The following is a 54968-nucleotide window of genomic DNA, read 5'->3' as shown; positions in this document are numbered from 1 at the left end:
AGAACGGAGGTTCCCGGGAATTGTGCGTCAAAGAAGTCTTCTTCGTCCATCCGCGTTGCCTTCGTGGAAATTGCTCATAAAGCATGCATTCCCTGGAATATGACTTGAACGTATTAAGCCGCATGCTACCGTAGCACCATGGGGTCAAGCCATTGTCATGAAAGGATAGTTCTTGACTGCCCAGGCGGATAACAAACAACGTGACACAGCGCTTTCTTTCTCAGATGAGGAGGTGCGAAGTGCTCTTGAGCGGGTATTGAACTCAGGTGGCTTCAAAGGATCTGCCCGAATGCGGGCCTTTCTTAGCTATGTCGTGACCGAAGCGCTTGCGGGCCGCACGGATGAGATCCGCGCCAAGACCATTGCCATGGATGTTTATGGTTACAGCGCCGACGACTTGACCAAGCGGGAAGGGGTTGTGCGCGTTGATGCGGGTCGTGTCAGGCGAAAGCTAAAAGCTTACTACGGAGGTGATGGCGAAGCTGATCCCGTGGTGATTTCACTGCCTGTCGGTAGCTATGCACCCGAATTTACGCTGGGGAGTTCGCAAGCCCAGAACCCACAGGGCATTCGGCGAAGCGCGTTGGTCATCGCGTTCTTTCTGGCTTTGATTGGCTTAGGCATCTGGGTATCAGGCTATTACTCAAAGAATGAGCCTCGCAGCGCTGTGGGCCGAGGGCAAAGCGCGATTTATGACGTATCTCCCGCGCGGGTAGAAGCGATAAACCTTTGTAGTGCTGGCCGCGATGTGATGTTCCCCGTCGTTGACCTATCGCGCCTGCAACCGGCTTTGCTGATTTTTGAGACGGCGATTGAACGAGATCCACTCTTTTTCTGCGGCTATGCCGGAGCGGCACAGGTCGAGACCATGCTGGCCATTTTGTTGTTCTTTGAACCGGATGCAGAAAAGTATTTGAAGTCTGCCGATGAAAAAAGCGCCCATGCGATGGATATCGCACCTGATGAGGCTTGGGCGCTTTCGGCGCGGGCCTGGCTGGAATTTGCACTGGGCAATTACGATCGGGCATCAGCCCTGTCTCGCAGAGCCGTTGATCTGGCCCCCACCGATCCGCATGTCGCTGAGTTCGATGCACTTATTTCACTCTATACTCTGAATTTCGAGCGGATCCTCGCGCAATCTGAATGGTATGAAGAGCTTGCGGAACGCAGCGGCGGGCTTGTCTTTGGCAATGTACTAGGGTCTGCGCATTTTCATACCGGAGACTATGCAGCGGCGATCCGAACTTACGAGGACACGATCGAGCGCGGAGGACCATTTGGGCCGATATCAGCGGCCTATCTGATGGCCGCGCATTGGAACAATGGCGAACAAGTCGAGGCACAGCGTCTCGCCAATGTTTACCAGAAAACTTGGCCTGGTTTTCCGCTGGAGGCCCTGAAACGCCGCGTATTCAAAGAGTCGCAACCGGTTGATGCGCTTATTGCAGGCGTGAGGGCAGCGGGAGTCCCGTTGATCGACGGCGGGACCGCCCGCGAAAGTGATTGACTGGCAGGGTCTTATTCGTCCTGTGCGACCAGACCCAAACCGCGCAGATAGATTCCAATTCCGCTCTCCAGAAGGTCTTCAGGCGGGAAGGGGGAACTTGCGCCGGTATTGCGTGCGAAAAGTTCGACAACACCATGGCTCATGGCCCAGATATGGGCGCTGAACATCGAAGCGGGCGGACGCTTCTCCGGCGGAATATGCTGCGACAGATCGCTGGCGGCCTTTTCAAGCACGTTTTTGGCCCGGTTCGCGGCCAGCGCCAGTTCCGGTGTACGATTGATTGAAATCCCGCTTTCGAACATCGCGATATAATAGCCGGGGTGCTTGCGGGCGAAGGCAAGATAGGCGCGGCCCGTGGCCTCAAACGCCGCAAGCGCCGAGGGTTGCCCTTTGTCATAGGCAAATTGCATCAGGTCGGCGAACATCTCAAACCCCTGACGGGCAGCCTCGGCGATCAGGTCCTCACGCCCTTCGAAATGGCGATAGACGGCTGCGGGAGTGACCCCAGCGGTCTTTGCGGCCTCTGACAATGTAAAACCGGTTGGTCCCTTCTGTTCGATCAGGGATAAGGCGGCCTCCATCAAGGCTTGCTTTAGGTTTCCGTGGTGATATCCGCGTTTCGTCATCCCGGCCTCAGGCGCGTTTTATTGTATATATGCAGCGGCTAGGGCCTAATCCAGCATAGGCTGAGCAGAGTGTTGCAATTAGCTTATGCATCCCAGATTTCCGGACCACCACTGATCTTTTCATCCGGCATGCCCACTACTTCCAGGTTTTTGCCTTCGTAGTCGAGTTGGCTTAGCACGGTGCGAATGGCTGCCAGCCGGGCGCGTTTCTTGTCATCTGATCGAATGATCGTCCAAGGGCAGTTTTCGGAATGGCTTCGTGTAAGGGTTTCGGTAATCGACTGGCTGTATTCATCCCATTTGTGTAGGCCTGCGATGTCGATCGGGCTGAGTTTCCACTGCTTCAAAGGGTCGGTTTCGCGGGCAAGAAAGCGGTTCAATTGTTCGGCACGCCCGACATTCAGCCAGAACTTGAAAATGTGGATGCCATCATTGCTGAACCCGGTTTCCAAGGGCAGGACCTGCCGGAAAAACCGTTCACGCTCTTCCGTCGTGCAGAAGCCAAAGACATTTTCGACAACGCCCCGATTATACCAACTGCGATCAAAAAACACGATTTCACCGGCCGACGGGAGATGAGAGATATAGCGTTGGAAATACCATTGGCTGCGTTCTGCGTCCGAGGGTTTGCTGAGCGCCACGTTCCGCGCGCCCCTCGGGTTCAAATTCTCGCGGAACCGTTTGATGGTTCCGCCTTTGCCAGCGGCGTCACGGCCCTCGAATAGGATAGCGATGCGCTGGTCATTCTCCTTGACCCATCGCTGCATCTTGACCAGCTCAATCTGCAGACCTTCCATCTGCTGATCGTATTCTTTGCCTTTAAGCTTTTTGGAGTAGGGGTAGGTCGGGTTCAGAATTTCACCCTTCTTGGCCTCTTCAATAGCCGAGCGTATGGGTTTTGGGGCGTGGTTGTGAAAATAGTTCTCGATAGTGTCCGGGTCTGATTGGGTCATGCACGCCTCGCCATAAAATCCATATCTTACTATGAATTACGGATGGACTTAACGCAAACCCGCGCGCTCGGCTGCGCGGTCGATTGCGGCGGCAACCTCTGGGGCGGCCACAACCTGCGGCATGTGTCCTATGCCGTCCAATTCGATCAGCTCAGCGCCAGGGATTTGTTCGATCAGGCGCTCGGAATGCCAGCCCAGCCCGACAGTCGTATCCGCCGTACCGTGGACAATTTCGGTTGGCACGGAGATCTCGCCATAGCGGGGTTGAAGCTCGGTGATTTCATCCAGCAGATTTGCACGCTGTTTGGCATTTGCGTGCATCGAAGACTGGCGCATGGTCAAGCCCGGCCCGAAATGCTCGGCATATCCTTCGGGGGCTTTTTGCGGTGCAAACACCTGGTCCAACGCCTTCGTAACAAACCAGTCAGGAACAAATGCGCTGACCAAAGGCAAAGCAAGGGCGTTGCCCGCTGTCGTCGCACCAATAGTGTTGAACGCGTCGAGAGGTGTTTCCCACGGGATCGCCGCCGGAGCGATCAGGACCAAAGCTGCGATGTTGTCGGGCCGGGTGACAGCCCAGGCAAGCGAAACCGAACCGCCATAGCTTTGCCCGGCGACGATCGGTTTTTCTGCGCCTAGTTTCGATGCGGCCCGTTGTAGGATTTCCGCTTGTTCGACAATGGTTTCTCCGTCGGAGTTAAAGCTATCTGAGTATCCAAGACCCGGGCGGTCAAAGACGATGACGCGATAGGTCTCGGCCAGAATTGGGGCCAGCGCAAAAGTCATGTCGCGCGTGTTTCCGCTGGATCCGTGGATCAACACCACATCTGGCCCTTCTCCCATCACGACGGCATGAACTGCAACACCATCGACTTCGACGATCTGGCCTTCTGGCGGAAACGAAGCCTCGGCGCTGCTTTCACGCTGCGCGCTGCGCCATGCGGTCACAAGGGCGAGACCCACAAGCGCAACGCTGAGTGATATCAAAAGCTTACTGGCCAATTTTACTCATATCAAACGGGGTTGTCTGGTAAATTTCATTGATCCAGTTACCATAAAGCAGATGCGCGTGACTGCGCCACCTGTTCTGAGGGTTCTGGCTTGGATCATCGTCGGGATAGTAGTTGATAGGCACATTAATCGGCGTGTTATTTGCGATGTCCCGGTCATATTCCTGTTTGAGCGTATCGCTGTCATACTCAAAGTGATTGAAGATATAGAGCGCCCGATGCACGGGATCTTCGATCAGGCAGGGGCCGACATCATCACTGCCAAGCAGGGTGATCAGATCGGGAACCGCATCGATCTCGTATTGCCGCATCTCGGTCCAGCGGCTAACGGGTATCACGCAATCATCAGAAAAACCACGCAAAAATGGAGACGCGGGTGCAAGGTTCCGGTGCCGGAAGCAGCCAAAGGCCTTCGCATCCAGCATGTGTTTTTCAACGTCGTGGAAATGGTTGATCATCGCCATGCCGCCCCAGCATACGCCGAATGTGGAATGCACATTGGTCTGGGTCCACTCAAACACTTCGCGGATTTCATCCCAATAGGTGACGTCAGCGAAATCCAGATGTTCGATTGGTGCACCGGTTATGATCAGGCCGTCGAACTTCTGGTCCTTCACCTCCTGAAACGGATGGTAGAACTCGGCCATATGCTCGGCGGCGGTATTCTTAGTCTGATGTTCCGTCATACGGATTAGAGACAGCTCAATCTGCAGCGGGGTCGCTCCGATCAGGCGTGCGAACTGGTTTTCGGTTTGTATCTTCTTTGGCATCAGGTTCAAAAGCCCGATCCGAAGGGGGCGAATATCCTGCCGTGCGGCCTGATCATCAGCCATGACCATGACGCCCTCATTTGTCAGGACTTCAAAGGCGGGCAGGTCAGAGGGGATTTTGATCGGCATTTGGTCACGCTGTTGAAACTGCGAAGGAAGTCTGGAACTTAGGCGGGGTTGGGGCGGGTCTCAAGGGTGCGTTCGATCAACTCATCGAAATCGCCACTATCCCGCACTTTGGCGATGTCATCGGCTGCTATTGTAACGCCCCAATTTCGGGCCATCGCTTCATAGCGTGGCTGCCGGTGCGCCAGCGCTTGCGCATAGGTCCAGCGGATGAATGCATCCGGATCAACCTCGGTGCCGGAACACTTGTTGAGGGCGAGGTATTCGTCCCAAACCCTCTGCAGGAACTCGGCCTTATAGGACATAGGCTTTGGTGCCTTGTCGAAGCGTTTGATCAGTTCTTCAGTGTGGGCTTCATCGCCCTTGATCCAGATCATCAGGGTCTGGCGCGACAATTCAGTCAGAATGTGGTCATTTGGATTGTCAGGCTCTACCCATTCGCAGATTGACCCGCCGGTATCGCAGATAAAGTGTGGATAGCTATAAAGACGGTTGGCCCGATCTATGAAATACTTGGTATCCAACAGGGCATGGATTTCGGCCTGCCGAAACTGGTCTTGCCGCAGCTGATATTCCGAGATTTCAAGGCCGCCCAGATCGGGATTGCCCGGCTTGCCCAGATAAGTCGACACCGGGGTCAGGTTCTGAAACGTGATGTTCGACCCGATATATATTGAATCCGACAGCAAAAGCTCGCGGAGAAAGGGTACTTTCATCGCCTCAGCCTTGGCATTGTCCGCGATATGTTCGCCCATATAGCGGGTGCCGATGCGGTAATCGATTGAATAGTGGAACCAGTCCCCGGCATCTCGTAGCGTGTTTGAGACATAGGATTTTCCCAACCCGGACATACCGAAGAACAACACCTTCTTTCGCGCAGCCTGACGCCAGTCCGTTGCCGAGTTGTAGATCATAATCCGCCGTCCCTTGTTTTGCCCTAGCTAAAACGGGCCGCTGGCGGCGTCAATCGCGTCGGCGAGATCGGCTGAGGATGAGCAAGCCGATAGCCAGTACCGTAAAACCGATAAAAGCACGTGGTGGCAAAGCTTCATCGCGCACCAAAGCACCCATTAGTATTGCGATTGGCGGAATTATGAGCGTTACGAGCAGAACATTGCCGCTGCCTGCTTGTTGTAGCACCCGATAGTACAGCAAATAGGCTCCGGCTGTTGCCAGCAGGGCGTAATAGGCGATTGCCAGCCAGGTTTGCAGGGGCAGGCTGAAGGTCGGAACTCCATCGACCAACAACATAACAGGCGTCATCAGGATCGCAGATCCGGTCAACATACCTGCCGCGGCGATCTTAGGGGGAAGGGCGCTCATGTGGCTACGCGCCCAGATGGCTGCAAACGCATAAGAAAGCGTCCCAGCCAGGATCGCAACCTGACCCAGGTTGCTTGGGTTTAGGTTGCTAAACTGTCTGAGACCAATTGTGATTGAAACGCCCAGAAACCCAAGCCCTACGCCAAGGAGGCGGGTTTTGGTCAGCCTCTCGTCGCGAAAAAACAAGGCCGCTAAAAGGACGCCGAAGATCGCGGTGGCAGCGTTCAGAATCGATGTCAGCCCAGTTTCGACATAGAGCTGCCCCCAGGCCATAAGCGAGAATGGCAGGACATTGTTCAACAGCCCCATGATCAGAAAAATACCCCAGACCTTCGGATCGCTCGGGACCGGTTGGCGTTGAAAGATGATGACGATCCACAACGCCAGCGCTGCCCAAAAAACCCTGTGGAAAACTGATGTTATGACGGGAATCGTATCAAGCGCGATTCGGATCGCAAGGAATGACATTCCCCAAATGACACCAAGCAGTATCAATTCGGACCAAGTGCGAGCTGTGAGTGTTTTCTGAGAAGTCATGGCTTGTTCTGGCATCTCTCAATCAGCATATCGACCCGGAACATGCGAAAAAGCCCCACCGAGATGGCGGGGCTTAATATGCACATTTGCATCTGCTTTAGTTCAGCGCGTAAGTCACCTGAATACCAACGCTCCATGCGCTGTTGCCAGTGAACGTGGCACGGTTATCGGGGCCAGTACCGTTGGCAGTGGCATCCCCAATATCCGTATAGCGCACACCACCGGAAATCTTGGCCTTTTCAAGAGAGTAAGTGCCGCCCAGGCCGATACTCCAGAACCCATCCGTCGGGCCTAGGTTCGAGACCGAGTTCCCCTGAGAGCTCTCGTAACCCAGCGTTACCGCGCCAGAGAATTCTTCGCTAAACTGATAGCCGAGACCCAGTGAGTAGGTCCATGTCGCCTCTTCGTAGTCGACTAGGTTAATACCGGTCAGACCAGTATAGACCGGCGGTGCGTACACGGTTTGCGGCCAGTCAACCCAACGGATCGAACCAAACAACAGGGTTTTTGGCGCGACACCTGTTTGGAAATCGAGATTGACCGATTGAGGCGTCACAACCTCGGTCGATGAATCAGCGCTGACGCGACCCACGACGGGTATGCCGGGTGGTACAATTCCAGTGATGGCATCGTTGGCTTCGGTCTGCGACAGATCATGTGTGATTTTCGAGTTATAGGTCAGAGCGACCCGTGCGGCGATATCTGGCCGTTCCCAAGCAACACCGACAACGTAACCGAAATCGATCTCGGCATCGGTTTCAACGCGGTATCCGCCGGACGCGAATGGTGTTGTGCTTGCACCAGCGATCGGAACTGAAACACTTGCTTTCAGACGCTGGGCGCGGAGACCACCGATAACACTAAAGCCACCATCCAATTTGTAGCGAAGCAAAGCCGTGATCGCATCGGTATCTGCTTTTGCGCGAAGCACGTCAGTTGTTGCTCCGGGAAGACCTGCCAGAGCCAAGACATTCTGCGACAAGGGATAATCCGAAGAATAGTCGATATCCGCGCCAAACGGCTCGTCATAAACCAGCGCGAAGTCGAGCTTTTCGGTCAAAGAAGTCTTGTATGCCAGATGCGGCGTGAAAAAGCTGTTCGAGACATTGCCCGAGTCAATCGTTTCCCCAAACGTCGGGCTGGTCGGGATTTGATCCTCCATCGATCCGCTTACATCCGGCTTTGTATACCCAAGCCGAAACTGCACGACAGATCCCTCTTCGAACAGGATGTTAACACCTTGCCCACTTCGGTCTAGGCCGCCGGCCTGCGCCGCGGTTGCCCCAATGCACAACGCGCATGTGTGCAACAACACTCGTTTCATATATTCCTCCCTACACTGTCCAAATTGCCTGTTATACGCATCCTCATTGGGCGTATTCGGCCTCGTTACCGCTTTTTACTGTCTTAAACTTTAAAATTGGGTCAACCGGTGACGGAGCGTTATTCAGCAAAATAGCTCTATGCGGGTGTTGCTGAATTGTTACGGTTCTCGGACCAAACGTTCAGGAAAATCCCGGCAAAGATCACCACGGCCCCCAGAAGCGTCCAGTGATCCAGCGGCTCGTGATAAATGACCATCCCGAGGATCGCGATGGTCGGAAGGCGTGCAAAATCAAACGGCACGACCACGGTCGCAGGCGCGATGGCCAGGGCATTGGTAATACAGTAGTGGGCCAATAGGCCTGCCAAGCCGACAAGCAAAAGAAGCGGCGCAGTCGTTAAGGTTGGAAGTGTTATTTGCCCATCCAGACCTGATGCAACCAGACCCAAACCGGCCTGCATCAAAGTAAGCCAGAACATAATGCATCCGATGCTGGCTGTGCGCGTTAAGGACTTGGTCGATATTGCTGTTAACGCGAAGAAAATCGCAGATGCGGCCGCAGCAATAACGCCGGGACTAAGTGTGGCGGCCCCTGGACGGGCCACAATGAGAATCCCGGCAAATCCGATCAGGGCTGCGGTCAGACGCAAAGCGGTCAACCTCTCGTGCAGCAGCAGTGGGGATAGCAGGATCACCCAGATGGGTTGAGTGAATTCGAGTGCAAAGACCTGGGCCAACGGGATCACCGTTACTGCATAGAACCACAGGTTCTGCCCGGTGAAATGCAACACGTTCCGAATACCATGCAAACCAAGACGTTTGGTGGTTACCTGATGCCATTTGCGTGAAGCCGAGAGGACGATTGCCACCACGCAGATACCAACTAGGCTGCGATAGAACATGATCTCAAAGGTGTCGTGCGTCACGCTCAGCTCGCGGCCGGCAATGGCCATCGATGTGAATGAGGCGATCGCCCCTGTCATCCACAGCGCCGCCTTACCGATCTGCATTTTATTGCTGTTCATGAGATCTCTTACATGTGCTGTGGTGCAACGGGCTGAATAGATTGCGTTTTACCCGATGAAGCAAGGCTAAATGTAAGTCTGGCCGTCTATGATCGCTTTGGGTGAGGGGCTTAGATGATGCCAGTATTCTGACGCGAACCCGCAAATAAAAGGGGTTCTTAGCCGTTCGGCGTGCTGGCTCTGATACTCAGGTGGTTGGCAGAGCTTTGCTGACCGAATCGCCGTTCAACACGTATCGAGCACCGGTATGAGGGCAGGTAACCTCACCACGACCAGTGAGAGGTAAATCCAACTGCTCGCCATACTCGCTCATCCAGCCAATCTGTTTTGCAGCGACGCCCACCATCAGTGCGTATGGCTTCACGTCAGAATTAACAACGGCACCTGCGCCGATAAAAGCGTATTCCCCGATTGTGGCACCGCAAACGATTGTGCAATTGGCGCCCAGCGTGGCCCCTCTCTTTACCAGAGTATTGCGGTATTCGGCCTTTCGTTCGATCAATGAACGCGGGTTGTACACATTCGTGAACACCATGCTCGGCCCACAGAATACGCCGTCTTCCAGCGTGATGTTGTCATAGATCGAAACGTTGTTCTGAATTTTGCAATCGTCGCCAATTATGACCTTGTTCCCAACGAAGACATTCTGCCCGAGTGAAACATTTCGGCCCAGCTTGGCGCCTCCGCAGATGTGCACCCAATGCCAGATTCGGCAGCCATCTCCGATCTGCGCGCCTTCATCGACGATTGCCGTTTCATGTACCGAGTAGTTGCTCATCGAATTGTCCTTCTCCCGTCAAACGCGGTGCATTTCAGCACTGTCGAGGGGGAATAATCATTCCCATTCAATCGTTCCGGGAGGTTTCGAGGTGATGTCGTAAGTGCACCGGTTGATGCCCTTGACTTCGTTGATGATACGCGTGGCGGTTTCACCGAGGAATTCGTGGCTGAACGGATAGTAGTCCGCTGTCATGCCATCGACGGATGTGACCGCGCGGAGGGCGCAGGCATAATCGTATGTTCGTCCATCCCCCATTACACCGACTGTGCGCACCGGAAGAATGGCGACAAAGGCCTGCCAAATCTCATCATACAGACCATGTTTGCGAATCTGGTCGATATAGATGGCATCGGCTTCGCGCAGGATCTCAAGCTTTTCGCGAGTTATCTCACCCGGGCAGCGGATGGCAAGGCCGGGGCCGGGGAAGGGGTGGCGACCGATGAAGCTGTCGGGCAGGCCCAACTCGCGGCCCAACGCGCGGACCTCGTCCTTGAAGAGTTCACGCAGAGGCTCGACCAGCTTCAGGCCCATCTTTTCAGGCAGGCCACCCACATTGTGGTGCGATTTGATGGTCACAGATGGACCGCCTGAAAACGACACGGATTCAATCACATCTGGATACAAGGTGCCCTGTGCCAAGAACTCGGCGCCGTCGATTGTGTCGGCGTGTTTCTGGAACACGTCGATGAACAGCTTGCCGATAATCTTGCGCTTGGTTTCAGGATCGGATTGTCCATCAAGTTCACCCAGGAACAGTTCGCTTTCGTCCGCGTGGATCAACTGGATGTTGTAATTGTCGCGGAACATGCCGACGACTTCGGCAGCCTCGTTCTTGCGTAGCAGCCCATGGTCGACAAACACGCAGGTCAGCTGATCGCCAATCGCCTCATGTATCAGGATCGCCGCAACCGAGCTGTCGACACCGCCAGACAAGCCACAAATGACTTTTTTGTCCCCGACCTGTTCGCGGATCTTGCGGATCATCTCGTCCCGATAAGCCCCCATGGTCCAATCGCCCTTGAACCCTGCCAGTTTGACAAAATTCTCATAGAGCTTTGCACCCTTGGGTGTGTGATGAACCTCGGGGTGAAATTGCACCGCATAGAAATGACGCGAGGCGTCGGCCGTGATGGCATACGGCGCGTTGGGTGAAGTGCCGAACACCTCAAAACCCGGAGCGATTTCGCTTACATGATCGCCGTGGCTCATCCAGACCTGCTCGTCACCTTCGGCGAACCAGCCATCGAGGATATCAAGCCGATTATTCTGAGTAACAAATGCGCGGCCAAATTCTGCGGTGCCGTGCCCGCTTTCAACCTTGCCGCCCAGTTGATGCATCATCACCTGCTGACCATAGCAGATGCCCAGGATCGGCACGCCGTAGTCAAAAATCTCTTGCGGGGCGCGGGGTGAACCCTCGCGCGTAACACTGTCAGGGCCGCCCGAAAAAATGACGGCCTTGGGCGCCATCTCTCGCACGAAATCCATCGTGACGTTCTGGTAGGGGTGGATTTCGCAATAGACGTTCAGTTCGCGCAAGCGGCGGGCAATAAGCTGCGTCACCTGGCTGCCGAAGTCGATGATCAAAAGGCGGTCATGGCTGTCTTGGGTCATGATTGGCTATTAGGTCGCAAGCCTTGCTTGTGCAAGCGTAATGACGTCAATTCAGCGAGGAGGCTGATACATGACCACCATAAAACTCAGAACTGCCGAACGAAGCGACGCCAAGTCGATACAAGTTTGTATAGCAAGCGCTTATGCCGATGCGATGAGAGACATTGCCGATCTGCCGGATGTTACGTCTGGTATCGAGGAAGAGATCGCAGAGCATCAGGTCGTCATTGCTGAAGTGGACGGTACATTTTTTGGTGTCATCATATTTGATCAACAGGCCGAGGCTATGATGATATTCAATCTCGCCGTTTCGCCAGAGGCTCAGGGCAAGGGTATTGCGCGGCAACTGCTTGCAGTTGCTGAAGCTAAGGCCGTTGAGGCCGGGCTTTCAGTCCTGCGCTTGCGGACACATCGGCTGATGCGTGCAACCCGCGAAATGTACACTCATCTGGGGTGGGTTGATGTCGAGGTGTCAGGAAACACTGTCGTTATGCAGAAAAAGGCAAAGTAGTAACCGACAGACATATGTCGCAGCGGCCCGCGGTTCATGTCGCTTTTACCTCTAGAGCGCCGTAAACTACCTGTGGCGGAGTTTGCCGTTCATGTAACACATCTACCAAACCAACCAATCACGGGATTTACTCAATGGCAGAGGCAAACACCCGGCGCAGGGCACGGGGTGGCGGTGGTGCCGCCCGTCGTGCCGAGCGTACGGCGGTCAAGATCGAAACCGCGAAATATATCGAACGCAATATCCCCAATTTCGAGGTCCTCAACGAAGAGGCGCTGGAGATTATCGAAACCAATGCGGAAACCGTATTGGCTGAGATTGGCGTCAATTTCGTAGACAATCCGGCAGCGCTTGAGCGCTGGAAAGACGCGGGTGCAGATGTCGATGGTGAGCGGGTCCGCCTGCCGCGCGGCCTGGCACGTGAGCTGATCAAGACCGCCCCTAGCGAATTTACCCAGTACGCCCGCAATCCTGAGAAATCGGTAGTCATCGGCGGCCGCAATATGGTTCTGGCTCCGGTCTATGGCCCTCCGTTCGTACGCGATGCGCAAGGCGGACGTCGTTACGCGACAATGGACGATTTCAACAAGTTCGTGAAGCTGGCCTACATGTCCAAGTGGCTGCACCATTCGGGCGGTACGGTCTGCGAACCGACAGATATTCCGGTAAACAAGCGCCATTTGGACATGCTGATGGCGCATATGACTCTGTCCGACAAACCGTTCATGGGTTCGGTCACTGATCCTAGCCGGGCGCAGGATTCGATCGAGATGTGCGAGATTCTGTTCGGCAAAGAGTTCGTGCAGAACAACACCGTGATGACATCGTTGACCAACATCAACTCGCCGATGACCTTTGACGACGTGATGATGGGTTCTCTGGAAGTTTATGCCGCAAAAAATCAGGCCTGCATTATTTCGCCGTTCATCGTGGGTGGTGCTATGGCACCTGTTTCGGTCGCGGGCACGCTGACGCAGGTTCTGGCCGAGGTCATGGCAGGTGTAGCATATAGCCAGATCATCCGTCCGGGTGCTCCTGCGATCTTTGGGGCATTCGTATCGTCGATCGACATGAATTCAGGAGCGCCGACCTTTGGCACCCCAGAGGCTTCGCACGTCACTTATGGCGCGGGTCAGTTGGCGCGCCGACTGGGTCTACCATATCGCTCTGCGGGTTCGTTCTGTGGTTCAAAATTGCCGGATGCGCAAGCTGCGTATGAGACCGCGAACTCGTTGAACATGGGCCTTATGTCGGGTGTGAATTTCATGCTGCATTCCTGCGGTTGGCTCGAAGGCGGCTTGGTGGCGGATTTCGAGAAATTCGTCATGGATGCCGATCAGTTGGGCGTCTTGCACGGATTGGCCAAAGGTGTGGCCTATGACGAGAATGCACAGGCGATGGACGCCATCCGCGAAGTCGGTCCCGGAGGTCACTATTTGGGTTGTGCCCATACGCAAGCCAACTTCAAGGAAGCGTTCTGGAAAACCGATCTCTTGGATTACAAGCCGTTTGAGACATGGGAAGAAGAAGGCGCCCGCGATACACGGACGCTGGCTTCGGCACGGATTGAGCATCTGTTGGCGAACTACCAGCAGCCGCAGCTTGACCCTGATGTAAAGGCGGCGCTCGACGCATATGTTGCCGAAAAGAAAGCATCGATGCCGGACGCGTTCACCTGATTACTGATACTGCGTTGCGCGACTGGCCTGATACAGTTGCGCTTCGCCATTCAATGCAATCAGCAGATCAAGATGGCGAACCAGTGAATAGGCCGCATCATCTTCGATGCGTTGCGCGTTAATCTCACGCTCCAATTCCAGCAAACGGATCAACGCTGCACCAGTGCCCGGTGTTGATCCATATCCAAGAAGCCGTTGCAGGTGGCGGTCGCGATTATAGTCCTGCACCCCGATCTTGGCGGCACGGGCCAGTAATCGCGGGCGGCGGAGTGTGGTGATCATGGTCATCAGGTCCTGCACGGCAGCTTTCCTTCTTTTTCAATTTCGCTGTCTGAAATGTGACACAACCTAAGCGGGTGTTGCCTTGTGCGGGATCACCCCGAACTATGGTTTCACCACTGTTTATCTTTTTGAATCAATTCTGCTCTGTGCCGTCTGTGATTAACGAACGAGTAACGAAAGCAACTCTAGTTAGATTTGGTTAACTAAGAATCCGACGGCTAAAACTGTCAGTTTGTTTTGTCGACGAGGGCGAAGAAATATGGAAAACAGCGTGGCATTCACTGTTCCGGCATGGGTTCCCGAAGGGGCGCAACGATATCTGGACCATACGGAGTCAGGGCGATCTATTCGGGATATTGCGCGGTCCGCCGGGTGCCATGCCTCGACCATTTTGCGTCAGATCCGCAGGGTTGAGATGCGCAGGGACGATCCTTTGGTGGATGCAGCTCTGCATTCTCTGGCCCAGTCACACTTTGCGCCAATGGAGCGCACAGGTTCTTCATTTGCAATCGTGACGTCTGAGGCAGGACGGCCCGAAGCCCAAGACGACGAATTCGAGCGCGAGTCGCTGCGTGTACTGAGGCGCATGTGTGAATCCGGTGCCGTGCTTGCCGTGGCCGAGGATATGGACAAGGCTGTTGTGGTTCGGGACAACGGCAAAGGAGGAACTACCAAAACAGCAGTTGTAGATTGCCGGATCGCGCAGGCTCTGGCGCTGAATGATTGGATTTCATGCGATAGTCCGGGTCGGATCTCGCGCTACCGGATTTCAACCTCGGGCAGGGCTGCGCTAAGTCATTTGATTGCCGAGGCCGAAAACCGAGCGCGCACGCAGAATGAATTTGGCATGGCGGAAGCGCAGGCCGCATTCAAACCCGCAACTGCGGGTGCAAGGGCGCCATCACAGCCTCGCGTCCGTTACAGCACTGTGGAAAGCCCGCTGATCGCTTTGGCGCGCCGCCGCGACCGGGATGGCAAGCCGTTTCTGGATGAAACTCTGGTGAGCGCGGGCGAGCGCTTGCGTGAAGATTTCGAACTGGCCCAGATCGGACCTCAGGTCACACAGAATTGGGATCGCTTTCTGACAGGCGGTGGACGCGGTGACTTTGCCTCGGACAGCCAGGTGGGGCGAGGACCTTCTGGTGCCAGGGATCGTGTGGCCCGCGCGCTGTCTGACCTTGGGCCGGGTTTGAGCGACGTCGCGCTGCGCTGTTGTTGTTATCTAGAAGGGCTTGAGCTGGCTGAAAAGCGGATGGGCTGGTCTGCGCGATCAGGCAAGATCGTGCTGCGGATCGCGTTGCAAAGGCTGAAGCGCCACTACGAGGACCAGACCGAGCGGGATCGGATGATCGGCTGAAGGATTCATGCAGCCATATACCGGCCTTGCGGAAATGACCCTAAATGATAGTCAGGGGTTATGAATTTCACCTTCCGCCAGCTGCAATATTTCCAAGCCGTCGCCGAACAACGTAACTTTGGCCGTGCCGCGCAGGTCTGCCATGTTTCGCAGCCTGCGCTTTCAGTTCAAATCAAGTCACTGGAAGACTCGATCGGTGGGCCGTTGTTCGAACGGCAGGCCCGCGACATCCTGTTGACACCACTTGGTCGAGACGTTTTGGACTATGCCCAACATGTCCTGAACGCGGCCGAACGGTTGGACCGGTTTGCACGCGACCATTCGGGTGGCCATAGGTCCCTGTCGATCGGGATTATTCCTACGGTTGCACCTTATTTGCTGCCGGGGGTGCTGGCTGGGTTGCGGGCTGCGGATGTCTCGTTACGGGTTCAGATTCGCGAGGCCCGGACCGAGCGGCTGCTATCCATGTTGGGCTTGGGCGAAATAGATGCCGCCGTACTGGCGCTACCCTTGGGAAATGGAACTTTCCACGAAGAGCCACTGTTCGAAGATCGGTTCTTGCTGGCAGGAAGTCAGACTCGCTTGAATCGATTGACCATCAGCCCGGAAGAGTTGCGGCCTGTGGACTTGAAGGCAGCGCAATTGATGCTGTTGGAAGACGGGCACTGCCTGACAGATCAGGCGCTAGAAGTTTGCGGTCAGGATCGTACCAGCGGCCAAATTAATATGGGTGCGTCCTCACTTGCCACGTTGTCGCGTTTGGTCGCCGAAGGGTTTGGCCTGACGTTGATGCCTGAACTTGCGGCGCAGGCCGAGACGGATGCAGTCCCCGGATTGCGATTGTTGCGATTTGGTGCGCCGCAACCGGCGAGGACCATTGGCCTTGTGCGTCGCAGCTCGACCGGAGCAGAGGAGTGGTTCGATCGATTGGCGCAAGTAATCCGGCAGGTCGGTGAAGACGTGGTAGCTAAAACTCGAACCTAACGAAAAAGGCCCGCCGAAATGGCGGGCCTTTCAAAGTAGGGCATGACAGGATTATGCCAGCGCCGGTTCGCGGGCTTCGTCCAGATGCTTCATTAGGTTTTCCGGGGACGACACGCCGTAAGGGTCTTCGGGGCAGTTATCCATCAGGCCGGGCTCTTCGAACCATGCCTCCACAACGCCATCGTTGACGATGGCTGCGTAACGCCACGAGCGCATGCCAAAGCCCAGATTGTCCTTGTCGACCAGCATACCCATTTTACGCGTGAACTCACCGGACCCATCAGGAATGACCTTGACGTTTTCCAGACCCTGATCGGCGGCCCATTTGTTCATGACAAAGCTGTCGTTGACGGACATGCAGTAGATTGCATCGATGCCCTTGGCCGCAAAATCGCCGTGGCCTTTTTCGAAACCAGGCAATTGATAGGTCGAGCATGTCGGGGTGAATGCGCCGGGCAGCGAGAACAGGATAACACGCTTGCCTGCAAAATAATCCGCAGTTGTCTTGTCTTCCCAACGGAACGGGTTGGGGCCTTCGACGGCCTCATCGCGGACACGGGTGTGGAAGGTTACGTCAGGCAGTTTTGCACCGGTTTTCATCATCAAACTCCTGTGATTCACATATGTTTGCCGCGAGAGTTAAAATGATTCTAACTCGGCTTCAATGATATATATGCTGCAAAAGCATAATATCTTTGATGGCGTTAAAGCATTATAAGTAATGCGTAAAATGATGTGCATGGTCACTTTCGCTGCACGCGCGTAGACGTGCCGCATAGCGGCTATGCGCCGCTGGTGTAACCAAATGAGTCGGTCTATGTTATGAACAAAGAAAACCGACCCAAAGTCAGGAAAGCCAGCCGTGCGTGATCTGAAAATACCCGAGCAAAGACACCCCGAAAAGGCACATCGACCTGACAATGCGGCTCCGCGCAAGCCGAACTGGATTCGGGTCAAAGCGCCGGGTGGCAAGGGCTATGCCGAGACGCATAAGATCATGCGTGACAACAATCTGGTCACCGTCTGCGAAGAAGCCGGATGCCCGAATGTGGGTGAGTGCTGGAGCCAGGGTCACGCGACCATGATGATCATGGGCGAGATTTGCACGCGCGGCTGTACATTCTGCAACATCGCGACCGGTAAGCCGGATACTCTGGATGCATTTGAACCGGGTCGCGTGGCGCATGCGGTGCAGAAGCTGGGCTTGAACCATGTGGTCATCACATCCGTGGACCGGGATGACCTGCAGGATGGAGGGGCTGACCATTTCGCCCAAACCATACGCGCAGTACGCCACCGCTCGCCCAAGACTACGATCGAGATTCTGACGCCGGATTTCCTGAAATGCGATCCCTCGGTGCTTGAGATTGTTGTCGAGGCCAAGCCAGATGTGTTCAATCATAATCTTGAAACGGTGCCGGGCCTATATCCTCAGGTGCGTCCCGGTGCGCGATATTTCCACTCATTGCGCTTACTGCAGCGGGTCAAAGAAATGGACCCGTCCATTTTCACCAAATCCGGCATAATGGTCGGACTGGGCGAGGACGAGCAGCAAGTTCGTCAGGTCATGGATGACATGCGCGCGGCGGATATCGATTTTCTGACTATCGGCCAGTATCTGCAGCCAACACCCAAGCATCATGGCATTGACCGCTTTGTTACACCCGAAGAGTTTGCGGCCTATGAAAAAGCTGCGTTCGGCAAAGGTTTCCTTATGGTCTCGGCAACTCCTTTGACCCGGTCGTCTTACCATGCGGGCGATGATTTCGCCCGTTTGCGCGAAGCTCGACAAAAGAAGTTGAATCAGAGGTGAAACCCGAACTTCAATCCTGGCTTACCGAAAAGCGCCATGAACTGCATCAAGTGCCTGAGATATCGGGCGAGGAACGTGGAACCGCGACGAGTATCTCGAACTTGCTTCAGGCGTGTGATCCCGATGCGGTTCTGACAGGTATTGGTGGCCACGGTGTCGCCGCGGTTTATGATAGCGGACAGCCCGGACCAACCATCGGAATCCGGTGTGAATTGGACGGTTTACCGATCCAGGAAATCTCAAGTGCCCGATACGCGTCGCAACATCCCGGAAAGGGGCATCTTTGCGGGCATGATGGCCATATGGCGATGGTGCTTGGTGTTGCCTTTGTATTGGGGGACAAGCGTCCGACCAAGGGGCGGGTGGTTCTGATTTTTCAACCCGCCGAAGAAACCGGTCAAGGTGCGATTGCCTATCGTGCTGATCCCAAGTTTGCGGATATCGCTCCGGACTATGTGTTTTCTTTGCACAATTTGCCGGGTTTGGAATTGGGCGGGGTTGAGCTTTGCTCGGGTCCGGCGAATTGCGCCTCGCGTGGGATGCGAATTGTTTTGACGGGCAAAACCTCTCACGCGGCGGCTCCTCAGGATGGAGTGTCGCCAGCCGGTGCGCTGGCAGAGCTTATGCCTGCTTTGGCCATTCTGGGGCAGGGTGGGGCGCTGGATGCAGAATATGCGCTGACAACGGTAACCCATGCTAGGCTGGGTGAGGCCACTTTTGGTATCGCACCCGGTCAGGCCGAACTGTGGGTGACCCTGCGCACGGTCTCGGACAGCCGGATGGCAAGCCTGATCCGCGACGCAGAACAGCTGGTGACTACACGTGCTCAGGCACAGGGATTAGGTGTTGAAATCACCTATGACGATGTGTTTGAGGCTTGCACAAATTCGGGTGAAGCCGTGCAGATCCTGTCAGAGGCCTGCCAAAGCCGCGACATTCCTTGCAAGCTGGTTGCGACACCACAAAGGTTTTCGGAAGATTTCGGGCAGTTCGGAAAAGGCGCAAAAAGCGCCATGTTCTGGCTAGGCGCGGGGCGGGATCATCCGCAGCTACACAACCCCGACTATGATTTCCCGGATGCTTTGATCCCGATCGGGACAGATATTTTTTTGGCTGCTATCGAACAAACGCTCAAGGCCTGAGTTTTCTGGGCTGGCTTTCTGCCCATTCGGGCCACCAACCCATATATTCAATTCCGGCAATCATCAGGCAGATAAGGATCGCGCCAAACACCAGTTTCACGCGCCGTTCCGAGGGCGGGTTTCGCCCCCATTTCGACATGCGAACAAAATGGCGCAGACTCATCAGTCCTGATCTTCGACAAATCGAACCTTGCCGATAAACGGCAGGTTGCGATTGCGCTGCGCATAGTCGATGCCATAACCCACGACAAATTCATCAGGGATTTCAAACCCGATCCAGTCCGAGCGGAAATCAACCTCGCGCCGGCTGGGTTTGTCCAGAAGGGCGATGGATTTCAACCGGTGCGGCTTGCGGGTGCGGAGCAGCTTGGAGACGTGGTTCAGGGTATGGCCAGTATCCACGATATCCTCGACCACCAAAACATCGCGCCCTTCAATAGCGCCGCGTAAGTCCTTAAGAATACGAACTTCTCGACTGCTTTCCGTCGAGTCTCCGTAGGATGATGCCTCAAGAAAATCGACCTCGATGGGCAGGTCCAGCTCACGCACCAGATCAGCGATAAAGACGAAGCTGCCGCGCAGCAGGCCGACAACGACCAGCTTGTCGGTGCCGCCGAATTCAGCCGTTATTTCGCGGCAAAGCTCTTCGATCCGGGCAGCAATTGCCTTGGCCGAGATCATCTCATCTATCACATATGCGCGCTGGCTCATCGCTGCCCCCTTGATCTTTGGCGCGCAACATACGAAATCACGCGCCATTGTCACCAGTTAATCCCGGATATCATGCCAACCCATTCCGAGACCCGCCCGCTGCCTTACACCGCTCAGCAGATGTATGATCTGGTCGCGGATGTGGCGAAATACCCCGAGTTCCTGCCATGGTGCGCGGCGGCCCGCATTCGTCGGACCTATCAAGCCGGAGATGGCAAGGTGATGGAGGCGGATCTGGTGATTTCATTCAAGGTGTTCCGCGAACGCTTTGGCAGTCGGGTCACGCTATTTGATGAGCTTAAACGGATCGATACCGAGTATCTGGACGGCCCCTTCAAATATATGCGCTCGGATTGGGAGTTCGAAGATACGGATGATGGCTGCAACGTCTCGTTCCACGTTGATTTCGAATTCAAGAACGCGGTTCTGCAAGGAATCATTGGCGTGGTTTTCAACGAAGCCATGCACCGTATCGTCCGAGCATTTGAACAACGTGCTGCCGTCCTGTACGGCTGAGGCTTTACGCCCGAGCGGCGCGCGCTAGACTGCGCCACATGACCGATTTGACAACTGCCCTTGCCGAGTTTGCTGCTGGTTCTGTGTCGACCACGGCGCAGGCTCGTATCGTGACATCTCTATCCGCGTTGGACTGGCTTGCTGTGGGGCGGGCAGGCGCAGATGAGCCGGTTTCCCGCATCATACGTCAGATGGTTCTTTCCGAGAGCGGTGCCGCACAGGCGCGTTTGTTCGGAGGCGGTGATGCGCCGCTACGCGCAGCTGCGCTGGTGAATGGTACCATTTCTCATGCGCTTGATTATGACGACACGCATTTCGCTCATATCGGTCATCCATCGGTTGCTGTTTTTCCTGCAGCCCTTGCTCTTACTGCGTGGGAAGACCGACCTCTGGTCGATCTGCTTGAGGCAGCGCTAGTGGGAATGGAGTTATCGATCCGCATCGGTTTGTGGCTTGGTCGTGGTCATTATCAGGCTGGTTTTCACCAAACAGCCACGGCTGGTGCGTTTGGGGCTGCGGTGGCTGCGGGTCGGATTATGGCATTTGACGTAAAGCAGATGCGTGACCTGCTGGGGCTAACCGCGACCCGGGCCTCAGGGCAGAAATCACAGTTCGGGACTATGGGTAAACCCTATAACGCTGGACTTGCGGCCTCGAACGGGGTTGAGGCCGCCCAGTTGATCCGCAACGGTTTTCAACCCGGTGCTGACGCATTGGAAGGCCCGTTTGGGTTTGGGGCGACACATTTGGGGGCTGACGATTTAGCTGCTGCGCTTGATGGTTTGGGGGACGAGTGGCTGTTCGAAAGCATCAGCCACAAATTCCACGCTTGCTGCCATGGCCTGCACGCGGCGCTTGAGGCTGCGCGCGATCTCGACATCGCCGAGCCTGAGGTGGCCGAGATCAAGATCAAAACCCACCCCCGCTGGATGAGTGTGTGCAATCAACTGCAGCCGACCAGTGGGTTAGGAGCGAAGTTTTCCTATCGTACCGTGATCGCAATGCAGGCAATGGGCTACGATACAGCTCTGCCAGGGAGCTATTCCGACAAGATTTGTGCTGATCCAAGGCTACAATCCTTAAGGGACCGAATCACGGTCGAGGCGGATGAGAGTCTGTCTGAGACACAAGCCCATCTGTCCCTGTTACGCCGGGACGGCGCGCGCCGCGAGGCCAGCCATGATCTGCTGGCACCGATGTCTCTATCGGATCGCGAAGATCGCGTCAGGGAGAAAGCGGCGAAGCTGATCGGGGGGGATGAGGCGGACGCCATCTGGTCGATGCTGCGCACCGGCGGGCGCGCAGCGGATTTGGCTGAAAGGTTAACCGATTAAGTGACCCGCCAATGCAGCGGAAAGCCCGGATCGAATACGGTCACGGGGCCGTCGCCGCTTTCGATTTTGGCCGGATAGACGACCTCATCGCCTTTGGTCAGCGTGATGGTCTCTTCGTTCACTGGCAGGCGATAGAAGGCCGGGCCGTTGAGTGACGCGAACGCCTCTAGCTTGTCCAACGCATCTGCGCGCTCGAACATTTCGGCCAGCAGTGACATTGTATTAGTTGCAGTGAAACAGCCGGCGCAGCCACAGGCCATTTCCTTGTTAGCATCCGTGTGCGGCGCGCTGTCTGTGCCCAAGAAGAAACGCGTATCGCCTGATGTCGCGGCGGTCAGCAGCGCCAGCCGATGCTCTTCGCGCTTGGCGACCGGCAAGCAGTAGTAATGCGGCTTGATGCCGCCAACCAGAATGTGGTTGCGGTTGATGATCAGGTGATGCGTTGTAATCGTCGCACCCAGATCTTTCTCGTTCGCCTTGACGTAATCCACGCCGTTTGACGTCGTGATGTGCTCCATCACCACGCGCAGTCCGGGTGTTGCTTTGCGAATCGGATCAAGAACGCGGTCGATGAACACCGCCTCACGATCGAAGATATCGATCTCGGCATCCGTGACTTCGCCGTGCACACACAGCGGCAGACCGATCTCGGCCATCTTCTCCAGCACCGGGCGCACCTTGTCGAAATCGCGAACGCCAGAAGACGAGTTGGTTGTTGCCCCAGCCGGGTACAGTTTGACTGCCTTGACCAGCCCGCTTGCATGTGCGGCGGCCACATCCGCCGGGTCCGTGTCTTCGGTCAGGTAGAGCGTCATCAGCGGCTCAAACGTCATATCCTCAGGCAGAGCAGCAAGGATGCGGTCCCGATAAGCTGCTGCGTCGTCACCTTTGACAACGGGCGGAACCAGATTCGGCATGATGATGGCACGGGCAAAATGGCGCGCGGTTTCAGGCAAGACGGCTTGCAGCATCGCGCCATCGCGCAGATGCAAATGCCAGTCATCGGGGCGGCGGATCGTCAGGGATTGGGTCATGGCCCCCGGCTAACACAGCCGCTTGGGTGGTGAAAGACCCTCTTGCCCTTGCCGATGAGACAGATCGCCGTAAGTCACTGACGGATGGTGGTCTTGACCTCTGGTTGTGGTCATGACCTGTTGGGGCGCAGGAAAAAGGGGAACTCATGACACAGCCAAACTCCATCGATGCCGTGCAAGAGCTTTTGGGCTCTGAGGGTTATGTCTGTGGCCGGGCTTTGGCGACGGTTGTGTTTCTTTCGCTGAAACTTGGTCGACCTCTATTTCTGGAAGGCGAGGCGGGCGTCGGCAAGACTGAGATCGCCAAGGCGCTGGCCGCAGGATTGGGGCGGCGCCTGATCAGGTTGCAGTGCTACGAAGGCCTTGATGCCTCTTCCGCTGTGTATGAGTGGAATTTCCCCGCCCAGATGGTGGCGATCCGAACCGCAGAAGCGTCGGGTGGGGCGGACCGAGGCGCGTTGCAGACCGAGCTGTTCTCGGATGACTATCTGATCGAACGCCCCTTGCTGCAGGCCATGCGTCCGGATGCCAATGGGGCACCTGTATTGCTAATTGACGAATTAGACCGGACCGACGAACCCTTTGAGGCTTTCTTGCTGGAGGCGCTCAGTGACTTTCAGGTCACGATCCCCGAGCTTGGTACTGTCAAAGCTCCAGAACCGCCGATCGTGATCGTTACCTCGAACCGTACGCGCGAAGTACACGACGCACTGAAACGCCGCTGCCTATATCATTGGGTTGATTACCCTGACTTTGCGCGCGAAATCGAAATCCTGCACGCACGGGCTCCCGAAGCGGCAGAAGCGCTGAGCCGTGAGGTGGTCGCCTTTGTTCAGCGCTTGCGCACTGAAGATTTGTTCAAGAAACCGGGGGTGGCCGAGACTATCGATTGGGCCAAGTGCCTGCTGGCGCTGGACGTTATCAACCTCAGTCCCGAAGTAATCGGCGATACGTTGGGTGCCATCCTGAAATACCAGGACGACATCCAAAAGTTGCAGGGGTCCGAGGCCAAACGCATTCTGGATCAGGCAAAAGCCGATCTCGAACCAGCCTGATGCTTCATATGCTCGAAAATACTTTGGGGGTTTGATGGCGGAACAACTCCCACTCGTTATCCCGGACAACCCCAAACTGGCCCAGAACATCACCCATTTTGCGCGCGCTTTGCGCAAGGCCGGACTGCCGATAGGAACTGGGCGCGTGGTTGACGCGATCCGCGCCGTGCAGGCTGCGGGGTTCACCGAGAAAAGAGATTTCTACTGGACGCTGCATGCCTGTTTCGTGAACCGGCCGGAACATCGAACGGTTTTTGCGCAAGTCTTCCGCCTCTATTGGCGCGATCCGCGGTATCTAGAACATATGATGTCCATGATGCTGCCCGCCATTCGCGGTGTTCAGGAGGAGCGCAAAGCGGATGCGGCTGAAAAGCGCGCGGCTGAGGCGTTATTGGATGGCGTCGAACGCGACTTGCCAGAATCAACCGAGCAACAAGAGGAAAGCGAGATCGAGATCGACGCAACCCAAACCGCGTCATCTGAAGAACGCTTGCGCAACCTCGATTTCGAACAGATGAGTACATCCGAGATCGCCCAGGCCAAACGCATGCTGTCGCGCCTGAACTTACCGGTCAAACCCATTGAGTCTCGCCGAGGTCAGGCCAGTCACCTCGGTCACCGCATTGATCGCGCTCGGACACTTAGGTCAGCGATGCGGCAGGGTGGCGAACTACGCGATATCGCGCACTTGCAACCCAAACCTCGGTGGCCGAATTTGGTTGCGTTGTGCGATATCTCCGGGTCGATGAGCCAATACAGTCGGATCATTCTGCACTTTCTACACGCGGTTTCGAATGCCAAAGGCGCAGGTTGGGCCAAAGTGCACGCCTTCACGTTTGGCACACGCCTGACCAACATCACCCGCCATCTGCATCAACGTGATGTCGATGCAGCGCTTGCCGCTGCTGGGGCCGAAGCGCAGGACTGGGAAGGCGGAACCCGGATCGGAGAATGCCTGCATCAGTTCAACCGCGACTGGTCGCGGCGTGTCATGGGGCAGGGGGCGGTCGTGTTGCTGATCACCGACGGGTTAGAGCGGGGCGATCCCGAGATGCTGGAAAAGGAAATCGAGCGTTTGCACCTGTCGTCACGACGCTTGATCTGGTTGAACCCTCTGTTGCGCTGGGACGGGTTCGCACCGAAAGCTCAGGGTGTGGCGACAATGCTTCCAAATGTCGACAGCTTCCGCGCCGGGCATTCGATTGCGTCGCTGGAAGATCTGGCCGCCGTGATTTCGCAACCAGATGATCAGGGGCAGAAAGCGCGGCTGATGTCCGCGCTTTCAGACTAGCTGTTACGAAAGCTGCTCTTCATTGCACTTCCGTGCCATTTCCATGGCTTTGTAAGTGCCAGTCAGGTCAACGGTGAAGGCGAACTCTTTCTCCGGGAAAACGACCATCACCTTCTTCTTGGCAAGATCATCTGCGAACTGAGGGTCGTCTGACAGAACATACCCGCCCGAATAGCCCTTGGTGATGTTCCCCTTCATACCGGTTGCTTCTCCGACATAAATATTGTCGCCGATAAGGATGGCGACGGCCTCTTTCTCGCCTTTCTTGATGTTGGTCTCGGCTTTGGTGAAGACGCCCACATAGCCAACGCCGCGATCTTCGGTCAGGCCCATCTGTACGACATTTTCAGCGTCATCAACCGCTTCGATAAGGCAGGATTTCTTGTCCTGATCGATGAAAACCTTCCAGCCTTCGACCTCACCGTATTTCAGAAATGTGTCAGCCCAGCCGGTGCTGGCAGTCAACAGGCCGATCGCTGCTCCGAGTGTAAGAATGCGTTTCAACTGTTTGTCTCCGCTATGAAATATGTTGGGACGATCCCGAATAGGCCCCGGAATCGCATGCAGGCTAGAATGACGCCTTCCAACATTCAACAATTTGTGAATGTGAGTTCGAAATCGGCTTGTTAGCGCCACAAGATCAACCCGCTGAGCGCTTTTCATTGCTCCAAAGCTGACTATGTTGAACCCAAGCAAGGCCGGAGGTCTAAATGGAACGATTCGATAGCAGCCCGGAAACCGCACTAAAATGGTATCGCGCCGGGAAGGGCGCGGCTTTGGCCACTGTGGTTGAGACCTGGGGCAGCGCGCCGCGCCGTGTAGGCGCGCAGTTGGTCATTGCGGGCGATGGTCGGATCGAAGGCTCGGTTTCTGGTGGTTGCGTCGAAGGTGCTGTGATCGTCGAAGCGCTGGAAGCCATAGAGGAAGGCGAGGCAAGGCTGCTAGAGTTCGGTGTAAGCGACGAGGATGCGTTTGCCGTCGGTCTGGCCTGCGGCGGTACGATCAGGGTTTTGGTTGAACCGGTCGGCAAGGTCCTGCCCGAACCAATGCTGGCCGAACTGGTCGCGGCACGGGCGCGGCGCGAACCCTTGGCCTATGAAGTCAACGTCGAGACGGGCCAGCGCGCGTTGCGCCGTAATGCCTATTCCGAACGCTTGCGTATGGACAGGTCCGGGTTCGAAGAGGATGGGCAAACCTTTGTCGCTGTCCACAACCCACCGCTACGGTTGATAGTGGTGGGAGCGGTGCACATCGCCCAAGCTCTGGTGCCGATGGCCCGGATCGCGGGCTATGACCCGGCGATTATAGATCCGCGCGAGGCCTTCGCATCGGACGCACGTTTTCCCGGAGAAACCATCCTGACGGATTGGCCGGATGAGGCTGTATCAAAGCTGGGTCTCGACTCGCGCACGGCGCTTGTGTTGCTGACCCACGACCCCAAACTTGATGACCCCGCGCTTCAGGCCGGTTTGGCGGCCGATGTGTTCTACATCGGCGCACTCGGATCTAAGCGCACACATGCCAAACGCGTGGAGCGGATGAAGCAGGCCGGGTTCAACGATGACCAGATTTCACTGATTCACGGACCTGTTGGGCTTGATATCGGGGCGGCTGGACCGTCTGAGATAGCCGTTGCGATTCTGGCGCAGATGACGGCGGTCCTGCGAGGCAGAGCGTGAAGTTTGGTCCGGTACCCGTTTCCGACGCCAACGGCGCGATATTGGCCCATTCCGTCAAAGCGGGAAACCGCAAGCTTAGGAAAGGTATAACGCTTTCGTCCGAGCACATAGCCGAGTTGCACCAAGCCGGTCTGACCGAGGTCACAGTCGCCAGACTGGAGCAAGGTGATTGCCATGAGGACGAAGCCGCAGCGCTGCTGGCAGAAGCGCTTACACCAAGTCCCACACAGGCAAATCTGCGTGTCACCGAAGCCTTTACAGGCCGGGTGAATCTTTTAGCGAATGGACCAGGCGTCGCGGTGCTGGATACCGATGCCTTGCAAAAGTTCAATCAGGTCAACCCGATGATCACGGTTGCCACGGTGCCGCAATATCAGCAGATGGCGGCTGGCGGCATGGTCGCGACGATCAAGGTGATTTCTTATGCCGTACCTCGATCCGACGTTGAGAGTGCGGCCCGTCATGCGCAGGACGCTATTCGGTTATCGGTGCCCAAATACGAAAACGCGGGTCTCATCGTTACCGACATTGCTGGCGGGCCATCTAATGAAAAAGGTATCGCTGCTATTCGTAGCCGGGTTGAGGCTTTGGGTATGAATCTGTCAGATGTTCAGGTGGTGCCGCATCGGATGGGCGACTTAACAGCATCGATTTCGACCATTCGGGGTGAGATCGTCATGATCCTGACCGGATCGGCCACGTCGGATAAAGATGATGTGGCGCCTGCTTCTGTGCGGGCGGCGGGGGGCATCGTCGACCGGTTTGGAATGCCGGTCGATCCGGGGAACCTGTTGTTTTTGGGGTCTTCCGGCGGGCGCCCCATCATCGGTTTGCCCGGATGCGCGCGCTCACCAGCATTGAACGGGGCGGATTGGGTCTTGTCTCGTGTTGCTTGCGGAATCGAAACAACGGGCGCGGACATCGCTGGGATGGGTGTCGGTGGGCTGCTAAAAGAAATCCCGACGCGGCCACAGCCCCGCGCTGCCAAGAGTAAATGACGTAACGGCAATTTTGCCCTGTTTGGTGGGCGCATCATTGTTAGAAGGCTGATCAGCGAAACTGCGGAAAAATCAGGCAAATATTTTTGTTCTCAAACGAAATTTACCGTGTTTAACTCTGGCTTAGCAAATAAGCCAAAAAAAGGGGAGGATCTTATGACCAAGGTCTCAATGACCGTGAACGGCGTTGCCGTCAGCGGTGATGTTGAAGGGCGGACTCTATTATCCGGATTTCTACGCGACCACCTGAATTTGACAGGCACACATATTGGCTGCGACACGGCTCAATGTGGCGCGTGCGTAGTGCACGTGAATGGTGAGGCGGTCAAATCCTGCAACATGCTGGCGCTGGAAGCAGACGGCGCGGATGTGGGCACGATCGAGGGGCAGGCGGCCGAAGATGGCACGCTGAACGTGATCCAACAGGCCTTTCAGGATCATCATGGGCTGCAATGCGGGTTTTGCACTCCGGGCATGGTGATGAGCGCTGCAGCATTGCTAAAGGATAACCCGCGCCCGACCGAAGGCGAAATTCGCAAGTACCTTGAGGGTAACCTATGCCGGTGCACAGGCTACCACAACATCGTCAAGGCAATCATGGCCGCATCGGGTCAAGACGTTTCCAGCATCGCCGCCGAGTGAGGCGGTTAAGAATTTTCGACGAAAATTCTTTTCCACGGAGGAGAACAAGCAATGCCCAAAGACAGTGGCATCGGAGCCAGTTCCAAGCGGCGCGAGGACGTACGCTTTCTGACCGGAGCAGGCAATTACACCGACGACATCAACGTACATGGCCAGGCCTATGTGCATTTCCTACGGTCCGACATCGCGCATGGCCGGATCACCAACATCGACACATCTGCCGCCGAGGGTATGCAGGGGGTTGTGAAGGTGTTCACCGGCAAGGACTTTGAAGGCGTGGGCGGAATGCCTTGCGGCTGGGAAGTAACCGACCGTCATGGCGCCCCGATGCAGGAACCACCGCATCCCATTCTGGCGCAAGGCAAGGTCCGACATGTAGGCGATCCCATCGCTGCCGTTGTCGCGGACAGCCTTGAACTCGCCCGCGATGCGGCGGAAGCGATTGAAGTGGATATCGAAGAGCTCCCTGCCGTGCTGGATATGAAAGCCGCAGCGCAGGATGGCGCGACGCTTATCCATGAGGATTTGAAGAACAACATCTGCTATGACTGGCATCTAGGCGAAGAAGACAATGACAAGGTCAATGAGGTTTTTGCCAACGCGGCCCATGTCACCACTCTGGACCTGATCAATAACCGTCTGGTTGCTAATCCGATGGAGCCGCGCGTTGCGGTGGCCGAATACAGCCGGGGTACGGATGAGTACACGCTCTACACCACTTCGCAGAACCCGCATGTGATCCGCTTGCTGATGTGCGCATTTGTTCTGGGCTTGCCTGAACACAAAGTGCGTGTTGTAGCGCCTGATGTTGGTGGTGGATTTGGCACGAAGATTTTCCACTACGCGGAAGAGGCGTTCTGTACATTCGCTGCCAAGGCCTGCAACCGTCCGGTCAAATGGACCGCCAGCCGGTCCGAGGCGTTTATGTCGGATGCGCAGGGCCGCGACCACGTCAGCACGATTGAGCTCGCTTTGGACGCGGACAATAACTTCACAGGCCTCCGCACCAACACCTACGCCAATCTGGGCGCGTATCTGTCGACCTTCTCAAGCTCGGTTCCGACTTGGCTGCATGGCACTCTGATGGCGGGCAATTACAAGACGCCGGTCATTCAGGTGAATGTGAAGGCAATGTTCACCAACACAGTGCCGGTGGACGCTTATCGCGGTGCGGGTCGGCCAGAGGCGACCTATCAGCTGGAGCGCGTCATCGACAAGGCGGCGCGTGAACTGGGTGTCGATCCGATCGCCCTGCGTCGCCAGAATTTCATCACCCAGTTCCCGTATGACACACCGGTGGCGCTGACCTACGACACCGGGGATTACAACGGGACGATGGATAAGCTTGAAGCTGCTGCTGATTTGGCTGGCTTTGCCGCGCGACGGGCGGAAAGCGAGGCCAATGGCAAGCTGCGTGGCCTAGGCGTCAATTGCTATATCGAGGCCTGCGGCATCGCGCCCTCGAACATCGTCGGCATGCTGGGGGCCCGGGCGGGTCTTTATGATGCTGCCACGGTGCGGGTGAACGCCACCGGTTCCATCAGCGTCATGGTTGGTGCACATAGCCACGGGCAGGGGCATGAGACCGCTTTCCCGCAGGTTGTGGCCGACATGATCGGCATCGACGAGTCGATGGTAGAGATTGTGCATGGCGACACCTCGAAGATCCCGTTCGGCATGGGCACTTATGGCTCACGCTCGCTCGCGGTCTGTGGTTCGGCCATGGTTAAGGCGACCGAAAAGGTGATCGACAAGGCCAAGAAGATCGCGGCCCACCTGCTCGAGGCGTCCGAGGCCGATATCGAGCTGAAGGACGGTCAGTTCAGCGTCGCGGGCACTGACAAGTCGGTGGCCTGGGGTGATGTGACTCTGACAGCCTATGTACCGCACAACTTCCCATTGGAGGTTGAGCCGGGGCTGGAGGAGACCGCATTTTATGACCCGGCCAACTTCACCTTCCCAGCGGGGGCATATGCCTGCGAGGTTGAGGTGGATCCCGAGACTGGACAGGTGACCATCGAAGCCTTCACCGCTGCGGATGACTTTGGCAACATCGTTAACCCGATGATTGTGGATGGTCAGGTACATGGCGGTATCGGTCAGGGTATCGGTCAGGCTTTGTTGGAAAATTGCGCCTATGACGAGAATGGCCAGTTGCTGAGCGCATCCTTCATGGATTACGCGATGCCACGCGCCGATGATCTGCCGTTCTATGCGGTCGACCATTCCAGCCAGACGCCGTGTACGCACAACCCGTTGGGTGTGAAGGGCTGCGGTGAGGCTGGTGCGATTGGCTCGCCGCCTGCGGTAGTCAACGCGGTTCTGGATGCGCTGAACTCGGGTGGAAAGGCTGTTGATCACATTGACATGCCGATGAGCCCGTCGCGTGTTTGGACAGCAATGCATGGTTGAGAGGTTCGGGTGCGAGGGGCCAGCCCCTCGCGCTCCCCGAGATATTTATAGCCAGATGAAGGGCGGATCCGCGCTTTTCGGAAAGGAAGAACGAAATGTACAATTTCGAGTTTGAGAAACCCTTGACCATCGCTGAGGCGGTTACTGCGTTGGGAGTTGAGGATGCGCAGGCATTGGGGGGTGGGCAAACCCTGATCCCCACAATGAAGCAGCGGTTGGCCGCGCCATCCAAGCTGGTTTCGGTCAATGGAATCGCTGAAATGAAAGGGGTCTGCGTCGAGGATGATGGCTCGGTAGCGATAGGCGGTGCGACAACCCACGCAAATGTGGCCGCTGAAGCTGCTGGTAACTATCCGGCGCTGGCAGCGCTGGCCGGCCAGATCGGTGATCCTGCGGTGCGTAATCGTGGCACTATTGGCGGTTCGATTGCCAACAATGATCCAGCGGCCTGTTATCCGGCGGGAGTGCTGGGTTCAGGCGCGACCATTGTCACCAATAATCGCCAGATAGCGGCGGATGACTTCTTTCAGGGCATGTTCACGACAGCTCTGGAAGAGGGCGAGATTATCACTTCGGTGCGTTTCCCTGTGCCTCAGGCGGCGAGTTATCAGAAGTTTTTGCAGCCCGCGTCTCGGTTTGCGTTGGTCGGGGTTTATCTCGCTCGGTTCGCCAATGGCGTTCGGGTTGCAGTAACCGGCGCAAGCGAGGACGGAGTTTTCCGCTGGGCAGAGGCTGAGGAGGCCCTGAACAAAGAGTTCCGCGCGGACGCTTTGATGGGGCTGCACATCAATCCGATGAACATGATTGGTGATCTGCACGGGAGCAAAACGTATCGGGCGCATCTGGTCACTGTTATGACGAAACGGGCTGTCGAAGCTTGCAGCTGATCTGATTGTTAATCAGCTTTGAGAGCCTCGGTGAAAGCCGGGGCTCTTTATTCTTTCCGAACTCTTGGGGGCTTGGCGGGGCGCCAGTAGGCGCCGGTGTCTTCTCGTGCCGTCTGATAGCGTTCCACGCGGTCACGCGCGGCTGATCCCCCGGCGGCAAAGAGATGACCTAGCAGGCATTCAAGCACTGCCATCGCTCCGGAGAAGCTGGAAAAGTGATGTTGCGCGCGGGTACTTACAGGCAGCACGATGTCAGGGTTAACACCAGGGGCGATGACGTCGCTATCCGACAATAGCACGATGCGCATACCGCGTTTACGCGCAAAACGCATGGATTGTATGGTGTCAGAGGAATAGGGGTGAACGGTAATAGCGAAAAGGCAGTCCGCTTCATCGGCCTCGAGCAAATCATCGATGGCTGATCCCATATGTCGCGGGATAAGCTGAAATCCTGGGTGTGCCATCCGACCCGCATAGTGGAGATAATAGGCCAAAGCATAGCTGGCCCGGGTCGCGGTTATGAAACAGCGATTAGCTGCAATCATGTACTCCGTGACCTGTTGCATCAAATCAGGATCGGCCAGTCGCAGGGAGCGGGCTACGACGTTCAGTTCGTTTTGCGCAAACCCAGCTTGCGCGGCGCTGAATTGGCCCCCCGATTTCATGCGATCCAGCCAGCCTTGACCCAGCCGATCTTCCCGGTCTGTGACAAGGGTCTGGCGAAAGGGCCGTCTGAACGCATCAAAACTGTCGAACCCCATACGTTGTGCCAACCGAACCAGAACGTTTGAACTGACACCGATTTTCTCGGCGGTAAGCCGAACCGGGTCGAGCCCGAAATCGCCAGGGTGGTCGATGATGTATTTCGCTGCGGCTTGCATTTGCTGAGGCAGGGTGTCGATTTCGTGCCGAAGCTGCTCGGTCAGTTGGGATGAGGTGTGTTGCATTTGGTAAGAAAAAACAAATGTTATGAAGAATGCAAATTGAAAACGTGAGCGAGGTGTCTAATTCGGGATCGTAAAAAACAGGTGACGGAATGTCTGGGACTGGTTTGAGGATGACGAGAAGGCCATATGTGTTGGTGGCTCCGAACGGGGCGCGACGAGGGCATGGAGATCATCCTGCCCTGCCGATCAAGACTGATGAAATCGTCAAGGTCGCGAAAACGTGCCATAGGGCAGGTGCGCAAGGTCTGCATCTGCATATTCGCGATCAGTCAGGTAACCATTCACTAGATGCGGGTTTGTATCGCGAAACCATTGCTGAACTGCGTGCTGCGGTCACTGACATGGACATCCAGATTACGACAGAAGCTGCTGGCGTTTTCGGCGTTCAAGCACAACTTGATTGTTTGCAGAATGTGCGCCCGGACTGGGCTTCGATTTCGGTGCGCGAGATTGCACGGTCGCCCGAACTTGCGCCAAAGGTCTACGCTCTGTGCGCGGAACAAGGGACTCGTGTTCAGCATATACTCTATGATGTCGCTGACGTTGAGTTACTGACCCATTGGCAGGCTGAAGGGGTGGTAAAATCGGATCAGGTCGACCGTCTGCTTGTCCTTGGTCGCTATGCCACGGCGCAGGAATCGAGTCCGAATGATCTGGATGTGTTTCCGCACAGCGCTGATCCATGGATGGTCTGTGCCTTTGGAGGGCAGGAGCATGCGTGCCTGCAAAAGGCCGCGCAGTTGGGTGGCGATGTGCGCGTTGGTTTTGAGAACAGCCTTGCAGGTCCGGATGGCCAGGCATGGGCAGACAATGCTGCATCAGTCGCGGCGCTCATTAATCTTCTGAAAAGGACTTCGACATGAGTCACGTATTTCCACGCCATACAAAGTCGGAACTGCCTGAGGCCGCTGGTGGAGATGGCTGTTATCTCATCGACTCAACCGGCCGTCGCTATCTGGATTGTGGTGATGCTGCCGTTTCATGCCTCGGCCATTCCAACGCCGCTGTGGTCAAAGCGGTGCAGGATCAGGTGGCGCAGATTGCGTTTGCGCATACGGGCTTTATGACGTCGGCACCGGCCGAGGCACTGGCCGATCTGCTGATTGAACACGCCCCCGGCGAACTGGACCGGGTCTACTTTGTCTCGGGCGGGTCAGAGGCGACCGAGGCTGCTATCAAACTGGCGCGGCAGTATTATCTGGAAACCGGCCAGCCTGAACGCCGTCATGTCATAGCGCGCCGACAAAGCTATCACGGCAACACTTTGGGGGCACTTTCGGCGGGTGGCAATGAATGGCGGCGGGCGCAGTTTGCACCGATGCTGATCGAGATGACTCATATCGCTCCTTGCTATGAGTACGCCGAAAAGCCTGAGGATGAGAGCAGTTTTGAATATGGTCAGCGCGTTGCGAATGAGCTGGAGGCAGAAATCCTGCGCCTTGGGCCTGAAACGGTCATGGCTTTCATGGCAGAGCCGGTGGTTGGAGCGACGCTTGGGGCTGTTCCGGCAGTCGAGGGGTACTACAAGCGAATCCGTGAAATTTGCGATCAACACGGCGTTCTTCTGATCCTCGACGAAGTAATGTGCGGCATGGGGCGTACCGGGCATTTGTTTGCCTGTGATCATGACGATGTCACGCCGGATATTCTTTGTATCGCCAAAGGGTTGGGGGCAGGGTATCAGCCTATCGGAGCGATGCTGTGTTCGGGTCGAATCTATGATGCGATCCGGGATGGATCGGGCTTCTTCCAGCATGGCCACACCTATATCGGTCATCCGGTTGCGACTGCGGCCGCGCTTGCCGTTGTACAGGAACTTACTTCTCGTGACCTGCCAGCGCGGGCCGGCGTAATGGGGGGCAAATTGCAGAGCATGTTGGAAAACAAGTTTGGCCAACACCCGAATGTCGGGGACATACGGGGCCGCGGCTTATTCCGAGGAATTGAGTTGGTCGAGGATCGGGATACGAAAACTCCGTTTGATCCGTCGCGCGGCCTAGCGGCCAAGATCAAGAAGGCCGCCATGGCCGAGGGATTGATCTGTTACCCGATGTCGGGAACGCGTGATGGACGCAACGGAGATCATATCCTCTTAGCACCGCCCTTTGTCATCGAAGATGACCAACTGGTCGAGCTTGTAGACAAGCTGGATCGGGCGATATCCTCGGTGATCTGATTTAGGCGAGAAGCCAGAAAACAAAGAAGCCCCTCCGATTTCGGAGGGGCTTTTGTCATTCTACAAAAAGAAAACCTACTTCTGTGGCAGCGGACCAATCATCATGATCATCTGACGGCCTTCCATCTTGGGCATGTTCTCGATCTTGCCCAGATCCTTGACGTCTTCGGCCACACGTTCCAGCAGCTCACGCCCCAGGTTCTGGTGCGCCATCTCGCGGCCCCGGAAACGCAGGGTGACTTTGACCTTGTCGCCGTTTTCAAGAAACTTGAACACGTTGCGCATCTTGACGTCATAGTCATGCGTGTCGGTGTTGGGCCGGAACTTGACCTCTTTCACCTCGATGATCTTTTGCTTCTTGCGGGCTTCGCTTTCGCGTTTCTGCTGTTCGTACTTGAACTTGCCGAAATCCATGATTTTGCAGACCGGCGGGTTCGCGTTTGGCGAAATCTCAACCAGATCGAGGCCGACATCGGCGGCCATCTGCATGGCCTTTGCGGGATGAACCACCCCGACATTTTCACCTTCGGCGCCAATCAGGCGAATTTCGGGAGCACGGATCTTGTCATTGACGCGCGGGCCGGTATCTCGCTGTGGCGGCGCGTTGTGAGGTCTGCGGGCTATGGGTTCATTCCTTTGATGATTGCAGAATTTCGAGCCCGGAATTTAGACCGGGCTGAGAGGTGTTTCAAGCGGCATAAATTGCAAGCCGCATGAATTTTCCATGAATTTCGTGAGTTTTTGCCGGTTTAGGGTGTCGATAACCCCACCTGCAAACCCCATTAGCCCACAAATGCCTTTTCAATCACGAATTCCTTGGGTTCGGAATTGGCACCTTCTCGCAGGCCGAACTCTTCCAGAATTGCTTTGATGTCATGGTTGAAGGCAAGGCTGCCACAAACCATCGCGCGATCAGTGTCTGGCTTGATACCACCTTCGATGCCCAGATCGGCAAATACGGTGCCGTCTTTCAACAGCTCGGTTATACGGCCCATCTTTGGGCTCGCTTCCCGCGTGGTGGTGGGGTAATAGCGAATCTTGTCGGCGAAACCGTCACCAATCAGTTCGGCCAGCAACTCGTCCTGTTTGACGCTCTCGATCAACTCGCGACCGTAATCCAGTTCAGCTACGTCGCGGCAGGTATGGGTGATGATAACTTCGTCATAATCCTCATAGGTCTGCGGTTCACGCAGCAGCGACGCGAAGGGCGCAAAGCCTGTGCCGGTAGCGAAGAACCAGATGCGCTTGCCGGGCAGCAATGCGTCATGCACCAGCGTGCCGACGGGTTTGGGCCGAAGGATGATCTGATCACCAGGCTGGATGTGCTGCAGTTTTGAGGTCAGCGGGCCATCCTGCACTTTGATCGAGTAGAATTCCAGTTCCTCATCCCATGAAGGCGAGGCGATGGAATAGGCGCGCAGCAGCGGTTTGCCGTTGTCGCCCAGCAGGCCGATCATCACGAACTCACCCGAGCGGAAACGAAGCGATGCAGGGCGCGACACCTTGAAAGAGAACAGGCGGTCGGTCCAATGTTTGACCTCGGTCACAGTCTGGGCGTCGGGCAGGACGGGGGCCTTAACGGCGGTTGCTTCACTCACGGATTTCATCTCTGTCATCATTTCACTGCCGGTCTGCTAAACCGGTATCTCCGTTTAATCTTTGATCCAAGTCAGGAAAAGGGGCAGATTGCCCCTTTCGTATCACAGGTTGGCGATGGCGGGTTAGCCGCGCAGGCGGGCCTGGTAGTTGTTGTCCTGCCAATTGGCCCGGGCCAGCCACTGATCTTCGGGCTGCCGGTTCGCCAAGGTGTCATCAATTTCGACTTCGTCAAAGCCGCTACGACGCGCCATGGCGTATTGGTCTGCAAGAACATGGCCTTTTGCCCGCAGGCGACCTGTATAACCTTTCAGACGCAGAACGCGCGCGATCGTAAAGCCGCGCCCATCCGCTGAGGATGGAAAGTCCACGCGCACCATCTGGGCGCTGCCCAGCCGGTCAAACAGTTCATCGGGGTCAGTGTCCGAGGCGATATCCAGTGCAACCACGTCATTCGCTGCATCGTCCAGCGTGACATAGCCATCGGTCCAATCATCGGGGGCAAAGCCCTCGTCGTTTACGATTACGTTCATGTTTTCTCTCCGATGCGCACCATTTTTCCATCAACAAAATGGATGCCGCATTCTTCCTTGTTCTGATCGCGCCAGCGCCCGGCGCGGGGGTCTTCGCCTTCTTTGACCGGCGAAGTGCAGGGCGCACAGCCGATCGAGGGGTATCCTTTGGCCACCAGCGGATGCCGGGGCAGGTTGTTTTCTTCCATATAGGCGCGCACATCGTCGGGCGCCCAGTGGGCCAAGGGGTTGACCTTGATCCGGCCGGTTCCGTCCTCGACCTCGAAAAAGTCCAGCGCGGCACGGGTGCCGGACTGAAACCGTTTGCGCCCGGTGATCCAGCCACAATACCCGGTCAGAGCTTTCTGCAGCGGGAAGGTCTTGCGCAGGTTGCAGCAGGCATCGGTGTCACGTAGACGCAACGCTCCATAAGGATCGTCGCGCTGAACATCTTCATCCTCGGCGCGGATGATCTGCACATTGCGCAGGCCCAGACGCTCGCTGACCTCCTGCTGGTATTCCAGCGTTTCTGCAAACAGCATCTGGGTGTCCACGAACAGCACTGGGGTCATCTTGTCGACCACTGCAGCCATATGCAGCAACACCACCGATTCCGCGCCAAAGCTGGAGACCAGAGCAAGCTCCTCGATCTCGTCCAATGCGCCATGCATCACATCATGGGCACTGTGGTGGCGGAAGCGGGCGTTCAGCGCCTCGACCTTTTCGGTCAGTTCGGCGCGGTCAGCCCCCAGTTCCGTTTGGATCAGGTCAAGCGGCATTGGCCTGTGCCTCGGGGTAAAGCGCCGCTTTGAACGGTGCCATGCCAACGCGGCGATAGGTCTGCAAGAAGGTCTCTTCGGCGCTGTCGCGCTGCTCCAGATACGTGTCGACGATGCGCTCGACCGCCGGAACGATCTCGTCATAGGCGAAGCCCGGGCCAGTACGATCACCGATGGCGGCGGATTCGGTACCGTCACCACCCAGAGTGATCTGGTAGTTTTCGACGCCAGCGCGGTCCAGGCCAAGAATGCCAATGTGACCCACATGGTGGTGACCACAGGCGTTGATGCAGCCCGAGATCTTGATCTTCAGGTGGCCGATATCATGCTCCAGTTTCAGGTCTTCGAACCGGGTCGCGATTTCCTGCGCCACGGGGATCGAACGTGCCGTCGCCAGTGCGCAGTAATCCATACCGGGGCAGGCGATAATGTCGCTGATCAAGCCGATGTTGGCGGTCGCCAACTCGTATTCTTTCAGCGTCGCGTGGATCGCGGGCAGGTCGGATTTGTGGACATGCGGCAGGATTACGTTCTGCTCGTGGCTGATACGCAGTTCGTCATAGGCAAACTCTTCGGCCAGATCAGCCATTACGCGCATCTGCTCGGCAGTCGCATCGCCCGGCGTCTGGCCGTGCTTCTTGATCGAGATCGTGACGATCGCGTGGTCCGCGTTCTTGTGCGGCGCGATGTTGGTGTCGACCCACGAACGGAAGACCGGATCGTTGGTGTAGGCACTCTCGAACGAGGCAACCGAACCATCACGGAAGGCTGGAGGCGCAAAGTGGCCTTTGATTTTGTCCAGCAGGTTCATATCCGCGCCTTTGAATTGCGGGCGAACCTTCAAAAAGCGTTCGTTCACTTTGGCACGGATGGCGTCGATGCCGTGCTCATGCACGGTGATCTTGATACGTGCCTTGTACTTGTTGTCGCGACGGCCGATCTGGTTCCACACGGAAACGGTGGCCTCAAGATAGGCCAGCAGGTCGTCAAAGGCGACGAATTCCGATAGCTCTTTGCCGATCATGGGCGTACGGCCCAGACCACCGCCAACGATGACGCGGGCACCCAGAACGCCATCACGCTCAACCAATTGCAGACCGATGTCATGCGCCTTGATCACGGCGCGGTCATTCTCGCTGCCGGTGATGGCGATCTTGAATTTGCGGGGCATGAACTGGAATTCAGGGTGGTCGGTTGACCACTGGCGCAGCAGTTCGGCATAGGGGCGCGGATCAGCGACCTCATCCGCGGCGGCACCGGCGAAATGATCGGCGGTCACGTTGCGGATGGTGTTACCCGAGGTCTGGATGGCGTGCATGCCAACCTCGGCCAGTGCGTCCAGCATATCCGGCACGTCGTTCAGCTTCGGCCAGTTGTACTGAATGTTCTGACGGGTGGTAAAATGGCCGTAACCTTTGTCCCATTTCTCGGCCAGCAAAGCGAGCTGACGCATCTGAGCACTGGACAGCGTGCCATATGGAATAGCGACCCGCAGCATATAAGCGTGCAATTGCAGATACAGACCATTCATCAGGCGCAGTGGCTTGAATTCGTCTTCAGTCAGCGAACCGTCAATGCGACGCTCAACCTGCGCACGGAACTGCGCGTTGCGTTCTGCCAAAAATGCTGTGTCGAACTCGGAGTAGCGATACATGTTTAGCTGTCCTTAGTTGCAGCCCCGGACCCGGGGCCTTGAAGGGGAGAGAGAATGGCCTGAGATCAGGCCCGAGGCTGCGGGGAGGTTTCCTGTTTGCCGTGGGCATAGTTGGACGGACCAGTCCGGCGGAAATCCTCCCGAAAGTGGGTGGGTTCGGGGCCGTTTTCTCCGGCCACCGCGTCGGCAAGATAGGCGCCGACGATCTTGTTGGCCTGACGCGCGGCATCCAGCAGACGAACCTGCGCGTGAGCTTCGTCCGTGATCAGTTCGGCATCGGACAACTCGCGCGACCACCGGTCATCTTCGGTCTGGTAAATCACATCACCTTCCAACAAGTCGTTGGCGGTGACGACTTTGGGGGTAAAAGCGCGGGCCATCAGGCAAGCTCCTTATTGAAATCCGAGACTACGTGCGGGTATTGCGCAATTCGGGCGACGCCGGGTTTGTGAATGCGCATATTTGTTTGTTTGACCTGCATCGGATCATCTCGTGACTGATTTGACTTGAGTGCCAATATAGGAAATATTCCCGCCAAATCGCCATATGCGCTAAGAAATAAGGACAAATGTTCTATCTTCGGCGAGTGGAAGAAGGTTTGTTCTGAATTGGAAGGGAAATTGGAATGTCGGTGCGAATAGACGACACGGATCGGAAAATTCTAGCCGAGCTGCAACGGGATGCCAGCCAGTCGCTTGACGAAATCGCAGCCCGTGTAGGGAGCTCCAAGACGCCGGTTTGGAATCGCATTCGCAAGCTCAAGGGGGCAGGGGTCATTGGCCAGCAGACCGTATTGCTGGATGCCGAAGCGTTGGGCTTTGAGGCCACATTCTTTGTGCTGATCCGTACGTCGGAACATGAGGCTGAGTGGCAGCAGAAGTTCCTGAAAGCGTTGCGCGATCGTCCAGAGGTTCAGGAAGCGCACCGTTTGGCTGGAGACATCGATTACATTCTGAAAGTGCGCGTCAAGAACGCGCGTGCGTATGATGCGTTTTATCAGGCTTTGATTTCAGAGGTACGGGTGCACAACGTCACAGCCTTGCTTTCGATGGAAGAGATCAAATCGACCACAATGCTGCCATTGAAGTCTGTCGGATAGTTTGAAGCGTGAATGGGGGCGCCGCCCCCGCCGCCCGAAGGCGACTCCCCCGAGATATTTATGGCCAGATGAAGCACGGATCCGGGTTTCTTGACAGGATGTTAAGTCAGACCGCTACCATGAGTTTGGTCAGCCCGTGGAAATGGTAGCTGTCCGAATATTGCGGCTCTGCCGTCAGCTCTAGCTTTGGGCATTGCTGGAACAGGATGGGCAGGGCGATCCGCATCTCAAGCCGGGCCAGCGGAGCGCCTACACAGAAGTGAAGGCCACCACCAAAGCTAGTATTGGCGCTTACATCTCGCATCGGGTCGAATGTATCGGGTTGGGACCAAGCAGCAGGGTCGCGATTGGCTGCGCCCAGAAGCAAGGCAACTTCGTCACCACGCGCAAAGCGGTGACCGAAGAGTTCAATGTCTTCATAGGCATAGCGTCTGAACATGTGCAGTGGTGGATCGAAACGCAGGATTTCCTCGACTGCGCCGTCGATGGTGCCGGGCGTCAGGACATACTGCTGTGTACCCGTCGTCAACATAGTCTTCACGCCATTGCCGATGGCGTGCACGGTGGCTTCGTGACCGGCGTTCAGCAACAAAATGCAGGTCGTGATCAGTTCGTCGCGCGAGAGTTTTTCACCATCTTCCTCTGCCGCGATCAACCGGGTGATCAGATCGTCACGCGGGTTAGTGCGGCGTTTTTCGATGTATTCTTCGAGATAGGTGGTAAAGGCTTGTGTGGCACGGACGGCTTCGTCTTCGGTCTGGCGCGTCCGGTTTGCCTGATACATGGCCACCATGGCGTGCGACCACTGCAACAGTTGCGGTGCCATGTCTTCCGGCACACCAAGCAGACGGCAGATCGTGATCACGGGGACCTGGGTGCAATAGGCCTCCAGCAGATCGAAGGGGCCAGCGGGGAACTGCTTGATCAAATCGTGGCACAACTGTTCAGTGGACCCCTCAAGCGCCGTGATCGCGCGAGAGGTAAACGCCCGCAGTACCAGAGAACGCAATCGAGTATGACGCGGGGGTTCAAGCTCTAACATCGAATGGGATTCGACTTCTAGCCAGGGTGCAAGATGGTCTGGGCCGGGTTTTGCAAGTTCCGCCGGGATTTCACGCCCGAAGCGCCGATCGCGCAGCAGAATTTGCACCGCTTTGTGCGAGACAGCCGCGACAAGGCCGTAGTCTTTCCAGTAGAACAGATCGCCCGACTGACGTGCGCTGTCATAAAAGGGGTATGGGTTTTGCACGAATGCCGGGTCGGTCGGGGATTGGGTCAGCGTCTTCATGCGGTGCAGACTTGCCATGGCGGCTGCTGAATGCAAGACCCTAGATATGCAACGTTTTTGGATCATAGCCGGTTTCTTATGCGCGGTCGGATTGCTGTCAGCGGCGGTCTGGACTTATGGCTATCGTCAGGCCCTGTCGCAACTGAGCGAGAAGGCCGAGGCTGATTTGGAACTGGCCGCCGACCGTCTGAGCACGCAAATGCAGGTCTATCAGGAAGTGGCCGCCTTGATGGCGGATCATCCTGCTTTGCAGGAGCTAGAAACATCAGAACAGCAACGGGCCGCCCGAAAGGTGCTGCTGGATGTGGCAGACAAAACCGCTGCCGTTAACGTTATGTACCTGAATCCGGAGGGGCAGGTTCTTGTCGCGGCCCAACCGGTGACGCAGCGCGATATGTCCGCACATCCGGCCTTCGAGCGCGCCATGCAAGGTGCCTTGGGCAGCGCGCATGGGGTCGAAGACGCAAGCGGCGATCGCATCTATTCATATGCGGCCCCTGCATTTGGGGAATTGGGGCAGATACAAGGCGCGTTGATGGTTCTGGCCGATGTGCAGGACGTTGAACAAACTTGGCGCGGTAGCACCGATGCGGTGTTTTTCGTTGATACGGATGGGGTTGTCTTTATCTCGAACCGATCGGATCTGCTACTATGGCGCCGCGGGCAAGGGCAGCAGGGCCTGATGTCACCCGAAGGTGAGAATGTCGATTTCGCCTCAACCTGGATTGCGGGATATGAAGTGTGGAAGCTCAATTGGGGTCGCTATCTGCCCCGTCGCGCCCTGCATCTGACGCTCGATCTTCCGGTGATTGCGATGACCGCAGAGATGCTGGTTGATGTCGCCCCGGCGCGCCGGTTGGCGGGGTTGCAGGCGGCGGCGGTTGCGGCGATCTGTTTCGCCTTTGGTGCTTTGTTGTTTCTGGCCTCGGAACGCCGTCGGACACTTGCAGAGGCAAATACCGTGCTGGAAAGCCGGGTCGCGCAACGTACGCGCGCCTTGACGGCGGCTAATAGCGCTTTGCGCCACGAAGTTGCCGAGCGGCAGGAGGCGGAGGCCGCGCTCAAACAAGCGCAGGCCGATTTGGTTCAGGCTGGTAAGTTGAGCGCTTTGGGCAAGATGTCGGCTGGCATCAGTCATGAATTGAACCAGCCCTTGATGGCGATTCAGCAGTTCGCCGACAACGGGTCCGCCTTTCTTGAGCGCGGCAAGGGCCAGAGAGCTGGCGAAAATCTGGGCCGCATTTCCGATATGGCCGCACGCATGGCGCGGATCATCAAGAACCTGCGGGCCTTTGCGAGAAATGAAAGCGAACCAATGGGGCGCGTTGATCTGGTTCAGGTTCTGAACACTGCCACAGAATTGACCGAGGCGCGCCTGCGCGATGAGAACGTCGCGTTGGAGTGGGTGCCGCCAAAGACTGCGGTCTATGCTTGGGGTGGAGAGGTGCGACTGGTACAGGTGTTTGTCAACCTAATCAATAATGCAGCGGATGCGATGGTCGATCGACCGACGCGCAGGATATTGGTCACTCTGTCAGGGGGGAAGCCTATTCGCGTGTCGGTGCGGGATACCGGACCCGGCATCGAGGACCCCGACCGCGTGTTTGAGCCGTTCTACACCACAAAAACAGTTGGGACGTCCGAGGGGATGGGTCTGGGGCTGTCGATATCCTACGGTCTGGTTCAGAGCTTCGGGGGGGATATTCGCGGTGCCAACACGGACGAGGGTGCTGAATTCACGGTTGAACTGGAACCCTTTGAAGAAGATGAGGCAGCATGATCCGCAAAGTGCTTTTGGTCGATGATGATGCCGCCGTACGTGAGGCCTTGGCGCAAACCCTCGAATTGGCCGAGTATGAACCGGTCACCGCGGGATCTTTCGTGGCCGCAAAGGATCATATTCATCGTGACTTCGGCGGTGTGATCATCTCGGATATTCGCATGCCGGGGCGGGATGGGTTTCATCTGCTCGCATACGCGCGCGAGGTTGATCCTGAACTTCCGGTGGTATTGCTGACAGGTGAAGGCGATATCCCGATGGCGGTACAGGCCATGGGGCAGGGAGCATTTGATTTTCTGGAAAAGCCCTGTGCAGCAGCGGATTTATTGGCGGTACTCGAACGAGCCTTTGCCGCGCGCGCAGAAATTCTGCAGGAACGCGAGCAACGGCGCGAACTTGAGCGTGGCGATCCCGCAGCACGCATGCTGTTTGGGTTGTCAGATCAAGCCGAGGCCTTGCGTGAGCGAGTGCGGAGCGTAGCGCCAACACGGGCCGAGGTACTGGTTACCGGGCCAGCGGGTAGCGGAGTTTCAAAGGTCGCTGAAGTTGTCCATCTGATGTCTCCGGTTGGACAGGGGCCATTTGTCAAACGCCCTGCCTCAGGCCTGAACCCGGATGATTTGTTGCGTGTCTGTAAGGATGCGGCAGGCGGATCGCTGTATCTGGATGAGATCTCGGCGATGTCGGATGCCACGCAATACGCCGCGCTGGAACTGATCGAACAAGGGACGGAAGCCAGAATCATCGCAGGGGCAACGGCCGATTTGTCGGACCTTACTGCACAGGGAAGGTTCAATGCCGATCTGTTCTATAGGTTGGATGTCATGCGGGTGCGAATCCCGGCCCTGTCAGAACGGCCCGAGGATATCCCCGTCATCTTTCGCCGCTATGTGGCGCAGGCCGCTGAGCAGGCCGGGATTGCGGAACCTGAAGTGACACCCGAGCATCTGGCCTCGCTGATGGCGCAGGATTGGCCGGGCAATGCCCGATCGTTGATGTCGGCGGCAATGCGGTTTGTGTTGGGGATGCCGGATGAGGTTGCACAGGCCGCTGATCTGGGGTTGAGCGAGCAATTGGCGCGTGTTGAGAGGTCTTTGCTGATTGCAGCCCTTGGGCGCCACAATGGCAAGGCTGCGGATGCCGCCAAGGCACTGAAGCTGCCGCGCAAAACTTTTTATGACAAGCTGACCCGCTACCACATTAGGCCAGAAGACTATCGTCGTTAGCAAAACACTTCCGCTAGGGCGAACTGCGGTTGCGCTGTGGCTTAAGCGAGCGATTCGCTCGCATCGATTCGGATATTGTGCGGAAATTCGCACAAGGTGCTGACTGCCTGTGCGAAAAATCGCACAGCGTAGTTCTGCCGAAACACCAGATTTATAACGGACATCATTTAACCGTAAGAAATTATTTGGAAAAAACAGATTTCAGCAACATCTAAACAAAATGTTGAGAGTGAGGAGCCGATTCGGTTCACTCCGCAACATACGGCGCTGATTGGGCGCTCGATGGAAGTTTTAGGGAAGTCTGGGAGGATAAGACTGATGAAATTCCTGACAACGGCAGCAACCGCAATCGCACTGTCCGTGACAGCGACCGCTGGTGTAGCAGCTTGCGATGATGGCGAGATCGTCGTGAAGTTTGCGCATGTGACCAATACGGACAAACACCCCAAGGGCATCGCCGCTTCGCTGCTTGAGCAGCGCGTCAATGACGAGATGAACGGCGTGATGTGCATGGAGGTTTATCCGAACTCCACTCTTTACAACGATGACAAGGTTCTTGAAGCGATGCTGCAGGGCGACGTGCAGTTGGCCGCGCCCTCGCTGTCGAAGTTTGAGAAATTTACAAAGCAATTCCGCCTGTTCGATCTGCCGTTCATGTTCAAGAACATCGATGCTGTGGATGCGTTCCAAGCCTCGGCTGATGGTCAGGCGATGAAAGACAGCATGCAGCGCCGCGGCCTTCAGGGGCTGGCATTCTGGCACAATGGCATGAAACAGATGTCTGCGAACAAGCCGTTGGAAGATCCTTCGGATGCGAACGGCCTGAAGTTCCGCGTTCAGTCTTCGGACGTATTGGTTGCCCAGATGGAAGCAATTGGTGGCAGCCCTCAGAAGATGGCGTTCTCGGAAGTGTACGGTGCTCTGCAACAGGGCGTTGTTGACGGGCAGGAAAACACCTGGTCGAACATCTACGGCAAGAAGTTCTTCGAGGTGCAGGACGGCATCACAGAAACGAACCACGGTATCATCGATTATCTGGTTGTAACCTCAGTTGACTGGCTGGACAGCCTGGAGCCTGAAGTTCGCGATCAATTCCTGACGATTCTCGCCGAAGTGACCGAGACTCGTAACAAGGAGGCCTTTTCCGTAAACGAAGCTGCCAAGGCTTCGATCACTGACGCAGGGGGCATCATCCGGGAACTGAACCCCGAGCAGCGCCAGGCCTGGGTCGATGCGATGAAGCCAGTCTGGGATAAATTTGCCAGTGACGTTGGTCAGGACAAGATCGACGCCGCACAGGCGATCAACGCCGGGTTCTGATCCCGGTTCAAGCCACGCGTCCGGGGACTGGGGAGTTATGGACGCATAGGCTGGGCGGGCCTTAGTGGCCCGCCACACTCCCACCACTCTCATCAAAAAAATGCGGGGACAGAGAGATGTCTGGTGCGAAACCCGGCCAAGGCGGGCTGGTCGACCATATCGAAGAAACCATGATTGCGTGCCTGTTGGGTCTGATGACAATTGTCACCTTCGCCAATGTGATCGCGCGGTTTGTATTCAATTCTAACATTCTTTGGGCGCTGGAACTGACAGTATTCACCTTCGGTTGGTTGGTGCTGCTGGGTGCGTCTTATGCAGTGAAGAAGCATGCACATCTGGGTGTTGATGCGATCCTGAACATGCTGGCCCCCGCGCCACGCCGGGTTTTGGCGCTGATAGCCGTGGCTTGCTGTCTGGTGTTTTCTCTGCTCCTGCTCAAGGGTTCGTATGACTACTGGGCAGTGTTTGCCGATCTGCCGCCCACCTCGGGTCGCTGGTTTCCGACCGGCTTTGACATGAGCGCGCGCAGCCAGAGCTTCTATGAAGTTGATGATATCCCGATGGTCGCGCCGCTGCGGTTTCTGGAGAATATGATCAACTATGGCGAGTATTACGAGAAACTGCCCAAGGTCGTTCCGTATTTCGTTCTGCCTCTTTCGATGTTGCTGCTGGTGATCCGTTTTGCACAGGTCGCAGTACAGATTTGGCGCGGTGAAACTGATCGCCTCGTAGCTAGCCACGAGGTTGAGGACGAGATCGAAGAAGTCCGCGCCCAGCAGGGGGAGCATGACTGATGGACGTCGTACTACTTTTCTCGATGGTCATTGGCCTATTGTTGATCGGAGTTCCGATTGCGGTGGCACTTGGTCTCAGCTCGACCCTCTTCCTGCTGATCTATTCCGACAGCTCATTGGCTTCGGTCGCTGGCACGCTGTTCGAGGCATTTGAGGGGCATTTCACCCTCTTGGCTATCCCGTTTTTCATTCTCGCGTCATCTTTCATGACCACAGGTGGAGTGGCGCGGCGGATCATCCGGTTCTCGATCGCTTGTGTAGGGCACTTGCCCGGAGGTCTGGCAATTGCTGGCGTCTTCGCTTGTATGTTGTTTGCGGCCTTGTCGGGTTCGTCTCCGGCGACAGTTGTCGCAATCGGGTCGATCGTCATCGCTGGCATGCGTCAGGTGGGCTATTCCAAGGAATTCGCCGCCGGTGTGATCTGTAACGCAGGGACACTGGGCATTCTGATTCCGCCATCAATCGTGATGGTGGTCTATGCGGCAGCCGTGGAGGTTTCGGTCGGGCGGATGTTCCTTGCAGGCGTTATTCCGGGTTTGATGGCCGGTCTGATGCTGATGATCACCATTTACGTCATGGCCAAGGTCAAGAACCTTCCCAAAGGCGATTGGAAAGGTTGGGGCGAAGTCTTCACCTCGGCGCGCGAGGCCGGTTGGGGTCTGTTCCTGATCGTCATCATCCTCGGCGGTATCTACGGAGGTATCTTTACCCCGACCGAGGCCGCGGCTGTTGCTGCCGTCTATGCGTTCCTGATCGCAAGTTTTGTCTACAAGGATATGGGTCCGCTCAGCACCGAAGGGGATGCGCAGAACATCTCGCTGCTCAAGAAACCCTATGCGTTGATCACGGCCTTTGTGCACCCCGACACCAAGCATACACTTTTCGAGGCGGGCAAGCTGACTGTCACGCTGCTGTTCGTGATCGCCAACGCGCTGATCCTGAAACATGTGCTGACGGATGAGCAGGTGCCCCAGCATATCGCAAGCGCCATGCTATCGGCGGGTCTGGGGCCAGTGACTTTCCTGATTGTGGTCAACGTGATCCTGCTGATCGGTGGCCAGTTCATGGAGCCCTCAGGTCTGCTGGTCATTGTGGCCCCGCTGGTCTTCCCGATTGCTATCGAGTTGGGTATCGACCCGATCCATCTGGGCATTATCATGGTGGTCAATATGGAGATCGGGATGATCACGCCTCCGGTCGGGTTGAACCTGTTCGTAACCTCGGGCGTGGCGGGTATGCCGATGATGAGTGTTGTGAAGGCAGCGTTGCCGTTCTTGGCCGTGCTGTTCGTCTTCCTCATCATGGTTACTTACATCCCGTGGATTTCGACATTCCTACCCAACACTTTCATGGGGCCTGAGATCATAACCAACTAGATCGGGTAAACCGAGCATATGAACCGGGCGATGTAATCCGCCCGGTTTTTTTGTCTTGAAACTGATGCCCAAACGCATATCTGAGGGTCGGAGGACGACCTCACCATCATGGACGATTATTCGGGACGACCCGATCTCGGAAAGTGAGGTGTTCTTATGCCCTGGATATTACTGTTGTTTGCTGGCCTGCTCGAAATCGTCTGGGCCGTCGCGATGAAGCAGACCGCTGGTTTCACGCGGCTGTGGCCGACGGCGATCATGGGTGTTGCGATGATCGGGTCATTTGGCCTGCTTGCAATGGCCATGCGGGATCTGCCGCTTGGTACCGCCTATACGATCTGGACCGGGATCGGCGCAGTAGGGGCGTTCACTGTTGGCGTCCTATTCCTGGGCGAAGCGCTGACGCCCATGCGGATCGGCGCTGCGATTCTAATCGTGACGGGTTTGATCATCATGAAACTGGCCTAAGCGTTGACGGCCATAGTGGTGTCGGGCAGCTTTGCGAAACAACTCCGAACAAAGGACACCTGCATATGCTGACCGACACCGATGCACGCTTGCTCCGCGTCGCCTATGATGAGGCGAAAGCTGGATTTGACGAAGGAGGCTGCCCAATCGGTTCAGTGCTTGCGCGGGGTGGTGAGGTCGTTGCGCAAGGGCGTAATCAGCGTGTCCAACTGGGCGACCCGATCGCCCATGGGGAAATGGATGCGCTGCGCAAGGCAGGGCGGCAGAAGACCTATCGCGATACTGTGCTCTATACCTCGCTTTCGCCTTGCATGATGTGTTCTGGCACGATCGTACAGTTCGGTATCCCGCGTGTTGTGATCGGAGACACCGTGAATTTTGGCGGAAATGAGGACTTCCTGCGCGATCGCGGTGTCGAGGTCATCATCGCTGATGACCCGGACTGCATTGCATTGATGAGGCGTTTTATCGAAGAGAAGCCCGCGCTTTGGGCCGAAGATATTGCCGAATGAGGTTGGCGATCAGGCGCTTTCAAGCGCCTGAATGATGCCCGAGAAATCATTTGCTTTCAGACTGGCGCCACCCACCAACGCTCCGTCAACATTTGAAACGCCAAAAATCTCGGCAGCATTACCGGGTTTGACCGATCCGCCATACAGCAGGCGGACTGACCGGCCGACACCTTCGCCAAATCGGCGTTCCAGACGTGCGCGTATGAAATCGTGCACTTCTCCGATCTCTTCCAAAGTTGGAACCTTGCCTGTGCCGATGGCCCAGATCGGCTCATATGCGACAATCAGGTTCTCGCCTGTCGCTTGATCCGGGATCGAACCCGACATCTGTCCACCGATGATATCCAGAGTATTTGCTGCTTCGCGCTGCTCAAGGCTTTCACCGACGCAGATGATCGTCTTCAGGCCTGCATCCATGGCGGTGCGGGCTTTGGCACGGATGTCTTCGTTCTGCTCAGCATGATCTTCACGGCGCTCGGAATGGCCAAGGATCACTGCGCTCGACCCTGCATCCAACAGCATCTCGGCACTCAGATCCCCGGTATGCGCACCCGAGAGCGCCGCGTGGCAGTCTTGGCCGCCAACGGTAATGCCCGAACCTTCAACCGTATTTGCCGCGCGATGAAGCAAAGTGGCTGGTGGGCATATCAGGATTTCTACCGCAGAAGATGGGTGCGAGGCTTTCAACGCTTCCAGCTCGCTCAGCGCAACGCCAGTTCCGTTCATTTTCCAGTTGCCTGCCGCCAACTTACGCCGCATCGCGATCCCTCCGGTTTTCTGCTTTGAATCCTCGGATATCACCCGCAGGCGGGGCTGACAATTCCGGTTGCATAGCGCTACTTGTCAGGACACATTGCGCGCGTTGTTGCGGAGGATGGCATGATAGACGATCTCGATCTCGCCAAATTGGATCTGCGTGATCCAGCTGAGATGGAAAAGCTGAGACATGCTGTTCGCCAGATCGGATTTCTAACAATCTCCAATTCCGGCCTCGATGCCGCCCGTGTGCAGCTGGTGATTGACGCGTATCGCGATTTTTTTCGTCAACCCGATGAGATCAAGCAGAGCGTCGATATGGCAGCTACGGGTGCCAACCGCGGTTGGGGTGCGCCGCGTTCCGAACAGGTGGATCTCAGGGCGAACCCGGATTTCAAAGAAGTCTTTGATAGCGGTTTTGAACTGCCAGCCGATGATCCATATGCGGGGCGGGGATTAAGTGTGTATGCCCCAAATCTCTGGCCAGACGGGGCCGACGCCTTTCGGAGAACGATCCAGAGTTACTATTCAGACGCCTGCTCAGTTGCCATTCGCGTTTTGCGCGCGATTGCGATTGCCATCGGTAGGGATGCAAACAGTTTTGATGCGGCCTTTGATACGCCAATGGCGCTGCTGCGCGGTAACTTCTATCCGCAACGCCCTGATTGGGCAGGGGAAAAGGACTTTGGTATCGGCGCGCATACGGATTATGGCTGCCTGACTTTGCTGGCCACGGACGGCACACCGGGTCTGGAAGTTCGTATGCCTGATGGCGATTGGCAAGCTGTAAACGCCACGCCGGGACAATTCATAATCAATTTCGGGGAGATGCTGGAGTTTTGGACGGCAGGAGAAGTCAAAGCGACCGAGCATAGGGTCAAAGGCAGCGTGAACGAGAGGATCTCGGTTCCGTTGTTCTTTAATCCTTCTTACGACACAAATGTTGCGCCGCCGGGTTCATACGCCACGATCCGCGCCGGAGAGCACCTGACGCGGCGATTTAATGAGACCTACGTCCACCTAAAAGCTGCGAGTTAGCGTTGTTCAGCCAAGGTTTCGTCGAACTTGATCGATTCTCCGCATCCGCATGCATCGACTACATTCGGGTTTCGGAACTTGAACCCGGCCTCAAGCAGTGAAACCTCGTAGTCGATCTCGGTTCCGAACAGGAACATCTGTGCCATGGGGGCGATCATTACACGCGCGCCATCCTGCTCGACCACTTCGTCGTTCGGGTCGGCATCATGGACGTAGTCCATGGTGTATTCCATCCCCGCACAGCCGCCTTTCTTGACGCCGATGCGCAATCCGGTGTGACCGCCGGATTTCATAAGCCGAACAATCTGTTCAGCAGCTTTAGGTGTCATGGTCACGGCTTGTTTGCCGGGAATGCCAAACATGGTGGGCTCCGTTATCGCGCGTTATCTCTAATCTAAGGCCGACACGCGCCGGGCTCAAGAGAGAGCCTGTTCAAATACACACTCCGCGCAGGGTTGTCACGATGGTGCGCAAAGCTTTAGCGTACCTGAAGTAAAGGACAGGCATTCCAGAGAGGTTTGGATCGATGAGAGCGCAGAACTGGGCAGGAGCAGCCATTTTCACATCTATGTTGCTGGCGTCCGCGTCTGCGGCACTTGCGATAGATGACACAAAACGGCACCCGGTCAACTGTGCTACCGCACCCGGTGATCTGCGCGCAATCGCAGCTGAAAAGAAACATGCCGAGGACCAGCAGGCTGAAAGCGTGTTCTCGATCCTCCCTGCCGGTGCCTTGCTGGGTCTCGTCACAGGAACCGAGAGCAAGCACCTGAAGATGCTGTCAGGCGACTATATAAAAGAGCTGGACGCGCGCGCTGCTGAAATCAAGTCGACCTGTAACATCGAATAATCAAACAAAAAGGGCCGCTCTCGGGCAAGAGCGGCCCGGAATGGGCCCATTGAATGGGGGATGGCTATGGTCAGAGGCCCATGCAATTCACGAAGTATGTCAATTTAGCGGGGCAATCGGATAAGACGCCCGCTACTCGACATCCTGCGCCAGCACGTCCAGCAGATCGAAAAACGCATGCTTAATCACTGGGTCAGTACCTGAGGACCTTGTGACCCAGCATTGTGACAACATGAAAACGGTTAAGTAACACGCAGTACACCGTTTTGTAACATCGCCATGTTTTTTGTGAGTAAGTCGAGAGTTACATGAAACCCAGCTCAAGCCGGGCTTCATCTGACATCATTTCCATGCCCCAAGGTGGCTCCCAAGTCAGTTCGACGTCGACCTCTTTGACGCCTGCAACGGGTTCGATTGCTTCCACGATCCAACCGGGCATTTCGCCTGCGACAGGACAACCTGGCGCAGTGAGGGTCATGATCACCTTGACCGCGTTTTCTCCGGTGATGTCGATCGTATAGATCAGACCGAGATCGTAGATATTGACTGGTATTTCTGGGTCAAACACCGTCCGGCAAGCTTCGACCACGGGTTCGTAGAGCGGGTGATCGATGGTCGAGGGAGCGATCAGGGGGCTGCCTTCGAACTGTTCACTGGGGTGGGTCATTGATGCCTCGGGTCTGTTACCTGAGAAATTATATAGGGAAAGTGCCGGGCAGCGTCCAGAGGTGCCGTGGCGCCTGATTTGAGCGCCACGACAGATCAGTCGTTGATGTCGTGCTTGAAGGTTTTGACCTGACCGTGCGGCAGGGCAAACATACGGCGCAGAACCAGCCATGCGACCAGTGACAGAACAGCAAATATCAACAGCAGAACGGGCAGGGATAGCGTGAGGCCAGGGATCAGCAAAACCACTCCGGTAATGGCTGCACCGATGGCAAAACCCAGGAAAATGAAGCCGGGCAGCGCGACCTCAAGGATGCCCAGAGCAAGCGCTCCGGCCAACCAAATCCACCACGTCAGCCAGAAAGGATCGGCCATCATTTTCCTCCTTTAAGCATGTTAAAGGCATTGCCGAAGGCTTCAAGTGCGTTTGCAGGCACAACGATGGTCTGCGAGCCGGTGCCGTTGCCTAGGGCGTTCAGCGATTCCACCTGTTTCAACGCAACCTGATACTGTGCCGCTTCCAGCCCGTTGTCTTGAATGGCCTTTGCTACGACCTGAGTCGCATAAGCTTCGGCCTCAGCCGAGATTCGGCGGGCCTTGGCGGTCTGCTCTGCCGCATAAAGTTCGGCATCTGCCTGCAGCTCAACGGCACGCTTTTGGCCCTCGGCCTCGGTCACCTGCGCGCGGCGGGCACGTTCGGCGTTCAATTGCTGCAACATCGCGTCACGAGTGGCCTGATCAAGATTTACGTCCAGAATCTCGGCGCGGGTTACTTCGATCCCCCAATCGTCAACAGCGGTTTCTACGCTTTCCTGAATACGTTCAATCAGTTGCGCCCGGTTCGATTGCACTTCATCCAGGTCCATCTTACCGATCTCGGCGCGGACGATACCGGCTACAGTCGTTGCAATCGCACCGTCGACATCGCGGATGCGATAGACCGTCTTTTCCGGCTCGAGAATGCGGTAGAACACCGAAGTATCGATCTGCACCAGAACATTGTCCTTGGTAATTGCGTCTTGCGTTGCGTTTGGCAACTGACGCTCAAGGATGGATATCTTGTGGCGGGCAACATCTAGAAAAGGAACGATAAAATTGATCCCGGGCCCAAGCACCGAATGCAGGCGGCCAAACCGTTCAACAACGTATTTCTCGGATTGAGGCACGATCTTGATGCCCTTGAAGATGACAATGGCAATAAGCGCCGCTGCCAGCAGGTAGATAATGTTCGAAGTAATCAGTCCGATAATCTGGTCTTCTATCATACTGTCCTCATTTATTGTGTACTATGGTATACATATGGGGATTGAATCGCTCAATTTCAACTCTGGTATGGATTGTACAGGCTGGAATGCAAATCTGTGAAAGCGTTCATACCGGCCAGAAATTCCCTTTTGTGGCAGCTTTGCATCCCACTGGTGTTTGCGTTATCGGACGAGGATGAAACTGATTATCGATACAGACCCCGGCATCGACGACGCAATGGCCATTGCCTATGCCGCCGCTGCGTCCGAAATTGACCTGATCGGCCTGACCACCGTGTTCGGCAACACCCATGTGCATCAATCCAGCCGCAATGCGCGATTTCTGGTGGACAAACTGAGGCTGGGCATACCCGTGGCCCAAGGCGCGTCCTCCGCTTTGGGAGAGAGCACGCATTCACCTTCGGAACATGTGCACGGCCCCGAAGGCTTTGGTGACCTGACCCAGATTGAAGAGATCGGTGAAAACCACGCCTTGTCCGCCGCAGAGTTTCTTGTCGACATGGCGCGCAGCCATCGCGGAGAGCTGGTCGTATGCGCGGTTGGGCCATTGACCAATATCGCTGATGCCATGCGATTGGACCCCGAGTTTGCGGACAATCTTGGCAAGCTCGTCATCATGGGCGGGGCCGTGTACTGCCCGGGCAATATCACCGAACATGCCGAGGCGAATATCTATCACGATGCCAAAGCTGCAGACGAAGTCTTTGCCGCGCCGCCGCCTACGATTCTGGTGGGATTGGATGTGACTCTGAAAACGCTCTACGAGACCGCTGATTTTGAGGCGCTCGCTGAACGTTCCCCTGACATGGGTGGTTTTCTGCGTGATATCTCGCGCTTCTATTTAAAGTTCTACAAAGAGATCGGTGGGCTTGAAGGGTGCGGATTGCATGACTCGACTGCCGTTATCGCCTGCACCCATGAACCGATGTTCGAAATGGTCGAA

Annotated in this window: 59 protein-coding genes (2 of these 59 only partly in view); 29 read left to right on the top strand and 30 right to left on the bottom strand. The window is 56.2% G+C overall.

Annotation, left to right across the window (positions count from 1 at the left end; translation table 11 throughout):
• On the bottom strand, positions 1-50 hold the 5' portion of the coding sequence (locus tag AC2TEM_RS02850) for a hypothetical protein (RefSeq protein ID WP_170421299.1). The gene continues 229 nt to the left of window position 1, outside the view; 50 of the gene's 279 nt are visible here — the first part of the coding sequence; the start codon lies at positions 48-50; its stop codon lies off the left edge, out of view.
• Between the two features lie 239 nt (positions 51-289).
• Here AC2TEM_RS02850 and AC2TEM_RS02845 point away from each other — a divergent pair, with 239 nt between their 5' ends.
• On the top strand, positions 290-1507 hold the full coding sequence (locus AC2TEM_RS02845; RefSeq protein ID WP_255612111.1) for a tetratricopeptide repeat protein: 1218 nt from the start codon (positions 290-292) through the stop codon (positions 1505-1507).
• An 11-nt stretch (positions 1508-1518) separates the two neighbouring features.
• On the opposite strand, the gene AC2TEM_RS02840 is transcribed toward AC2TEM_RS02845, so the two are convergent.
• From AC2TEM_RS02840 to guaA, 10 genes are all read right to left on the bottom strand, one after another.
• Positions 1519-2133: a TetR/AcrR family transcriptional regulator gene (locus AC2TEM_RS02840; RefSeq protein WP_170393260.1), complete on the bottom strand. Its 615-nt coding sequence runs from the start codon at positions 2131-2133 to the stop codon at positions 1519-1521.
• A gap of 83 nt (positions 2134-2216) precedes the next feature.
• Positions 2217-3086: a polyphosphate kinase 2 gene (gene ppk2 / locus AC2TEM_RS02835; protein WP_170393259.1), complete on the bottom strand. Its 870-nt coding sequence runs from the start codon at positions 3084-3086 to the stop codon at positions 2217-2219.
• A 48-nt stretch (positions 3087-3134) separates the two neighbouring features.
• On the bottom strand, positions 3135-4088 hold the full coding sequence (locus tag AC2TEM_RS02830; protein ID WP_170421303.1) for an alpha/beta fold hydrolase: 954 nt from the start codon (positions 4086-4088) through the stop codon (positions 3135-3137).
• A complete protein-coding gene (gene metA / locus AC2TEM_RS02825) occupies positions 4078-4995 on the bottom strand; it encodes a homoserine O-acetyltransferase MetA (protein WP_170393257.1) in 918 nt (305 codons plus the stop codon). Before metA ends, AC2TEM_RS02830 begins: the two co-directional genes overlap by 11 nt.
• A 38-nt stretch (positions 4996-5033) precedes the next feature.
• Complete coding sequence (locus AC2TEM_RS02820; RefSeq protein WP_170421305.1) at positions 5034-5906, bottom strand: ATPase; 873 nt, start codon at positions 5904-5906, stop codon at positions 5034-5036.
• Positions 5907-5955: 49 nt separating this feature from the next.
• Complete coding sequence (locus tag AC2TEM_RS02815; protein ID WP_480855976.1) at positions 5956-6867, bottom strand: DMT family transporter; 912 nt, start codon at positions 6865-6867, stop codon at positions 5956-5958.
• 82 nt (positions 6868-6949) lie between these two features.
• On the bottom strand, positions 6950-8176 hold the full coding sequence (locus AC2TEM_RS02810; protein WP_170393255.1) for an OmpP1/FadL family transporter: 1227 nt from the start codon (positions 8174-8176) through the stop codon (positions 6950-6952).
• 137 nt (positions 8177-8313) lie between these two features.
• Positions 8314-9201 (bottom strand): DMT family transporter, encoded by an 888-nt coding sequence (locus AC2TEM_RS02805; RefSeq protein WP_170421307.1) that lies wholly within the window; start codon positions 9199-9201, stop codon positions 8314-8316.
• Positions 9202-9388: 187 nt separating this feature from the next.
• Positions 9389-9979 carry an acyltransferase gene (locus AC2TEM_RS02800; protein ID WP_170421309.1) on the bottom strand — a complete coding sequence of 197 codons (591 nt, stop codon included), beginning with the start codon at positions 9977-9979 and terminating at the stop codon, positions 9389-9391.
• Positions 9980-10036: 57 nt separating this feature from the next.
• The gene (guaA, locus tag AC2TEM_RS02795) at positions 10037-11596 is read right to left on the bottom strand and encodes a glutamine-hydrolyzing GMP synthase (protein WP_480590580.1); all 1560 of its coding nucleotides are present in this window, start codon (positions 11594-11596) and stop codon (positions 10037-10039) included.
• Between the two features lie 70 nt (positions 11597-11666).
• On the opposite strand from guaA, the gene AC2TEM_RS02790 reads away from it, so the two are divergent.
• Together AC2TEM_RS02790 and AC2TEM_RS02785 are read left to right on the top strand one after the other, a co-directional pair.
• Positions 11667-12107, top strand: coding sequence for a GNAT family N-acetyltransferase (locus AC2TEM_RS02790; RefSeq protein ID WP_480855975.1), 441 nt, complete (start codon positions 11667-11669; stop codon positions 12105-12107).
• 134 nt (positions 12108-12241) lie between these two features.
• A complete protein-coding gene (locus AC2TEM_RS02785) occupies positions 12242-13786 on the top strand; it encodes a trimethylamine methyltransferase family protein (protein WP_480855974.1) in 1545 nt (514 codons plus the stop codon).
• Here AC2TEM_RS02785 and AC2TEM_RS02780 read toward each other — a convergent pair whose 3' ends face one another.
• Complete coding sequence (locus AC2TEM_RS02780) at positions 13787-14074, bottom strand: DUF6477 family protein (protein WP_480855973.1); 288 nt, start codon at positions 14072-14074, stop codon at positions 13787-13789.
• Between the two features lie 253 nt (positions 14075-14327).
• On the opposite strand from AC2TEM_RS02780, the gene AC2TEM_RS02775 reads away from it, so the two are divergent.
• Positions 14328-15425 (top strand): DUF6456 domain-containing protein, encoded by a 1098-nt coding sequence (locus tag AC2TEM_RS02775; RefSeq protein ID WP_170421319.1) that lies wholly within the window; start codon positions 14328-14330, stop codon positions 15423-15425.
• Positions 15426-15485: 60 nt separating this feature from the next.
• Positions 15486-16409 carry a hydrogen peroxide-inducible genes activator gene (locus AC2TEM_RS02770; RefSeq protein ID WP_170421321.1) on the top strand — a complete coding sequence of 308 codons (924 nt, stop codon included), beginning with the start codon at positions 15486-15488 and terminating at the stop codon, positions 16407-16409.
• 51 nt (positions 16410-16460) lie between these two features.
• Here AC2TEM_RS02770 and AC2TEM_RS02765 read toward each other — a convergent pair whose 3' ends face one another.
• The gene (locus tag AC2TEM_RS02765) at positions 16461-17009 is read right to left on the bottom strand and encodes a peroxiredoxin (protein WP_170393246.1); all 549 of its coding nucleotides are present in this window, start codon (positions 17007-17009) and stop codon (positions 16461-16463) included.
• 262 nt (positions 17010-17271) lie between these two features.
• On the opposite strand from AC2TEM_RS02765, the gene lipA reads away from it, so the two are divergent.
• Both lipA and AC2TEM_RS02755 read left to right on the top strand, forming a co-directional pair.
• Entirely contained in the window at positions 17272-18222 is a 951-nt protein-coding gene (gene lipA, locus AC2TEM_RS02760) for a lipoyl synthase (protein WP_170421324.1), read from the top strand.
• Positions 18219-19364 (top strand): amidohydrolase, encoded by a 1146-nt coding sequence (locus AC2TEM_RS02755; protein WP_480753403.1) that lies wholly within the window; start codon positions 18219-18221, stop codon positions 19362-19364. The genes lipA and AC2TEM_RS02755 overlap by 4 nt, the downstream gene beginning before the upstream one ends.
• On the opposite strand, the gene AC2TEM_RS02750 is transcribed toward AC2TEM_RS02755, so the two are convergent.
• Complete coding sequence (locus AC2TEM_RS02750) at positions 19354-19527, bottom strand: hypothetical protein (protein ID WP_170421327.1); 174 nt, start codon at positions 19525-19527, stop codon at positions 19354-19356. The two genes, AC2TEM_RS02755 and AC2TEM_RS02750, sit on opposite strands and share 11 nt — an antisense overlap.
• Positions 19527-20075, bottom strand: a complete 549-nt coding sequence (gene hpt, locus AC2TEM_RS02745) for a hypoxanthine phosphoribosyltransferase (protein ID WP_480753400.1) — start codon at positions 20073-20075, stop codon at positions 19527-19529. The genes AC2TEM_RS02750 and hpt overlap by 1 nt, the downstream gene beginning before the upstream one ends.
• A 72-nt stretch (positions 20076-20147) precedes the next feature.
• Here hpt and AC2TEM_RS02740 point away from each other — a divergent pair, with 72 nt between their 5' ends.
• The gene (locus AC2TEM_RS02740) at positions 20148-20591 is read left to right on the top strand and encodes a type II toxin-antitoxin system RatA family toxin (RefSeq protein WP_170405416.1); all 444 of its coding nucleotides are present in this window, start codon (positions 20148-20150) and stop codon (positions 20589-20591) included.
• A 38-nt stretch (positions 20592-20629) separates the two neighbouring features.
• The gene (locus tag AC2TEM_RS02735; RefSeq protein ID WP_170421331.1) at positions 20630-21925 is read left to right on the top strand and encodes an MmgE/PrpD family protein; all 1296 of its coding nucleotides are present in this window, start codon (positions 20630-20632) and stop codon (positions 21923-21925) included.
• On the opposite strand, the gene pyrC is transcribed toward AC2TEM_RS02735, so the two are convergent.
• The gene (pyrC, locus tag AC2TEM_RS02730) at positions 21922-22959 is read right to left on the bottom strand and encodes a dihydroorotase (protein WP_480561571.1); all 1038 of its coding nucleotides are present in this window, start codon (positions 22957-22959) and stop codon (positions 21922-21924) included. The genes AC2TEM_RS02735 and pyrC overlap by 4 nt on opposite strands.
• A 146-nt stretch (positions 22960-23105) precedes the next feature.
• On the opposite strand from pyrC, the gene AC2TEM_RS02725 reads away from it, so the two are divergent.
• Both AC2TEM_RS02725 and AC2TEM_RS02720 read left to right on the top strand, forming a co-directional pair.
• Positions 23106-24014, top strand: a complete 909-nt coding sequence (locus AC2TEM_RS02725; protein ID WP_170421335.1) for an AAA family ATPase — start codon at positions 23106-23108, stop codon at positions 24012-24014.
• Positions 24015-24048: 34 nt separating this feature from the next.
• Complete coding sequence (locus AC2TEM_RS02720; RefSeq protein WP_170421337.1) at positions 24049-25305, top strand: vWA domain-containing protein; 1257 nt, start codon at positions 24049-24051, stop codon at positions 25303-25305.
• Between the two features lie 3 nt (positions 25306-25308).
• Here AC2TEM_RS02720 and AC2TEM_RS02715 read toward each other — a convergent pair whose 3' ends face one another.
• Positions 25309-25809: a hypothetical protein gene (locus tag AC2TEM_RS02715; protein WP_170393237.1), complete on the bottom strand. Its 501-nt coding sequence runs from the start codon at positions 25807-25809 to the stop codon at positions 25309-25311.
• A 206-nt stretch (positions 25810-26015) separates the two neighbouring features.
• Here AC2TEM_RS02715 and AC2TEM_RS02710 point away from each other — a divergent pair, with 206 nt between their 5' ends.
• From AC2TEM_RS02710 to AC2TEM_RS02690, 5 genes are all read left to right on the top strand, one after another.
• Complete coding sequence (locus tag AC2TEM_RS02710; protein WP_170421340.1) at positions 26016-26984, top strand: XdhC family protein; 969 nt, start codon at positions 26016-26018, stop codon at positions 26982-26984.
• Positions 26981-27982, top strand: coding sequence for a molybdopterin-binding protein (locus AC2TEM_RS02705; RefSeq protein WP_170421343.1), 1002 nt, complete (start codon positions 26981-26983; stop codon positions 27980-27982). The genes AC2TEM_RS02710 and AC2TEM_RS02705 overlap by 4 nt, the downstream gene beginning before the upstream one ends.
• Positions 27983-28138: 156 nt before the next feature.
• Positions 28139-28624, top strand: a complete 486-nt coding sequence (locus tag AC2TEM_RS02700) for a (2Fe-2S)-binding protein (protein WP_170393234.1) — start codon at positions 28139-28141, stop codon at positions 28622-28624.
• Between the two features lie 51 nt (positions 28625-28675).
• A complete protein-coding gene (locus AC2TEM_RS02695; protein ID WP_170405437.1) occupies positions 28676-31036 on the top strand; it encodes a xanthine dehydrogenase family protein molybdopterin-binding subunit in 2361 nt (786 codons plus the stop codon).
• Positions 31037-31131: 95 nt separating this feature from the next.
• Positions 31132-31923 (top strand): FAD binding domain-containing protein, encoded by a 792-nt coding sequence (locus tag AC2TEM_RS02690; protein ID WP_170421347.1) that lies wholly within the window; start codon positions 31132-31134, stop codon positions 31921-31923.
• A gap of 47 nt (positions 31924-31970) precedes the next feature.
• On the opposite strand, the gene AC2TEM_RS02685 is transcribed toward AC2TEM_RS02690, so the two are convergent.
• On the bottom strand, positions 31971-32870 hold the full coding sequence (locus AC2TEM_RS02685) for a MurR/RpiR family transcriptional regulator (protein WP_170510196.1): 900 nt from the start codon (positions 32868-32870) through the stop codon (positions 31971-31973).
• A gap of 110 nt (positions 32871-32980) precedes the next feature.
• On the opposite strand from AC2TEM_RS02685, the gene AC2TEM_RS02680 reads away from it, so the two are divergent.
• A complete protein-coding gene (locus AC2TEM_RS02680) occupies positions 32981-33733 on the top strand; it encodes a beta-keto acid cleavage family enzyme (RefSeq protein WP_480503202.1) in 753 nt (250 codons plus the stop codon).
• A complete protein-coding gene (locus AC2TEM_RS02675) occupies positions 33730-35046 on the top strand; it encodes an aspartate aminotransferase family protein (protein ID WP_170421352.1) in 1317 nt (438 codons plus the stop codon). Before AC2TEM_RS02680 ends, AC2TEM_RS02675 begins: the two co-directional genes overlap by 4 nt.
• Before the next feature lie 75 nt (positions 35047-35121).
• On the opposite strand, the gene infC is transcribed toward AC2TEM_RS02675, so the two are convergent.
• The 6 genes from infC to AC2TEM_RS02645 form a co-directional block, all read right to left on the bottom strand.
• A complete protein-coding gene (gene infC, locus AC2TEM_RS02670) occupies positions 35122-35583 on the bottom strand; it encodes a translation initiation factor IF-3 (RefSeq protein WP_238528775.1) in 462 nt (153 codons plus the stop codon).
• Positions 35584-35828: 245 nt separating this feature from the next.
• Positions 35829-36662: a ferredoxin--NADP reductase gene (locus tag AC2TEM_RS02665; RefSeq protein WP_170421355.1), complete on the bottom strand. Its 834-nt coding sequence runs from the start codon at positions 36660-36662 to the stop codon at positions 35829-35831.
• Positions 36663-36767: 105 nt separating this feature from the next.
• Positions 36768-37175, bottom strand: coding sequence for a DUF934 domain-containing protein (locus AC2TEM_RS02660; protein WP_170393227.1), 408 nt, complete (start codon positions 37173-37175; stop codon positions 36768-36770).
• The gene (locus tag AC2TEM_RS02655) at positions 37172-37933 is read right to left on the bottom strand and encodes a phosphoadenylyl-sulfate reductase (protein ID WP_170421362.1); all 762 of its coding nucleotides are present in this window, start codon (positions 37931-37933) and stop codon (positions 37172-37174) included. Before AC2TEM_RS02655 ends, AC2TEM_RS02660 begins: the two co-directional genes overlap by 4 nt.
• A complete protein-coding gene (locus AC2TEM_RS02650; RefSeq protein WP_170393225.1) occupies positions 37923-39587 on the bottom strand; it encodes a nitrite/sulfite reductase in 1665 nt (554 codons plus the stop codon). Before AC2TEM_RS02650 ends, AC2TEM_RS02655 begins: the two co-directional genes overlap by 11 nt.
• A gap of 65 nt (positions 39588-39652) precedes the next feature.
• Entirely contained in the window at positions 39653-39967 is a 315-nt protein-coding gene (locus AC2TEM_RS02645; RefSeq protein WP_170393224.1) for a DUF2849 domain-containing protein, read from the bottom strand.
• 245 nt (positions 39968-40212) lie between these two features.
• On the opposite strand from AC2TEM_RS02645, the gene AC2TEM_RS02640 reads away from it, so the two are divergent.
• Positions 40213-40686 (top strand): Lrp/AsnC family transcriptional regulator, encoded by a 474-nt coding sequence (locus AC2TEM_RS02640; RefSeq protein ID WP_010439761.1) that lies wholly within the window; start codon positions 40213-40215, stop codon positions 40684-40686.
• Between the two features lie 106 nt (positions 40687-40792).
• Here AC2TEM_RS02640 and AC2TEM_RS02635 read toward each other — a convergent pair whose 3' ends face one another.
• Positions 40793-41974 carry a cytochrome P450 gene (locus AC2TEM_RS02635; protein ID WP_480855972.1) on the bottom strand — a complete coding sequence of 394 codons (1182 nt, stop codon included), beginning with the start codon at positions 41972-41974 and terminating at the stop codon, positions 40793-40795.
• Positions 41975-42020: 46 nt separating this feature from the next.
• Here AC2TEM_RS02635 and AC2TEM_RS02630 point away from each other — a divergent pair, with 46 nt between their 5' ends.
• The 7 genes from AC2TEM_RS02630 (at position 42021) to AC2TEM_RS02600 (ending at position 49450) form a co-directional block, all read left to right on the top strand.
• Positions 42021-43754: an ATP-binding protein gene (locus AC2TEM_RS02630; RefSeq protein ID WP_170421367.1), complete on the top strand. Its 1734-nt coding sequence runs from the start codon at positions 42021-42023 to the stop codon at positions 43752-43754.
• Positions 43751-44980 (top strand): sigma-54-dependent transcriptional regulator, encoded by a 1230-nt coding sequence (locus AC2TEM_RS02625; RefSeq protein ID WP_170393221.1) that lies wholly within the window; start codon positions 43751-43753, stop codon positions 44978-44980. The genes AC2TEM_RS02630 and AC2TEM_RS02625 overlap by 4 nt, the downstream gene beginning before the upstream one ends.
• 318 nt (positions 44981-45298) lie before the next feature.
• Positions 45299-46300 (top strand): DctP family TRAP transporter solute-binding subunit, encoded by a 1002-nt coding sequence (locus tag AC2TEM_RS02620; RefSeq protein WP_304621967.1) that lies wholly within the window; start codon positions 45299-45301, stop codon positions 46298-46300.
• A 116-nt stretch (positions 46301-46416) separates the two neighbouring features.
• On the top strand, positions 46417-47094 hold the full coding sequence (locus AC2TEM_RS02615) for a TRAP transporter small permease (RefSeq protein WP_170421370.1): 678 nt from the start codon (positions 46417-46419) through the stop codon (positions 47092-47094).
• Positions 47094-48470, top strand: a complete 1377-nt coding sequence (locus AC2TEM_RS02610; RefSeq protein WP_170393218.1) for a TRAP transporter large permease — start codon at positions 47094-47096, stop codon at positions 48468-48470. Before AC2TEM_RS02615 ends, AC2TEM_RS02610 begins: the two co-directional genes overlap by 1 nt.
• A 156-nt stretch (positions 48471-48626) precedes the next feature.
• A complete protein-coding gene (locus AC2TEM_RS02605) occupies positions 48627-48938 on the top strand; it encodes a DMT family transporter (protein WP_170393217.1) in 312 nt (103 codons plus the stop codon).
• Between the two features lie 65 nt (positions 48939-49003).
• Positions 49004-49450: a nucleoside deaminase gene (locus AC2TEM_RS02600; RefSeq protein WP_170393216.1), complete on the top strand. Its 447-nt coding sequence runs from the start codon at positions 49004-49006 to the stop codon at positions 49448-49450.
• A gap of 9 nt (positions 49451-49459) precedes the next feature.
• Here the strand turns inward: AC2TEM_RS02600 and tpiA are convergent, their stop codons facing one another.
• The gene (tpiA, locus tag AC2TEM_RS02595) at positions 49460-50209 is read right to left on the bottom strand and encodes a triose-phosphate isomerase (RefSeq protein WP_170393215.1); all 750 of its coding nucleotides are present in this window, start codon (positions 50207-50209) and stop codon (positions 49460-49462) included.
• A 120-nt stretch (positions 50210-50329) separates the two neighbouring features.
• On the opposite strand from tpiA, the gene AC2TEM_RS02590 reads away from it, so the two are divergent.
• Positions 50330-51244: an isopenicillin N synthase family oxygenase gene (locus AC2TEM_RS02590; RefSeq protein ID WP_170393214.1), complete on the top strand. Its 915-nt coding sequence runs from the start codon at positions 50330-50332 to the stop codon at positions 51242-51244.
• Here AC2TEM_RS02590 and AC2TEM_RS02585 read toward each other — a convergent pair.
• Entirely contained in the window at positions 51241-51606 is a 366-nt protein-coding gene (locus AC2TEM_RS02585; RefSeq protein WP_170393213.1) for a HesB/IscA family protein, read from the bottom strand. The two genes, AC2TEM_RS02590 and AC2TEM_RS02585, sit on opposite strands and share 4 nt — an antisense overlap.
• Before the next feature lie 164 nt (positions 51607-51770).
• On the opposite strand from AC2TEM_RS02585, the gene AC2TEM_RS02580 reads away from it, so the two are divergent.
• Positions 51771-52094 (top strand): hypothetical protein, encoded by a 324-nt coding sequence (locus AC2TEM_RS02580; protein ID WP_170393212.1) that lies wholly within the window; start codon positions 51771-51773, stop codon positions 52092-52094.
• A 304-nt stretch (positions 52095-52398) separates the two neighbouring features.
• Here the strand turns inward: AC2TEM_RS02580 and AC2TEM_RS02575 are convergent, their stop codons facing one another.
• From AC2TEM_RS02575 to AC2TEM_RS02565, 3 genes are all read right to left on the bottom strand, one after another.
• Positions 52399-52761, bottom strand: a complete 363-nt coding sequence (locus tag AC2TEM_RS02575) for an SUF system Fe-S cluster assembly protein (RefSeq protein WP_170393211.1) — start codon at positions 52759-52761, stop codon at positions 52399-52401.
• 95 nt (positions 52762-52856) lie between these two features.
• Positions 52857-53135, bottom strand: a complete 279-nt coding sequence (locus tag AC2TEM_RS02570) for an NfeD family protein (protein ID WP_170421372.1) — start codon at positions 53133-53135, stop codon at positions 52857-52859.
• On the bottom strand, positions 53135-54025 hold the full coding sequence (locus AC2TEM_RS02565) for an SPFH domain-containing protein (RefSeq protein ID WP_170393209.1): 891 nt from the start codon (positions 54023-54025) through the stop codon (positions 53135-53137). The genes AC2TEM_RS02570 and AC2TEM_RS02565 overlap by 1 nt, the downstream gene beginning before the upstream one ends.
• A 175-nt stretch (positions 54026-54200) precedes the next feature.
• Between AC2TEM_RS02565 and AC2TEM_RS02560 the strand changes: the two genes are divergently transcribed.
• Positions 54201-54968 carry the 5' portion of a nucleoside hydrolase gene (locus AC2TEM_RS02560; RefSeq protein ID WP_170421375.1) on the top strand. 144 nt of this gene lie beyond the right edge of the window, so only the first 768 of its 912 coding nucleotides appear in the window; the start codon lies at positions 54201-54203; its stop codon lies off the right edge, out of view.

This window comes from Ruegeria sp. HKCCD3925 (assembly GCF_057221175.1).
The sequence above is the reverse complement of the archived record's forward strand: the minus strand, read 5'-3'. Positions and strand labels throughout refer to the sequence as shown.

What these genes read in the sequence shown, in the direction of transcription:
- AC2TEM_RS02820 (WP_170421305.1), bottom strand. Translation starts at nt 5,906, where the DNA reads ATGATCTACAACTCGGCAACGGACTGGCGTCAGGCTGCGCGAAAGAAG.
- AC2TEM_RS02620 (WP_304621967.1), top strand. Translation starts at nt 45,299, where the DNA reads ATGAAATTCCTGACAACGGCAGCAACCGCAATCGCACTGTCCGTGACA.
- AC2TEM_RS02790 (WP_480855975.1), top strand. Translation starts at nt 11,667, where the DNA reads ATGACCACCATAAAACTCAGAACTGCCGAACGAAGCGACGCCAAGTCG.
- ppk2 (WP_170393259.1), bottom strand. Translation starts at nt 3,086, where the DNA reads ATGACCCAATCAGACCCGGACACTATCGAGAACTATTTTCACAACCAC.
- AC2TEM_RS02845 (WP_255612111.1), top strand. Translation starts at nt 290, where the DNA reads ATGCGGGCCTTTCTTAGCTATGTCGTGACCGAAGCGCTTGCGGGCCGC.
- hpt (WP_480753400.1), bottom strand. Translation starts at nt 20,075, where the DNA reads ATGAGCCAGCGCGCATATGTGATAGATGAGATGATCTCGGCCAAGGCA.
- AC2TEM_RS02740 (WP_170405416.1), top strand. Translation starts at nt 20,148, where the DNA reads ATGCCAACCCATTCCGAGACCCGCCCGCTGCCTTACACCGCTCAGCAG.
- metA (WP_170393257.1), bottom strand. Translation starts at nt 4,995, where the DNA reads ATGCCGATCAAAATCCCCTCTGACCTGCCCGCCTTTGAAGTCCTGACA.
- AC2TEM_RS02630 (WP_170421367.1), top strand. Translation starts at nt 42,021, where the DNA reads ATGCAACGTTTTTGGATCATAGCCGGTTTCTTATGCGCGGTCGGATTG.
- AC2TEM_RS02575 (WP_170393211.1), bottom strand. Translation starts at nt 52,761, where the DNA reads ATGACCCACCCCAGTGAACAGTTCGAAGGCAGCCCCCTGATCGCTCCC.
- AC2TEM_RS02655 (WP_170421362.1), bottom strand. Translation starts at nt 37,933, where the DNA reads ATGCCGCTTGACCTGATCCAAACGGAACTGGGGGCTGACCGCGCCGAA.
- AC2TEM_RS02735 (WP_170421331.1), top strand. Translation starts at nt 20,630, where the DNA reads ATGACCGATTTGACAACTGCCCTTGCCGAGTTTGCTGCTGGTTCTGTG.
- AC2TEM_RS02590 (WP_170393214.1), top strand. Translation starts at nt 50,330, where the DNA reads ATGATAGACGATCTCGATCTCGCCAAATTGGATCTGCGTGATCCAGCT.
- AC2TEM_RS02840 (WP_170393260.1), bottom strand. Translation starts at nt 2,133, where the DNA reads ATGACGAAACGCGGATATCACCACGGAAACCTAAAGCAAGCCTTGATG.
- AC2TEM_RS02695 (WP_170405437.1), top strand. Translation starts at nt 28,676, where the DNA reads ATGCCCAAAGACAGTGGCATCGGAGCCAGTTCCAAGCGGCGCGAGGAC.
- AC2TEM_RS02815 (WP_480855976.1), bottom strand. Translation starts at nt 6,867, where the DNA reads ATGCCAGAACAAGCCATGACTTCTCAGAAAACACTCACAGCTCGCACT.
- AC2TEM_RS02645 (WP_170393224.1), bottom strand. Translation starts at nt 39,967, where the DNA reads ATGGCCCGCGCTTTTACCCCCAAAGTCGTCACCGCCAACGACTTGTTG.
- pyrC (WP_480561571.1), bottom strand. Translation starts at nt 22,959, where the DNA reads ATGACCCAATCCCTGACGATCCGCCGCCCCGATGACTGGCATTTGCAT.
- AC2TEM_RS02585 (WP_170393213.1), bottom strand. Translation starts at nt 51,606, where the DNA reads ATGTTTGGCATTCCCGGCAAACAAGCCGTGACCATGACACCTAAAGCT.
- AC2TEM_RS02750 (WP_170421327.1), bottom strand. Translation starts at nt 19,527, where the DNA reads ATGAGTCTGCGCCATTTTGTTCGCATGTCGAAATGGGGGCGAAACCCG.
- AC2TEM_RS02640 (WP_010439761.1), top strand. Translation starts at nt 40,213, where the DNA reads ATGTCGGTGCGAATAGACGACACGGATCGGAAAATTCTAGCCGAGCTG.
- tpiA (WP_170393215.1), bottom strand. Translation starts at nt 50,209, where the DNA reads ATGCGGCGTAAGTTGGCGGCAGGCAACTGGAAAATGAACGGAACTGGC.
- AC2TEM_RS02765 (WP_170393246.1), bottom strand. Translation starts at nt 17,009, where the DNA reads ATGAAAACCGGTGCAAAACTGCCTGACGTAACCTTCCACACCCGTGTC.
- AC2TEM_RS02580 (WP_170393212.1), top strand. Translation starts at nt 51,771, where the DNA reads ATGAGAGCGCAGAACTGGGCAGGAGCAGCCATTTTCACATCTATGTTG.
- AC2TEM_RS02675 (WP_170421352.1), top strand. Translation starts at nt 33,730, where the DNA reads ATGAGTCACGTATTTCCACGCCATACAAAGTCGGAACTGCCTGAGGCC.
- AC2TEM_RS02775 (WP_170421319.1), top strand. Translation starts at nt 14,328, where the DNA reads ATGGAAAACAGCGTGGCATTCACTGTTCCGGCATGGGTTCCCGAAGGG.
- AC2TEM_RS02725 (WP_170421335.1), top strand. Translation starts at nt 23,106, where the DNA reads ATGACACAGCCAAACTCCATCGATGCCGTGCAAGAGCTTTTGGGCTCT.
- AC2TEM_RS02685 (WP_170510196.1), bottom strand. Translation starts at nt 32,870, where the DNA reads ATGCAACACACCTCATCCCAACTGACCGAGCAGCTTCGGCACGAAATC.
- AC2TEM_RS02610 (WP_170393218.1), top strand. Translation starts at nt 47,094, where the DNA reads ATGGACGTCGTACTACTTTTCTCGATGGTCATTGGCCTATTGTTGATC.
- AC2TEM_RS02625 (WP_170393221.1), top strand. Translation starts at nt 43,751, where the DNA reads ATGATCCGCAAAGTGCTTTTGGTCGATGATGATGCCGCCGTACGTGAG.
- AC2TEM_RS02565 (WP_170393209.1), bottom strand. Translation starts at nt 54,025, where the DNA reads ATGATAGAAGACCAGATTATCGGACTGATTACTTCGAACATTATCTAC.
- AC2TEM_RS02650 (WP_170393225.1), bottom strand. Translation starts at nt 39,587, where the DNA reads ATGTATCGCTACTCCGAGTTCGACACAGCATTTTTGGCAGAACGCAAC.
- AC2TEM_RS02665 (WP_170421355.1), bottom strand. Translation starts at nt 36,662, where the DNA reads ATGACAGAGATGAAATCCGTGAGTGAAGCAACCGCCGTTAAGGCCCCC.
- AC2TEM_RS02800 (WP_170421309.1), bottom strand. Translation starts at nt 9,979, where the DNA reads ATGAGCAACTACTCGGTACATGAAACGGCAATCGTCGATGAAGGCGCG.
- AC2TEM_RS02785 (WP_480855974.1), top strand. Translation starts at nt 12,242, where the DNA reads ATGGCAGAGGCAAACACCCGGCGCAGGGCACGGGGTGGCGGTGGTGCC.
- AC2TEM_RS02570 (WP_170421372.1), bottom strand. Translation starts at nt 53,135, where the DNA reads ATGGCCGATCCTTTCTGGCTGACGTGGTGGATTTGGTTGGCCGGAGCG.
- AC2TEM_RS02690 (WP_170421347.1), top strand. Translation starts at nt 31,132, where the DNA reads ATGTACAATTTCGAGTTTGAGAAACCCTTGACCATCGCTGAGGCGGTT.
- AC2TEM_RS02600 (WP_170393216.1), top strand. Translation starts at nt 49,004, where the DNA reads ATGCTGACCGACACCGATGCACGCTTGCTCCGCGTCGCCTATGATGAG.
- AC2TEM_RS02615 (WP_170421370.1), top strand. Translation starts at nt 46,417, where the DNA reads ATGTCTGGTGCGAAACCCGGCCAAGGCGGGCTGGTCGACCATATCGAA.
- AC2TEM_RS02680 (WP_480503202.1), top strand. Translation starts at nt 32,981, where the DNA reads ATGACGAGAAGGCCATATGTGTTGGTGGCTCCGAACGGGGCGCGACGA.
- AC2TEM_RS02700 (WP_170393234.1), top strand. Translation starts at nt 28,139, where the DNA reads ATGACCAAGGTCTCAATGACCGTGAACGGCGTTGCCGTCAGCGGTGAT.
- AC2TEM_RS02805 (WP_170421307.1), bottom strand. Translation starts at nt 9,201, where the DNA reads ATGAACAGCAATAAAATGCAGATCGGTAAGGCGGCGCTGTGGATGACA.
- AC2TEM_RS02770 (WP_170421321.1), top strand. Translation starts at nt 15,486, where the DNA reads ATGAATTTCACCTTCCGCCAGCTGCAATATTTCCAAGCCGTCGCCGAA.
- AC2TEM_RS02810 (WP_170393255.1), bottom strand. Translation starts at nt 8,176, where the DNA reads ATGAAACGAGTGTTGTTGCACACATGCGCGTTGTGCATTGGGGCAACC.
- AC2TEM_RS02635 (WP_480855972.1), bottom strand. Translation starts at nt 41,974, where the DNA reads ATGAAGACGCTGACCCAATCCCCGACCGACCCGGCATTCGTGCAAAAC.
- AC2TEM_RS02780 (WP_480855973.1), bottom strand. Translation starts at nt 14,074, where the DNA reads ATGACCATGATCACCACACTCCGCCGCCCGCGATTACTGGCCCGTGCC.
- guaA (WP_480590580.1), bottom strand. Translation starts at nt 11,596, where the DNA reads ATGACCCAAGACAGCCATGACCGCCTTTTGATCATCGACTTCGGCAGC.
- AC2TEM_RS02660 (WP_170393227.1), bottom strand. Translation starts at nt 37,175, where the DNA reads ATGAACGTAATCGTAAACGACGAGGGCTTTGCCCCCGATGATTGGACC.
- AC2TEM_RS02605 (WP_170393217.1), top strand. Translation starts at nt 48,627, where the DNA reads ATGCCCTGGATATTACTGTTGTTTGCTGGCCTGCTCGAAATCGTCTGG.
- AC2TEM_RS02710 (WP_170421340.1), top strand. Translation starts at nt 26,016, where the DNA reads ATGGAACGATTCGATAGCAGCCCGGAAACCGCACTAAAATGGTATCGC.
- AC2TEM_RS02720 (WP_170421337.1), top strand. Translation starts at nt 24,049, where the DNA reads ATGGCGGAACAACTCCCACTCGTTATCCCGGACAACCCCAAACTGGCC.